The organism is Streptomyces sp. NPDC030814, assembly GCF_055572155.1.
This window is the reverse complement of record NZ_JBVIDX010000004.1, coordinates 194,116-249,793: the sequence shown is the minus strand read 5'-3', so window position 1 is coordinate 249,793 and position 55,678 is coordinate 194,116. Positions and strand designations below refer to the sequence as shown.

Sequence of the window (55,678 nt, the reverse complement as noted above, 5' to 3'; positions counted from 1 at the left end):
GAGGGCTTCCCGGTCCGCCGAGCGTTCGCCGGGATCAACTACCGCCACCTCGACCCGTTCATCATGATGGACCAGATGGGTGAGGTGGAGTATCAGCCTGGGGAGCCGAAAGGAACCCCGTGGCATCCGCACCGCGGCTTTGAGACCGTCACCTACATCATCGACGGCATCTTCGACCACCAGGACAGCCAGGGCGGCGGCGGCACCATCACCAACGGCGACACCCAGTGGATGACGGCCGGCTCCGGTCTCCTCCACATCGAGGCGCCGCCGGAACACCTGGTCATGTCCGGCGGTCTCTTCCACGGGCTCCAGCTGTGGGTGAACCTGCCGGCCAAGGACAAGATGATGCCCCCGCGCTACCAGGACATCCGCGGCGGCAACGTCCAGCTGCTGACGTCCTCCGATGGCGGCGCACTCCTGCGCGTCATCGCCGGTGAGCTGGACGGTCACCAGGGTCCCGGCATCACGCACACGCCGATCACGATGATCCACGCGACGCTGGCGCCGGGTGCGGAGATCACCCTGCCGTGGCGCGAGGACTTCAACGGCCTGGCGTACGTCCTCGCAGGCCGGGGCGCGGTCGGTGCCGAGCGCCGTCCGATCCACCTCGGCCAGACCGCGGTCTTCGGCGCCGGCGGTTCGCTGACCGTCCGCGCGGAGGACAAGCAGGACTCCCACACGCCGGACCTGGAGGTCGTCCTCCTTGGTGGGCAGCCCATCCGTGAGCCGATGGCGCACTACGGCCCGTTCGTCATGAACACCCGCGAGGAGCTGCAGCAGGCGTTCGAGGACTTCCAGAAGGGCCGGCTGGGCACGATCCCGGCGGTCCACGGGATGACCGAGGGCGGCATCTGAGCCCCGCTCCGCCCGCGATGCCGCGAGGCCCCCGCCCCGACCTTCGGTTCCAGTGGTCGGGGCGGGTTGGACGGGGGTGGGGTCGAGGGCGTCCGCCGGGACCGCCGTTGCTGCAGAGCTGGTAGTCGCCCGGAGGGCACGGGCCCTGCCCCGGGTACTTGGCGGCGGCTGAGGCCGGCGCGGACCAGCTCGGTTCGGCGAGGCAGGTCAGAACCAGCGCGCTGCCCACCGCCGCCGTGGCCAGGGTCCTCGGAGCTACGTCGGTCCGGGCTGGTCGGCGGCTTGTCCGGACGGTGCGGAAGGGGCGTCCGACATGGCCGGGACAGGCGTTGTCGGCCGTATACCCCCGGGCAGACAATGACCGCATGGCGAGCACGGGGGACCGCGGGAGCACGGGCAAGCCTGAGGACCGTGGGGAGTTGACGCCCCAAGCCGCGCGCACCTCCGCCGAGTACGTCGCTCTGCTGCGCCGGCTCAAGGAGCGCAGCGGCCTGACCTTCCGGCAGTTGGAGCAGCGGGCCGCCGAGCGGGGTGAGGTGCTGGCCCGCAGCACCCTCGCCGATGTCCTGCGGCGGGACGCGCTGCCGCGTGCCGAGGTCGTCTCCGCGCTCGTCCGGGCGTGCGGGGTTCCGGAGGCCGACGTGCCGACGTGGCTGGCCGTCAGGGCACGACTGGTCGCTATGGCGGACGCCGCGCGGGAGGCCGACCGCGAGTCGGATGGTGAGGCCGGCCGGGTGTCCGGTGAAGCGGGACACCCATCCAGTGGTGAGGCAGGCCACGAATCCGGTCGTGGATCCGGTCGTGGATCCGGTCGGGAAGCCGGTCGGGAAGCCGGTCGGGAAGCCGGGAATCGTATGCGTACGGCCTCGCTCGCCGCCGTGGCCTCGCTCGGTACCGTCGCCCTGCTCGTCGTCGGCGTGCTGGTGCTGCTGCCGCGGGACGGGACCTCGTCGAGCACCCGAGGGGACGGCGACGGCAGGCGGACGGCGCGGACCTCGGAGGCATCCGGGACCTCGGAGGCGTCGGGGGCGAGCGGGGGCGCGGACACTCCCGTGCCGCCCGGCCCCACCCCCGGACTTTCCCGGATTCGTCCCTTACGCGCTCCCGACCTGTGTCTCACCGACGGGGACGTACGGCTGGACAGCGGTGAGTCGAAGGTGGTGGCGATGCAGCGGCCGTGCGGGCAGGCCGTGCCGCCGAAGACGTATCTGGTGAGGACGGACGACGGGTACTACCGCATTCAGTGGGACCACCCGCAGCACGGCAAGGGGTGCCTCACCCTGCTGAGCGACAGCGACTTCCAGCACATGTTCGAGCCGTGGGACGACTGCAAGGTGGGCGGCGCCTCCCAGCTCTTCCGTATCGAACGGGCCGAGGGCACGGGCGAGGGCGCGAAGGGCGTATGGCGGTTGCGGCCGGGGCGGGGGGACGCGGACGTGTGCGTCGGCATGCGCGGCGGGCCCGAGGAGAAGGGGGCGGTCGCGGTGGCGCAGGGTTGCGTCGATCCGGCCGACGGTGGCGAGGCGGGCGACGCGCAGCTGTTCCTGATCGGTCGCGGCTGACCTGCCCCGTTCCTGCGGCCGGTCCTGTCACCCGGCCGGGGCGTCCGCGGCCGGGAGGGCGGGGTGCCGTAGCCGCCTGCCCAGTGCGGTGACCGGAGAGGTTCACCGGCTCACCTGTCCGGTCACCGCACTGGAACGGTCCTCGGGTGGCGCGGGGGCGCTGGCCGGCTCACCCCGCCGGTTCGCCGGGCGGGCCCGCCGGTGCGGGGGGCTCGTGGAGTTCGAACCAGATGCTCTTGCCCTCGCCGCGCGGGTCGACGCCCCAGGCGTCCGCGAGCATGTCCATGAGGACGAGACCGCGTCCCGAGGAGGCCAGCTCGCCGGGGCGGCGCTTGTGGGGGAGGTCGTCGCTGGCGTCGGTCACCTCGATCCGCATCCGGCGCTTGCCGCCGTCGCCGGTCATCTCGGCGACGAGGAGTGCGTCGGTGTCGGTGTGGACGAGGACATTGGTGAGCATCTCGGAGACGAGGAGGACCGCCGAGTCGACCTGGTCGTCGCAGGTCCAGTCGTGCAGCAGTTCGCGGACCTGCTGACGGGCGCCGGCGATGCGCTCGGGCTCGGCCTGGGCGACGGTCAGGGCGGTGCGGCGTACGGGAGGCCGTACGGCGACGGTGTCACCGCGGCCCGGTCCCTCGGCCGCACGGGACAACAGCAGCATCGCTATGTCGTCCTCGCGCCGGTCGGCGAGCGGGCCGGGGGTGTGGTGGGAGGACGGGCCGTGCACTCCCTGGACCAGCGCGTCGGCCAGCGCCTCCAGCCGCCCGGGAGCGAGCCCGTTCACCACGGGGAGCACCTCGTCCAGGGCCATGGAGGCCGAGCTCGCCCCCGCGGACGCCGCACCGTCTCCCACCGCGGACGCCCGGCCGGCCGCCACGGCCGCCGGAACAGCCTCAGCGGGCGCCGGGCCGCCCGGCAGGGACGCCCAGCTCGCCATGTCCCGTGCAACCGGGGCCAGGCCCTTGGCCGGGCTGTCACCCCCGACAGCGTTGCCATCCGGATCAGGTGGGGCCGTGTCGAAGGACTCCAGGATCGTTCTGATGCGCCGCCAGCCCGTGTCGAGGTCGTGGCCGCCCGTCTCGATGAGACCGTCGGTGCACAGGAGCATCGTCTCGCCGGGTTCGAGGACGAGCCGGGTGGTGGGGTAGTCGGCGTCGGGGTCGATGCCGAGGGGCAGACCGCCCGGGGTCGGCCGGACCAGCACAGTGCCGTCGGCCATGCGGATCGCCGGGTCGGGGTGCCCGGCGCGGGCGATGTCCAGCACTCCGGTCACCGGGTCCACCTCCACGTACAGACAGGTCGCGAAGCGCAGGTCGGTGAACTCGCCGGAGGAGTCCGCGGTGACGCCGTGAAGGAAGCGGGAGGCGCGGGAGAGCACCGCGTCCGGCGGATGCCCCTCGGAGGCGTACGCGCGCAGGGCTATGCGGAGCTGGCCCATGAGTCCGGCGGCGCGTACGTCATGTCCCTGGACGTCGCCGATGACGAGGGCGAAGCGGCCGCTGGGCAGGGCGATCATGTCGTACCAGTCGCCGCCGACCTGGAGGCCGCCGCCGGTGGGGACGTAGCGTGCGGCGACGCTCATGCCGGGTATCCCGGGGCCGAGGGTGGGGAGCATCGTGCGCTGGAGGCCGTCGGTCAGTTCGCGCTCGGTCTCGGCGGCGCCCGCGCGGGACAGCGCCTGGGCGAGCATCCGGGCGACGGTGGTCAGGACGGAGCGCTCGTCAGGGGTGAAGGTGACCGGGTAGGTGAAGCCGGCCATCCACGCTCCCATGGTGCGGCCGGCGACGATCAGCGGCAGGAAGGCCCAGGACTGGCGGTTGAACTGTTCCGCGAGCGGCCAGGCGGTGGGGTAGCGGGACTTGTAGTCCTCGGGGGAGGAGAGATAGACGGCGCGGCCGGTGCGGACGACATCGGCGGCCGGGTAGTCCGTCTCCAGCGGCATATGGGTGAACGGGCCCTCGTCGCCGTGGTTGTGCCCGTGGTGCCCGATGACGGTGAGGCGGTCGCCCTCCACCCCGAACACGGCGAGCCCGTCCGGCGAGAAGCCCGGCATGGCCAGGCCGGCCGCGACCCTCAGCACCTCCTCGGTCGACCGCGCCTCGGCCAGCGCACGCCCCGCGTCCAGCAGGAACGCCTCGCGGGAGCGCCGCCAGTCACCGGTGACGGCCGCCGGGGCGCGGGCCGCGGTCTGCGGCGTGGGCTCGGTGACCTCCTGGATGGTGCCGATCAGCTCGACCGATCTGCGCACCGGGTCGAAGGTCGGTTTGGAACGGCTGCGGACGGTGCGGATGACGCGGCCCTGCTCGTCCATGATCCGTATCCGGACCTCGGCCAGGGTGTCCTCGGCGATGGCGAGCTGGACGACGGAGACGATCTCGTTCCAGTCGACGGGGTGAAGTCTCGACCGCGCGCCGGCCTGGGTGAGGGCGGTCGGTTCCGGGGGCAGCCCCAGGAGCCGGGCTGCTTCGGCGTCGACGGTGACGGTTCCGGCAGCGCTGTCCCAGGTCCACAGTCCCGTCGCCAGGGCGGACAGGACGTCCTCCACGGTGGGCGGGGGCTCACCAGTGCGCATTGACCCACTCTAAGAACAGCCGATCGGACCGTGCCACCGAAGCTGTACCGGGCACCGAGCGGTACCCCAGGTAACCGCGATCGGCGGCGACGGAGGTGACAGCGGTTGACGTTATCGACAGAAACCGCTTGCGGTCCTGGCTATGGCTGTGACGGTGCGTGTCCGTGCGGGAAAAGGTTTCCGGGGTGAGGAGAGCGGTGTCCGAGAAGCCGTAGGACGCGGTTACCCATGCGGGCGGCGGTAAATGGTGGGGAGGCGATCTTGGGGTGCCCGGTACCCTTGGCTGTGTTTCACGTGAAACACGGACGGTGAACCGTGTGGCACGGTCCGAGATCCCCGATCAGCGAAGACTGGATGAACGACGATGCATCGGTACAGGTCCCACACCTGCGGCGAGCTCCGCGCCTCTGACGTCGGCAGCGACGTCCGGCTGAGCGGCTGGCTGCACAATCGGCGCGACCTGGGCGGCATTCTCTTCATCGATCTGCGCGACCACTACGGCATCACGCAGCTCGTCGCCCGTCCGGGCACCCCTGCGTACGAGGCCCTGGACAAGATCTCCAAGGAGTCGACCGTTCGTGTCGACGGCAAGGTCGTCTCCCGCGGCGCCGAGAACGTGAACCCCGACCTGCCCACCGGCGAGGTCGAGGTCGAGGTCGGCGAGGTCGAGCTGCTCGGCGCGGCCGCCCCGCTCCCCTTCACCATCAACGCCGAGGACGGCGTCAACGAGGAGCGGCGTCTGGAGTACCGCTTCCTCGACCTGCGCCGTGAGCGCATGCACCGCAACATCATGCTGCGTACGGCTGTGATCAGTGCCATCCGTCACAAGATGACGGCCCTCGGCTTCAACGAGATGGCCACGCCGATCCTGTCCGCCACCTCCCCCGAGGGCGCCCGCGACTTCGTCGTCCCCTCGCGTCTGAACCCGGGCAAGTTCTACGCCCTCCCCCAGGCTCCGCAGCAGTTCAAGCAGCTGCTGATGATCTCGGGCTTCGACCGGTACTTCCAGATCGCGCCCTGCTTCCGGGACGAGGACGCGCGCGCGGACCGTTCGCCGGGCGAGTTCTACCAGCTCGACGTCGAGATGAGCTTCGTGGAGCAGGAGGATGTCTTCCAGCCCATCGAGAAGCTCATGACCGAGCTGTTCGAGGAGTTCGGCAACGGCCGTCACGTCACCTCGCCGTTCCCGCGCATCCCGTTCCGCGAGGCGATGCTCAAGTACGGCTCCGACAAGCCGGACCTGCGCGCCCAGCTGGAGCTGGTCGACATCACCGACATCTTCGAGGGCTCGGAGTTCAAGGCGTTCGCCGGCAAGCACGTACGCGCGCTGCCGGTGCCGGACGTCTCCGGTCAGCCCCGGAAGTTCTTCGACCAGCTCGGCGAGTACGCGGTGGAGCAGGGCGCGAAGGGCCTGGCCTGGGTGCGCGTCGGCGAGGACGGTGCGCTGTCCGGCCCGATCGCCAAGTTCCTCACCGAGGAGAACGTCGCCGAGCTGACCAAGCGTCTGTCGCTGGCCCCGGGGCACGCGGTGTTCTTCGGTGCCGGAGAGTTCGACGAGGTCTCGAAGATCATGGGCGCCGTTCGCGTCGAGGCCGCCAAGCGCGCCGGCCACTTCGAGGAGGGCGTCTTCCGGTTCTGCTGGATCGTCGACTTCCCGATGTACGAGAAGGACGAGGACACCGGGAAGATCGACTTCTCCCACAACCCGTTCTCGATGCCGCAGGGCGGTCTGGAGGCCCTGGAGACCCAGGACCCGCTGGACATCCTCGGCTGGCAGTACGACATCGTCTGCAACGGCGTCGAACTGTCCTCCGGCGCGATCCGGAACCACGAGCCCGAGATCATGCTCAAGGCCTTCGAGATCGCGGGCTACGACCGTGACACCGTCGAGGAGCAGTTCGCGGGCATGCTGCGCGCGTTCCGCTTCGGCGCCCCGCCGCACGGCGGTATCGCCCCGGGCGTCGACCGCATCGTCATGCTCCTCGCCGACGAGCCCAACATCCGCGAGACCATCGCCTTCCCGCTCAACGGCAATGCCCAGGACCTGATGATGGGCGCGCCGACGGAGCTGGAGGAGGCGCGGCTGCGGGAGCTGCACCTCTCGGTGCGGAAGCCCCAGCCGAAGTAGGGAAGTGGGGGGTCAAGTCTCTTGGAGGCTTGACGGTGAAGGGTCCTGAGATCGTCCGTCGATTTCGGGACCCTTTTCCCGTGCGCGGTCCGGAAGCAGGGCAGTGCGCGAAGCGGAACAGGGAGAAAGCACAGCGCCTTCCCATGGTGCTGACAGCGTCCGTCCCTGAGGGGTTTCCCGTAATCCCCGGCGGGCGCACGACGCCGGCTCCGGACGCGGCGAACACGGGTACTGACGGCTGACGCCGGCCGACTGACGGACTGTCCGGCTGCTCGGCGTGAGGCCCGGGACCCATCTCTTCGGGTTCCGGGCCTTTCGGCGTGCCGTATGCCCGTGGTGGGCCGGGTGCCGGGGAAGCCATCAGGGGGCGCACAGGTTTCCCGACGGAGGGTCACAGCGGGCGCGGGTGTGATGGGACGCAGAGGGTGAGGAACCCGTAGGGGACGGAAACGCCGGAAGGTGGAGGAGGCCATGGAATTCGCCGTGTTGCTCGTACTGCTGCTGGTCCTCGGGGCGGTGGTCGCGGTCGTCGCCCAGCGGCGCCTCGGCGACCGGCGGGAACCGACGTCCGACCTGGACGCGGAGGCCGACGCCAACCGCTGGGTGGTCCGGCTCGGCGGCAGCCTGGCCGGGGTCGACGTACGGGCGCAGACCGGGACGGACGGCGACGCGGCCCGATCCCTGGCCGGGGCCGCCGAATGCCTCCGCACCGCCCGGACGCGGCTGGCCGCCGCCCGTACGCCCGATCAGTACGCGGTGGTCGTGCGCACGGCGGCCGAGGGGCTGCAGCACGTGGGGGAGGCCCGTAGGGCGCTGGGGCTCGACCCGGTCACCCAGGGAACGGACCGTACGGTGACCAGCGGCCGGGGCGGGCGGGGCGAGCGGAAGGAACTGTCATACGGCCTCGACGCGTCCTACTGATCATGACCATGTCGCCCTCCGCCGCCGTCCCGGCCCCCACGACCCTCGGGGAGGAGATCCTCCTCCTCTCCCTCGACGACTCCACGGGCGAGGCGAAACTGCCGCTGCGCACGCCGTACGCGATCGCGGCGGCGGCCCTGCTGGAACGGGCGCTCGCTGACGACCCGGAGCACGCGGAGCTCCCGGACGACGCGGAGAAGTGGATCAACGAGCACCGGACCGAGGAGTACGAGAGGGCCCTGCGGGGTGTGCTGGACAAGGGCCTGGTCCGGGAGGAGAAGCGCCGGCTGCTCCTCGTCTTCCGCACCACCGTTCATCCGGAGGCCGACGGCACGGTGGAGGCCGCGCTGCGCAGGCGTCTCGCGGCGGTCGTCCTGGAGGGAAGCGAGCCCGACCACCGCACCACCGCCCTGATCACCCTGCTCCACCACGCCGACCTGCGGGAACTGGCCTTCCCGGACCTGGGGAAGGAGCAGTCCGCGGCGGTCGAGCGGCGCATGTCCGAGATGGCCGAACGCCACTGGGCCGACCCCGCCCTCCGTCGCATGGCGGAAACCGCCGCCGCGACGATGGCCGCGCTCACCGCCGCGACGATGGCGGCGACGGTCGTGGTGATCACGGCGGTGACGTGAGCCCTGGTTCCAGTCCTCTCTCGGAAGGTGTCCGCCCCATGATCCGTCTCTCCCCCGAGTTCACCGAAGCGCTCGCCGCCGTTCTGCGGGACCTGGGCGCGCAATGTCCCGTCCGCCCCGACGTGCGAGAGGTCGAGGGCGGCCACGGTGTCGTGTTCTACGCACCCGACGGCTCGGGGCAGGGGGTGTGGGCCGAACCGGACGGGCGGCCGGGTGTGCTGCCGGCCGAGGTCGCGGACCAGGTGCAGAGCTGGGCGGTGGAGGCGCTGTGGGCGGCCGGGGAGCCCGCGGTGTGGCCGCGGTGCCCGGAGCACCCGGACGCGCATCCGCTGGAGGCGGCCGTCGAGAAGGGCACAGCCGTGTGGGTGTGCCCTCGCGGCGGTGCCGTCCCCGTTCCCGTGGGGGAGCTTCCCTCCGAGGAGTGATCAGGGAGCGCCGCCCCACGACGCCTCGGCGCTCGTGGCCGCGGCCTCCGTGCCCCCCGCGTTCGTGCTCTGGGCGTTCGTGCTCTGGGCGTTCGTGCTCCCCGCGTTCGCGCGATCGGCCTTCCCGCTCCCGGCCTCCGCGCCGTCCGCCGCAGCGCTCGCGGCCTTCGTGTGGAGCACCTCGCGAGCCTGCTCGGCGGCGCGAATCGTGCTCTCACTGACGAAGTCGAGAAAGCGGGCGACGTTCTCCAGACGGGCGGCTGCCGGGGTGCCGTTGCCGAGGACGCCGACGCCCTGCCGCGCGATCTCGATGACCTGGGTCAGGGCCCGCGCGCTGGCCAGCATCGACTGGTACCAGATGTCGTCGTCGACGACGTAGCGCTCGCGGCGGCGTTCGTCGCGCTCCCGGCGGACGAAGGCCTGGTTCTCCAGGTACGAGATGGCCTTGGAGACGGACGCCGGGCTGACCTGCAGCCGCTGGACGAGCTCGGACGCGGTGAGGCTGCCCGTGTCGGTGACCGTGAGGCACGCCATGACCCGGGCCATCATCTTGGGCATGCCCGAGGCCATCATCACGGTGGCGAACGTCTCCTCGAACTCGCGCACGGCTTCGGTGTCGCGCCCGTCGGCCTGTGGGGATGTCACCGCCCCCCGGGGCGCGGCCTGCCTGCGCCGCTGCGCGCGTCGTTCGGTGGCGCGGTGGGCCAGGTCGGCGCGGTAGGCGGTGGGGCCGCCGTTGCGCATGACCTCGCGTGTGATGGTCGAGGTGGGGCGGCCGAGGCGTCGGGCGATCTCGGCGTAGGCGAGACCGTCGGCCAGGCCCAGGGCGATCTGCTGACGTTCGGGCTGGGTGAGCCTGCCTCCCGGCATGGGGGTCTCCTTCGTGGTGCAGCGCGTGCGCCCACTATAGCGTTCACTTCCATTCATTGCAACGAACTGCAGGTGGGATCGTTGCGTTACTTTCGAAGCCGTTGCAACGATTAGTCTGCTTCTACCTGCGGTGATGGCAAAAGGTCGCAACGAAATGGTTGCTGGGATCGTGAATGCAACGTAGCTTTTCTCTCGTTGGAAACGACGACGCAGAGGAGAGAACAATGCAGAAGTTCACCACCCCGGCCCCCATCGCCGCCGTCCTCGACATCCAGGCCGGGCGGGTGCAGGTCATCGCCGCCGACCGTGCCGACACCACCGTCGAGATCCGGCCCGTGGACCCCTCCAAGGGCCGGGACGTACAGCTCGCCGAGCAGACCACCGCCGAGTACGCCGACGGCACCCTGCGGATCACCGCCACGGCGCCGGCCAGGAACCGGCTCGTGGGCCCCGCCGGCTCGGTCGAGGTGACCGTCCAGCTGCCCGCCGGCTCCCATGTCGAGGCCACATCGGCCGGCGTCGAGTTCCGGGGCGTCGGACGGCTCGGGGACGTCGCCATCGACGGCGCCCTCGGCCAGGTCAAGCTCGACGAGACCGCCCGTGCTCGCCTGGCCGTCCTGGCCGGGGACATCTCGGTCGGCCGCCTCGGCGGACCCGCGGAGATCAGCACCCAGCAGGGCGACATCCGCATCGACGAGGCCATCGGCGGCACGGTCGTGCTCCGCACCGAGTCCGGTGACATCTCGGTCGCCGCCGCCCCCGGCGTCTCGGCCGCCCTGGACGCCGGCACCTCCTACGGCCGCGTCAGCAACGCCCTCAAGAACGACGGCACCACCGCACTCGACATCCGCGCCACCACCGCCTGCGGCGACATCACCGCCCGCAGCCTCTGAACCCCGGCCTCCCGAAGGAGCACCCACCATGACCACCCCGGCCATCGCGGCGAACGGCCTGCGCAAGTCCTACGGCGACAAGGTCGTGCTCGACGGTGTCGACCTGACCGTCCCCGAGGGAACGATCTTCTCCCTGCTCGGCCCGAACGGGGCCGGCAAGACCACCGCCGTCAAGATCCTGTCCACCCTCATCACCGCCGACGGCGGCCAGATCCGGGTCGCCGGGCACGACCCGGCCGCCGACCCGCAGGCGGTCCGCGCCGCGATCGGTGTCACCGGGCAGTTCTCCGCCGTCGACGGGCTGATCACGGGCGAGGAGAACATGCTTCTCATGGCGGACCTGCACCACCTGTCCAGGAGCGAGGGACGACGGGTCGCCGCCGAACTGCTGGAACGCTTCGACCTCACCGAGGCCGCGAAGAAGCCCGCCTCCACCTACTCCGGCGGCATGAAGCGCCGCCTCGACATCGCGATGACGCTGGTCGGCGGCCCGCGCGTCATCTTCCTCGACGAGCCGACCACCGGCCTCGACCCCCGCTCCCGCCACACCATGTGGCAGATCATCCGTGAGCTGGTCACGGGCGGTGTCACCGTCTTCCTCACCACCCAGTACCTGGAGGAGGCCGACGAGCTCGCCGACCGGATCGCCGTGCTCCACGACGGCCGGATCGCCGCCGAGGGCACCGCCGAGGAGCTCAAGCGGCTTATTCCGGGCGGCCACGTCCGGCTCCGCTTCTCCGACCCGGCCGTCCACCGGGCAGCCGCTGCCGCACTCATCCAGGGCACCCTCCCCGACGCCCCTCTTCGCCCGCGCGGGGGGACCGCCGACGACGACGCCCTCACCCTGCGGATCCCCAGCGACGGCTCCCAGCGCGATCTGCGCTCCGTCCTCGACCGGCTGGACGCCGCCGGCATCGAGGCCGACGAACTGACCGTGCACACCCCCGACCTCGACGACGTGTTCTTCGCCCTCACCGGCGGTACCGACATCCCCGCCCAGGCCAAGGAGGCCCTGCGATGAGCTCTCTTTCCCTCGCCGTCCGCGACTCGACGACCATGCTGCGCCGCAACCTGCTGCACGCCAGGCGCTACCCGTCGATGACGCTGAACCTGCTGCTCACGCCGGTCATGCTGTTACTGCTCTTCGTCTACATCTTCGGCGACGCGATGAGCGCGGGCCTCGGCGGCGGCGCCGACCGCTCCGACTACATCGCCTACCTGCTGCCGGGACTGCTGCTGATGACGATCGGCTCCACCACGATCGGCACCGCGGTGTCCGTATCGAACGACATGACCGAGGGCATCATCGCCCGCTTCCGCACGATGGCGATCCACCGCGCGTCGGTGCTCATCGGGCACGTCGTCGGCAGCGTGGCGCAGTGCCTGATGAGCGTGGTCCTCGTCGGCGCCGTCGGCGTGGCCATCGGCTTCCGCTCCACCGACGCCACCGTCCTGGAGTGGCTCGCGGCCTTCGGACTGGTCACGCTGTTCGCCCTGGCGCTCACCTGGATCGCGGTCGGGATGGGCCTGGTCAGCCCGAACGCCGAGGCGGCCAGCAACAACGCGATGCCGCTGATCTTCCTCCCGCTGATCTCCAGCACCTTCGTGCCGCTGCACACCATGCCGGGCTGGTTCCAGCCGATCGCCGAGTACCAGCCGTTCACCCCCGCCATCGAGACCCTGCGCGGGCTGCTCCTCGGCACGGAGATCGGCCACAACGGATGGCTCGCCGTCGGCTGGTGCCTCGGTCTCGCGGTGCTCGGCTACTTCTGGTCCACCTCGAAGTTCAACAGCGACCCGAAGTAACCCCGCCGTGACAGCGCGGGCAGCCACCCGCACCCCGTCCCACCCGCACCCCGTCCCACCCGCATCCCGTCCCACCCGCATCCCGTCCCACCCAGGGCGGCGTACACCGACAGGGCGTCGGAGTGCGCCGCCCTGTTCGTGTGTCACCGCTCGGGCGCGGTGTGACCGTCGCCGCTGATCGCCACGCCGATGTTGCCGCCGGCGGCGATCGACCGGGTGCCCGAGGCCGTCACCGTGACGCCCCGGTTCTCCGTGGACGGCAGCAGTGCCGTCAGCTCACGCCGCAGGTCCTGGTCCTCGCGCAGTGTGCGCTTGATCTGCTGGCGCAGGGCCGCCGACGCGTCCTCGTCGTCCGGTTCCGCTGCCGCGTCCGCCACCGCCGACTCCAGTTCGGCTCGCCCCCGCTGGTCCCGGCGGTGCCAGGCCGCCGTCAGCATCCGGCGGCCGATGTCCGCCGCCGTCTCCACCGCCGCGCTCTCCGCCGGGGTCAGCGCCCCGGCGCCGTACGCGGCCACGGCCGCCGTCAGATACGGGCCCGCCCGGCCCACCAACTCGGCGATCTCCGTGCTCATCCTCAGCCCCTCCCTGCCTCGGGTACGCGTCGGCACCGGGCACTTCCCTCGGTCCCCGTAGGTCGGGAACGCCGGACGGGGGGCCCTCGGTTCCAACGGCACCCCCGCCCCGCGCGGGCTATCGCTTCAGCGCCCGGTACCGCTTGAGCAAGGCCGACAGCTTCTGCGGGTCCTTGCCCCCGTTCAGCTCCCTCAGGAGGTCGTCGGGACAGAGTTCGTACAGGTCGCCCCACCAGCCCCGGCGGCGGTGGTCATAGATGCGGTAGCCGCCCGTTACGCCTCGGGCGACGTAGCGCCGTTTGCTCACTCGGCCTCCGATGGGGGTGTCAACGCCTCCTCCTCCAGCAGGCGTTCGGCGATGTCGGCGGCCCAGGACTGGGCCCATCGGCGAAGTGACATGGTCGCCTGCTCGTCGAGGCCCTGGCGAGCGAATTCCCTGTCGTCGAGCCACTCGGTGGCCTCCAGCCGGGACTGGAGGTCGGCGAGGTCGAAGGTCGAGGCGGTGGCGGAGGTGTGGCGGCGGGCCAGTTCCTCCAGCTCGGGGATGGTCCAGTGGGCGGCGGCCGCGTGGACCGTGACGAGGTCGCGTGCGGTGTTCCGGTCGGCCAGGGCACGGACCTTCGTACCGACCACGTCCTCCAGCGAGAGGGTCGGACCCAGCGACGTCTCGACCGCCGGACGCCACAGGGACTCCTTGAGGATGTCCAGGGTGCGCTCCTCCGCCGTCGTCGGGTCGGTGACGAGGAGGCGGGCGGACAGCGGGGTGGCCTCCGCCCCCTCCACCAGCCAGCCGCGTTCCGCCAGTCCGGTGCGGACTGCGCCGGCGATCTCGTCCATCGCGGCGGGGTGTTCCGTCGCCACTTCCAGCACGCGGTGCGGCGGGCGGCTCTCCGTGAGGCCGTGGGCCCGTACCGCGTGGTCGCCGGTCACGGCCAGGGCGTAGGGGGCGCCGATGGCCAGGATGTCCGAGAGGAGACCGAGGACCGGGTCGGGGGGACCCGGGTCGGGGGGACCCGGCTCGGGAAGGTCGTTCACGCGCGGGCCTGCGCAAGGGTGGGGGGTGGGGCCATGGACATGGATTATCACGGCAGTCGGACTTTCCCCCGGTTTTCCCCCGGATTTCCCCCGCCTCACCCGGCGGACCGGGGATGTGCTCGGCCGGGCGCTCTGTGACGGGTGGGGCCAGACTGGAAGGAGTGGCGGAGCTTCCGGAAGGTCCCGCCCGAGCTCGTGGAGGTCGAGATGAGGGCAGTCACGCGGACGGACGTACCCGTGGAGATCGAGGGCGACGGCGTCGAACTGCGCATGCAGGACATCGGTGGGGACACCGAGGTCGCCTTCGTCCGGCTCCCCAAGGGAGCGGACATGGGCCCGGCCCTGAAGGACGAGCCCGACGGCCTCTGCCAGGTCCCGCACTGGGGCTACATGTTCAAGGGCCGGCTGGTGATGCACACCAAGGAGGGCGACAAGACCTACGAGGCGGGCCAGGCTTTCTACTGGGCGCCCGGCCACGCGCCGGAGGCCCTGGAGGACTGCGAGTACGTGGACTTCTCGCCCCGGAAGGAGTTCGAGGAGGTCATCGGGCACGTCAAGTCGAACCTCGGCTGACCTCCCGGTTCCCCGGCCCCCGCGTGCGTCTACCCGGCGACGAACTGCGTGAGGATCGCCTGGACCTCGTAGATGTCCACGCCCTTGGTGAACGTCTTCTCGATCGGTTCGTGGGTGCCGGACAGCCAGATCTTCAGCTCGGCGTCGAGGTCGAAGTGACCGGCCGTCTCGACCGAGAAGTGCGTGATGCTGCGGTACGGGACGGAGTGGTACTCCACCTTCTTGCCGGTGATGCCCTGTTTGTCGATCAGGATGAGACGGCGGTCGGTGAACAGGATGGTGTCGCGGATGAGCAGGAACGCGGCGTGGACCTGCTCCCCGTGGCCCAGCAGACGTGCGTAGTCCTGCTGGGCCTTGCCGGGATTGACGGTGTGCGCGTTTCCGAACAGTGCCATGCCCCGGAAGACGCCCGCCCGGGCCTCCAGGGTTGCCTCCCGACCACGCTGCGCTACTCGGCCTGACCGCCGAAGCGCTCCTTGTACGCCTCCAGGTCGTCCTCCGTCAGCTTGGCGAAGAGGACGGGGGGGACGGTGAAGGCGGTGCCGGCGGGGACGGCGGTCAGGGACCTGGCCTGCTCCGGGGTGACCCAGGTGGCGGTGTCGTCCTCCAGGGCGAAGGCGCCGCGCATGGCGGCGGAAGAGGTCGGGATGAAGGGCTCGGAGACCACCGCGTAGAGGTGGATGAGGTTCATGGCGGTGCGGAGGGTGAGGGCCGCGGCCTCCTGGTCGGTCTTGATCTCCAGCCAGGGCGCCTTCTCCTCCAGGTAGGAGTTGCCCGCCGACCACAGCGCGCGCAGCGCGGCCGCCGCCTTGCGGAACTGGAGCGCCCCCATGTGCTCCTCGTACTCCGCGAGGAGGCGGGCGATCTCCTCGCCCAGCTTCGCCTCGGCCTCGCCGGCCGCCGCGCCCGCCGGGACCTCGTCGCCGAAGCGCTTGCGGGAGAAGGACAGCACGCGGTTGACGAAGTTGCCGAGGGTGTCGGCGAGGTCCTTGTTGACCGTGGCGGTGAAGTGCTCCCAGGTGAAGGACGAGTCGTCCGACTCGGGGGCGTTGGCGATCAGGAAGTAGCGCCAGTAGTCCGCCGGGAGGATCTCCAGGGCCTGGTCGGTGAAGACGCCCCGCTTCTGCGAGGTGGAGAACTTCCCGCCGTAGTACGTGAGCCAGTTGAACGCCTTGACGACGTCGACCTTCTTCCACGGCTCCCGGACGCCCAGCTCGGTGGCCGGGAACATCACGGTGTGGAAGGGGACGTTGTCCTTCGCCATGAACTCCGTGTAGCGCACGTCGGTGTCGACGTCGAACCACCAGGACTTCCAGTCGCGGTTCTCCGGGTCCTGGTCCGACCACTCCTTCGTCGCACCGATGTACTCGATCGGCGCGTCGAACCACACGTAGAAGACCTTGCCCTCGGCCGCCAGCTCCGGCCAGGTGTCCGCGGGCACCGGGACGCCCCAGTCCAGGTCACGGGTGATCGCCCGGTCGTGCAGGCCCTCGGTCAGCCACTTGCGGGCGATGGACGACGCCAGCTGCGGCCACTGGTCCTCGTGCGCCGCGACCCACCCCTCGACCTCGTGCTGGAGCTTCGACTGCAGGAGGAAGAGGTGCTTGGTCTCGCGGACCTCCAGGTCCGTGGAGCCGGAGATGGCGGACCGCGGGTCGATCAGGTCGGTGGGGTCCAGGACACGGGTGCAGTTCTCGCACTGGTCGCCGCGGGCCTTGTCGTAGCCGCAGTGCGGACAGGTGCCCTCGACATAGCGGTCCGGGAGGAAACGGCCGTCGGTCGGCGAGTACACCTGGCGGATCGCCCGCTCCTCGATGAACCCGTTCTCCTTGAGCTTGCGGGCGAAGTGCTGCGTGATCTCGACGTTCTGCGGGGACGAGCTCCGGCCGAAGTAGTCGAACGCGAGGGCGAACCCGTCGTAGACGGCCTTCTGCGCGTCGTGCGCCTGCGCACAGAACTCGTCCACGGGGAGGCCCAGCTCCTTCGCCGCCAGCTCCGCCGGGGTGCCGTGCTCGTCCGTCGCGCAGATGTACAGGACGTCGTGGCCACGCTGGCGGAGGTACCGGGAGTACACGTCCGCCGGGAGCATGGACCCCACCATGTTGCCCAGGTGCTTGATCCCGTTGATGTACGGAAGGGCGCTGGTGATGAGGTGTCGAGCCATCGGGGGATGCTCCCAGGTCGGTCGATTTCGTGAGTCTTGAAATCCTAGCCGACATGGGTGTGCCGCCCGCCTCCCGTTTTGAGGGGTGGGAGGGGGCGGCACGGGACGTCCCTGCGAGAGGGTGCGGGTGGAGGGTTACGGGCGCCAGGCGGCCAGGATGCCCTCGTAGACCTCTTCGTCCGTCAGCTCGCGCGGGGTCTCGCCGGCCAGGAAGTGCGAGGCGTTGCCCGTCTTGAGCTTGCGGAGGTAGTCGAACGCCTTGTTCTCCGGGTCACCGAAGGCGACGAAGGCGAAGTGCACGCCGGGGTGGTTCTTCGCGGCCTCCGTGAGGGCCTGGGTCGCGGGGGTCTTCGCGTCCGGGGCGCCGTCCGTCTGGAAGACGACGAGGGCGGGGGCCGTGGGGTCCGCCGACTTCTGGTGCTGGGCGAGCACCTCCTCCACGGCCGCGTGGTAGCTGGTGCGGCCCATGCGTCCGAGGCCGTTGTGCAGCTCGTCGATCTTGTTCTCGTGCTCGGTGAGGGTGAGCTCGCCGGTGCCGTCGAGTTCGGTGGAGAAGAACACGACGGGGACGGTGGCCTCGGGGTCGAGGTGGGCCGCGAGGGCGAGGGTCTGCTCGCCGAGAGCCTGGGCGGAGCCGTCCTTGTAGTACGGGCGCATCGACGCGGAGCGGTCGAGGACGAGGTACACCTTGGCGCGGGCGCCGGTGAGGTCGTGCTTCTTCAGGACGGTGCCGGCGGTCTTGTATGCCGTGGAGAGACCGGGGGCGCTGGAGCGGACGCGGGTGGCGGGGGTGGCGGGGCGTGCGGCCTCGGCTTCGCCGGTGGCCGGCGCCGCCCCCGCCGCCCCACCTGTGCCGCTTTCGTCGTCGGCCGCGGGTGCCACCAGCGGGGCGCCCTCACCGTCGGCGACTGCCGGTTCGGGGGCGACTGCCGGTTCGGGGGCGGCCGCGGGCCCGTGGGTTTCTGCGGGTTCCGGGGCGTCTGCGGGTTCGAGGGCCTCAGCAGTCTGCGCGGCCTCGGCGGCTGCCGCCACGACCTCGAGAGCGGCCTCCGGCTCGGGTGCCTTCACCGGCTCCGGCTCGGACTCCGCCGCGGGGGCCGTCTGCGGCTCCGCCTCGGCGGCAGCCTCCGGCTCCGAGGGCTTGGCAGCCTCGGCCTCGGGCTCCGCGTCACTCTTGGCCTGCGGCTCCGGGGCGGCCTCGGCCTGCGTCTCGGCGTCGGCCGCCTTCGCGGCCGCGGGCTCCGCCTCAGCCGCGGGCTCGCCCTTTGCGACCGGCTCCGCCTCAGCCGCGGGCTCCGCCTCGGCCGCGGTGGAGGTCTCCGCCACCGTGGCCTCGGCCTCGGTTTCGCGCGCGGTCTCGGGCTCGGTCTCGACCACCGTCCCCGCCTCAGCGGCGGTTCCGGACGCAGCCTCCGGCTCAGCCTCAGCTTCCGGCTCAGCCTCAGCTTCCGGCTCAGCCTCAGCCTCAGCCTCGGCCTCTGCCTTCGGCTCGGCGGCTGCCGCGGCGGGCTCCGCCTCGACCCGCACCTCTTCCTCCACCTCGGTCCCAGCCGCCGCGGGCTGGACCTCGGCCTCGGGCTCCGTCACCGGGGTACCGGCCTCCGGCTGGGCCTCTCTCTCCGCTTCGGCCTCGCCGACCGCAGGCTGGGCCTCGGCCTTCTCCTCCACGACCGGCGCGGGCTCGACCACCGGCGCCTCGGCCGCCTCGGGCTCCGCCTCGGTCGCCGGGGTCTCGGTCTCCGCAGGCTTCGCCTCGGCTGCCTCCGGCTTCGCCGCCGCGGGCTCGGCCTCGGTCGCCGACGTCTCGGTCTTCGGCTCGGCCGCCGCGGGTTCCGACTCCTCGGCCCGCGGCTTCGGCACCGTCACGTTGTCGAAGGCCGCCGAGACCAGCTCGTCGGCGACGGACGCGGCCGGCTTGGGGTCGGCCGCCTGGGCCGGAAGCTTCGGCTCGGGCTCCCGCAGGGAACCCCGCTCGGACTCCGGCTCGGGCTCCCGCCGGGAGTCCCGGTCGGTGGCCGAATCAGCCTCCCGCAGGGAGCCCCGGTCGGACGCCGGCTCGGCCTCCCGCAGGGGGGCCGTGGAGGTCGGCTCTGTCGGGGAGACCTGCTCCGCCTCCTGCGAAGGGACCGTGTCGCGCCCCTTGCGTGAGCGGGAGAACGCGTTCCGCAGGAGAGAGAGAATGCCCATGTGCGCAACCCTTCGCGTGAGTTGTAGCCCGTCAATCCCTGGCCAGGACGGACACGTAAGGTTAGCCGTCGCGATTGGCGATCTTGGGGTGGGGCGGGAGGTTTCACTAACCCCGTGATCGGGAGCTGTCAATACCGCCTCAACTGCCGTGGGTTCACCTGCCGTTCACTCTCCGTCCCCGTTCTCGAACACACGCGCCCCTAACGTCGCGCTCACACCAAAGGCACCTAAGAGGGAGCGCAACGTGCGCAAGCTGCTGCCCATGATCGGCTCGCACCCCGGCGGCCGTTCCGCCCTGACCTGTCGGTTCCGCTGTGGTGACGCCTGCTTCCACGAGGTGCCGAACACCAGCGCCAACGAGTACGTGGGCGATGTCATCGCCTCCGCGCTCAGCCGCCGGTCCGTGATGCGCGCCGCCGCCGTCGTGACCGTGGCCACTGCGGCCGGTACCGCGACGACGCTCGGTACCGCCCCGCAGGCCGCCGCGGCCACTGTCGGGACCACCGCCACCACCAAGAGCACCCCGAAGGGCAAGGCGGCCCGTGGCCTGCGGTTCCCCGCCGTCGCGCCCAACACGGTGGACGCCGTGACCGTCCCCGAGGGCTACGAGCAGAACGTGGTGATCCGCTGGGGCGAGCCCATTCTGCGCGGTGCCCCGGCGTTCGACCCGGAGAACCAGACGGGCGCGGCCCAGGCCGGACAGTTCGGCTACAACAACGACTTCCTCGCGCTGCTGCCGCTCCCCGGCGAGCGGGGCCGGGGGCTCCTCGTGGCCAACCATGAGTACACCGACGAGGTGCTCATGTTCCGTGGCTACGACTCCGCCAACCCGACCCGCGGCCAGGTCGAGGTCGCCTGGGCGGCGCACGGTCTGTCCGCCGTCGTGGTGGAGGAGGACCGGCGGACCGGCAAGCTCACCGCCGTGCCCCGGCACCACCTCAACCGGCGTGTCACCGCCACCACCGAGTTCCGGCTGACCGGCCCGGCCGCCGGCTCCGACCTCCTGAAGACCTCCGCCGACCCGGCCGGCCGCAAGGTCCTCGGCACGCTCAACAACTGCTCCGGCGGCACCACCCCCTGGGGCACCACGCTGCACGGCGAGGAGAACTTCAACCAGTACTTCGCCAACGGCAGCCGTCCCACCGACAAGCGGTACGGCATCGGCACCGGTGCCACCGAGCGCAAGTGGGAGCGGTTCGACAAGCGGTTCGACCTGGCCCAGGAGCCGAACGAGGTGCACCGTTTCGGGTACGTCGTCGAGTTCGACCCGTACGACCCGACGTCCACGCCGCGCAAGCACACCGCCCTCGGCCGCTTCAAGCACGAGGCCGCGACCATCCGGCTCACCGCCGACGGCCGTCCCGTCGTCTACTCGGGTGACGACGAGCGCTTCGACTACTTCTACAAGTTCGTCAGCAGCAAGCGGATGAAGAAGGGGTCGGGCCGCGCGGTGCGCGAGCACAACCTCTCGCTGCTCGACGAGGGCACCCTCTATGTCGCCAAGCTCACCGGTGACTCCCCCGCCATCGAGATCGACGGCACGGGCAAGCTCCCGGCCGACGGCGAGTTCGACGGCAGCGGCGAGTGGATCCCGCTGGCCACCGCGACCGCGAAGGGCGCCGTCTCGCACGTCGAGGGCATGACGGCCGACGAGGTCTTCGTCTTCACCCGCCTCGCCGGCGACAAGGTCGGCGCCACCAAGATGGACCGCCCCGAGGACATCGAGCCCAACCCGGTCACCGGCAAGGTCTACGTCGCCCTCACCAACAACTCCAACCGCGGCAAGACCGGCTTCGCCGCCGCCGACGAGGCCAACCCCCGCAACGTCAACAAGCACGGCCAGGTCCTGGAACTCACCGAGCGCTGGAACCGGCCCGAGAGCACCAGGTTCGCCTGGCTGCTCTTCCTCGTCGCGGGCGACCCCGAGGACCCGGCGACATACTTCGCGGGCTTCCCGAAGGACGACGTCTCCCCGATCTCCTGCCCGGACAACGTCGCCTTCGACCCGTACGGCAACCTGTGGATCTCCACCGACGGCAACCAGCTCGGCTCGCACGACGGTCTCTTCGGCGTGGCGACCAGGGGCGAGCGCCGTGGTGAGCTGAAGCAGTTCCTGACCGTGCCGAGCGGCGCCGAGACCTGCGGGCCGATCATCGGTGACCGCCGTGTCCTGGTCGCGGTGCAGCACCCGGGTGAGATCGACGGCGCCTCCGTCGAGAACCCCAAGAGCACCTGGCCCGACGGGCCGGGCAAGATCGTCCGCCCGGCGGTCGTGGCGGTCTACCGCGCGGACGGCTGCGACATCGGCGTCTGAGCGAGTTCAGGGGCACCTGGGTGCACGGACCGCTGTCCGTGCACATGCGAACGCGGGCCGTCCTCCCGGTGGGGAGGACGGCCCGCGGTGCGCCGGTGGGGCTCAGGGGGCGAGGCAGCTCACGCCCGGGGCGCCGGCCGGGTCCAGCAGGCCTGCCGGGTCGAGCAGGGCGGCGGGGTCGGCGAGCTCCGTGACGCCGGTGGGGGTCTCGGTGAGGCAGGTGACCGTGGCCGTCGGGTCCGGGACCGCGTGGGCGGCCGGGGCCAGGGTGCCGGCGAGGGCGAGGGTTCCGAGCAGGACGGTGGCGGTGCGCCGCATGGCGAACATCCCCTTGTCAGACAGGAAGTGAATCATCCGGTTGGACGGTTCCGATCATTACGGCTTTCCGCCTGCGAACTCGCCTCCCGTCACCCGTGCGGGGCGGGCGTAACGATTTTCCGCTCTGCGTCGGGTTGACCGCCCCGCCCCTACCGGACGACGTCCCGGTCGGGAGGTGATGTGATCGCCCGCGCCGCCGCGACCTCCTGCCGCAGTGGCTCCAGCACGCTCCCCGGCGGCCCGCTCAGATCGGACCGGACCTCGTAGAGGACCTCCGTCCTCCGCAGTCCCTCCGCCAGTTCCCGCAGCTGGAGGGTCACCTGGCCGACCTCGGCTGCGGACGGCGGCCCGGCCCCCTGTTTCACCCGTACCCGCGCGGCGGTCGTCGCGTCGACGATCCGTTCGACCGCCACCACCAGCGGCCACCAGGCGGCGGCCCGTCGTCCCGTCGGCGGCGGTTCGGTGAGGGCCCGCTGGAACTCCGTGCGGATGGCGGACAGGTCCCGGTAGAGGCGGCGGCGCTTGCGGGCCCGCCCGGCGGGGTCCTCCGCGCCGGTCCCGAAGACGTGTTCCACGTAGGCGGCCGTGTCGGCGACGGCGTCCGCGAGGCGTGCGCCGACCCGGGCGTGCCAGCTCTCCGGCCACAGCAGATAGCCCGCGACGAGGGCGATGGCGCAGCCCGCGAGGGAGTCGACGAGGCGGGGAAGGAGCAGGCCGGTGCCCTGGTGGTTGAGGATGTCGGAGAGCAGCAGGATCACCGGGGTGATGGCGGCGGTCTGGTAGCCGTAGCCGCGGGGGGTGAAGACGGGGATGAGCGGGGCGAGGCACAGCATCACCGGGACGTCCCACCAGCCGCGCGGGACCTCCGCGAGGATCGCCGCGGCGACGACCAGGCCGACGACCGTGCCGAGGGCCCGCAGCAGGGCGCGGGAGAAGACCGAGCCGAAGTCCGGTTTCAGGACGAAGGTGATGGTCAGCGCCACCCAGTAGGAGCGCGGTACGGCGACGAGGGAGACCAGCGCCTGGGCGATGCCGATGCACAGGGCGAGGCGCAGCCCGTAGCGCCAGGACGCGGCGGACAGGGCCACGTCACGGGCGGCGCGGGCGGCGCGCACCCGCAGCGGGGCGGTCCGGCCGAGGTGGGCGTCGGCCCGGGACAGCGCGTCCGGCGATCCTTCGGTGACGACCTCGGCGGCGTGCCGCAGCGCCTGGTCGACCGCCTTGCCGATCTCGCTCCTCGGTGTGGGCAGGCGCAGGCCCAGCGGCCCCGAGTACCCGGTGTCGACGGCCTCGGCGACATGGCGTACCGCGGTGGGGATCTCGGCGGGCAGCGGGCGCCCGGAGAGGCGTACGGCGGGGGCTGCCTCCACGAGCGGGGTGATCGCGTTCAGCTGGGCGAGGAGCCGGACCAGGTCGGGACTGCGGCCGTGGTGGCGGGCGCGGCGGGCGAGGATCAGGTCGTAGGACTGGTTGAGGGACTGGGTGACGGCGTGTCGTGCGGTGTCGTACGCGTCGGTGGTGTCCGAGGTGGTGGCGGCGAGCAGGTCGGCGACCTTGCGGTAGGTGTCGGCGACGGAGGCGCGTTCCGGTACGCCGGCCCTGAGCGGCCAGGCGAGGAGGGCCTGGACGAGGACGAGGAGGCCGCCGCCGGTCATCAGGACCGGGGCCAGCCACCAGTCGCCCGGCATCGGCAGACCGGCGCCGACCACGGAGTTGAGGAGCAGCAGCAGCCCCGACACGGAGGCGACGGCGCCGATCGTCGAGATCATCCCGGAGACCAGCGCGATCGCGGTGAGCGCGGCGACGGTGACCCAGCCGTGCCCGTACACCAGTGAGCCCAGGGTGATGCCGATCGCGCTGAACACCTGCGGGACCGCGATGTGCAGCAGCCGCATGCGGTACGCGTCCGCCGTGTCGCTGATGACGCCGGACAGGGCGCCCATCGAGGCGAGGGCGCCGTACTCGGGGTGCCCGGCGGCGAGGCCGAGGGCGAGCGGCAGGGTCAGGGCGACGGCCGCGCGGGCCACGGCGGGCCGGTTGACGGGCGGTGCCTGCTGGGGTTGGAGGTTCCGGATCAGCCAGTCGGGCGGGGTGAGGCCGATGGCGAACGGGCGGGGCATGCGGCCATTATCACCGGTGGAGATCGCCCGATTATGTGACGTTCTGGAGGGGTGGGGCGACGGTGGCGTGCCGACCCCCGCGTCACTTCCGCTGGTGGAGGGTCAGATCGGCGATCACCGCCTTGTGATCGGTGCCGCCCAGCTTCAGGAAGCGGGTCTCGCGGACGGAGAAGTCCTTCGAGGAGACGAGGACGTGGTCGATCTGGGCGCCGAATCTCGGAGTGGTCCGGGAGGGCCAGGTCGGGGTCCGGTCGTGACCGCTCAGCCGGGCGGCGTCGCCGAGTCCGGCGTCGAGGATCTCGCGGAAGGCCGCGTGGTCCTGGGAGGCGTTGAAGTCACCGGCGACGATGGTCGGGATCCGGGTGTCGGCCGCCGCGTACGCGCGCAGCGCGCCGAGCTCCCGCCGCCAGGTGCCGACCTCTCCGGGCAGCGGCGGCATGGGGTGCGCCAGTTGCAGCCGCACGGGGTGGCCCTTGACGTCGGCGACGGCGCCCGGCATGCCCATGGTGGCGCGGATCGGGTCGGTGCCCTTCAGGGGGTAGCGGCTGAGGATGACGGACCCGTCGGAGCCGTAGCCCTCGACGGCCCGGCGGTAGGGGTAGACCGGCTTCTCGCCGCTCAGGTCGCCGAGGGTGTCGCGGAGGGTGGCCGAGCAGGTGGCCTGGCACTCCTCGACGAACACGACGTCCGGGCGGTCGCGTTCGACGGCCCGGACGAGGGCGGCGGTTCCGTCGCCGAAGTGCACGTTGGACGTCATGACCCGGATCTCGGCGAGGACCGGCCCGTTCGGCGCGGTCGTCTTCCCGTACGGCTCGATGTACCAGGCCAGCGCGCCGAGCAGCACCACTCCCCAGGCCAGGCCGGTCCAGGAGCGGGCCAGGGCGAAGAGGAGCAAGGCGAGGCCGGTGGGCGCGAGCAGCCAGGGCAGGAACGCGAGGAGCTGGGGGACCGGGGTGAAGGCGTCGACGTCGATGATCCGGGAGGCGACGACCAGGGTCACACCGAGCAGCAGCAGGAAGGCGCACCCCTTCTTGCCGCCGTGCGTGGCCCGGCGGGGGGTGACCGGTTCCGGCCCTTCGATGGTCGTGCTCTCCAAGGCCGGCCTTCCGTTCGCGCGGTGGTTCTGTGCTCCTCATTCAAGGACGGGGCAGGTGGGCCGAAGGTTGCGCGCGGAACCGGGCCCCGGGCACCCGGTCGCCGGGTGGTGGGGGTTGGATGGCGCGTCAGGGGGCCGGGGCTGTCGCGCGGGCCCCCCGCCCCTTCGGGGTGGGTCTCCGGTGTCGGGTGGGGAGGATGCGTGGGCTGGAGTCCGATGGTCCTCAGGTTCGTCGACGGTGGGGAGACGCCCGTGGCGCTGGACCTGGCCGTCGTACGGGAGGTGCTGGAACCGCATGACGTCGACGGGCCGGGGTGCACGGAGGGCGAGGACGGCGGCCTCGGCTTCCGGGTACGGGCGTGCGACGGCAGCGAGACGGAGATCCTCGCCGACGCGTCCGGTCTCACTCTCACTGTGCACCGCCCGCATGCCGGGGGCGTGTGGGACATCGTCGCCGAGCTGGTCTGCCGGCTCGGCGCGGTCGTCCTCGATCCGAGCGGTGCCGGGGTGGTGTGCCGGGTCCAGGAACAGGGGCACCTTCCGGCGCGGTGGCGGGACGACGCCGTGGTGATCGGGATGACCGGGGAGGCGCTGGAGACCGCGCTCACGGGACCGCGCCCGAGCTGACCGGCTCGGTGCGCGGCGTGGGCGCGGTCGTCCGGATGCCTCTGCGGCGTGGGCGCGGTCGTCCGGGGCCGGGTCAGGCGCTGATCTCCCGGTCGGGGGCGGTAGCCAGGGACCACATCACGAAGACCGAGGTGGCGATGACGATGACGGCCCAGACGGGGGCGTACGGCAGGAACATGAAGTACGCGATGGCGTAGAGGGACGCCAGGGCGATGCCCATGCCCCGGGCCCAGTCCCGGCCCTGGAGGATGCCCCAGCCGGTGAAGGCGACGACGGCTCCGAGGACGAGGTGGATCCAGCCCCAGGTGGTGAGGCTGAACTCGAACGTGTAGTCGCCTATGTTCCTGTAGACGTCGTCCGTGGCGATCGCCGCTATGCCGTTGAGGATGCCCAGCACCCCGCCGACCATCATGAGGACACCGGCGAAGACCGTGCCGCCGATCGCCCAGGAGGAACCTGAGTGCCTTCCCTGCGGGGGCGTCGGCGTCGAGATGGTCTGGTGGCTGTGGGCGTTCGAACGCGGCTCGGCGCTGTGCTGGGCCATGGGAGGGCCTCCTCAGAAGGGGCGGACAGCTCATCCGCATGCTCACGCGGCGGGAGGGGCGCCGCATGTGGTGTAGGCCGAACGGGTGAGGGGCCCGGCTCAGTCCAGCCGGGTCAGGAAGTCCTCCACCGCCCTGTTGAACGCGTCCGGGCGTTCCAGGTTCGGCAGGTGGGCCGCGCCGTCGATCACCCGGAGCACGGAGTCGGGGAGCGCGGCGTGCATGGCCTCGGCGTCGGCGACCGGCGTGTACTCGTCCTCGGCGCCGACGACGACCAGCGCGGGCACGGCGACGCGGGTCAGCAGATCGTTGTAGTCGGGGCGCTCGGCGCGTCCGCGCAGGGCGGCCGCCGCCCCCTCGGGGTCGGTCGCCGTCATCATGCGGTGCACATGGGCCGCGACCCCGGCGTCCGCGGACGGCGCGACCATCTTGTACAGCACCTCGTCGGCGTACCCGCCCATTCCCTCCCGCAGCAGCCGGTCGGCCATGGCGTTCCGGGCGCTCCTGCCCTCCTCGGTCTCGGCGGTCGGGAAGGTGTCGGCGAGGACGAGACCGCGGACGCGGTGCGGGAAGAGCCGGTAGCACTCCATGGCGATCTGACCGCCCATGGACAGGCCCGCGAGGACGAAGTCGGGGACGCCCAGGTCGTCGAGGAGCGCCGCGATGTCCTCGGCGAAGACGGAGAGCGGGGTGACGCCCGGGACGACCGGGGAGGCGCCGTAACCCCGCAGATCGGGAGCGACGACCCGGCGGGACGCGGCGAAGGCGGTGATCTGGGGCCACCACATCGAGCGGTCGAAGGGGTGGCCGTGGACGAGGACGAGGGGGAGCGTCGACGGGCTCGCTTCCCCTTTGTCCTCGTATGCGAGGAAGGGTGCCATGCGTTCGACCCTAGGTCGCCCCAACTCCTCGGTGCAATAAGATCTTTGCTCTCGGTGCAATGTGGGCGGGGCGCCGGGGGAAGGCGGGGCTGGGCGTGGTGAGCGACTACCGGCGGATCGCCGACCGGATCGCGGAGGAGATCGCCTCCGGGCGGCTGAAGCCGGGGGACCGGCTGCCGCCGCAGCGGGTGTTCGCCCGGCGGCGCGGGATCGCCGGGTCCACCGCCGGACGCGTGTACGGGGAACTCGTGCGGCGCGGGCTGGTGGTGGGTGAGGTCGGGCGCGGAACCTTCGTCCGGGCGGCGCCGACGGGGGCGGGGGCCGGGCGGGCGCTGGCGGAGCCGGTGTCCTCGGCGCCGGTGAACATGGAGCTCAACTACCCTTCGGTGCCCGGTCAGGCGGAGCTGCTGGCGGCCGGGCTCGCACCGCTGCTGCGGACGGACGTGCTCGGGGACGCGCTCGGCCTGGTTCCGGCGAACGGTACGGAGGCGGCGCGTGCGGCGGCGGCCGACGTGCTCGCGGTGCCCGGCTGGCGTCCGGAACCGGAGCGGTTCCTCTTCACCGGGAACGCCCGCCAGGCCATCGCCGCCGGCCTCGCGCATCTCGTCCGGCCCGGGGGCCGGATCGGGGTCGAGTCCCTGACGTATCCGCTGGTCAAGGAGATCGCCGGGCGGCTGGGAGTGACGCTCGTACCGCTCGCGACGGACGGGGACGGACTTCGGCCCGACGCGGTGGCCGCGGCGCACCGGGCGGCGCCCCTGTCGGCGGTGTACGTGCAGCCGACGCTGCACAACCCCACCTCCGTGACGATGCCCCACGAACGCCGGGCCGAACTGGCGGCGGTGGTACGGGAGTCGGACCTGCCGGTGGTGGAGGACCGGATCTGGGCGTTCCTGGCGGGTGCGGGTGCGGGTGCGGGTGCGGGTGCGGGTGCGGGTGCGGGTGCGGGTGCGGGCCCGGCCACGGAGGGGACGGCGGGGTGCGCGGGTGGTGCGTTGCCGTTGGCGGCGTACGCGCCGGAGCGGGTGTATGTCGTGGACGGGCTGTCCAAGCGGGTGGCGCCGGGGCTGACCGTCGGGTTCCTCGTGGTGCCCGAGGGGCGGGTCGGGGAGGCGGGGGACGCGGTCCGGTCCGGGGGGTGGGCCGCGGGGAGGTTCGCCCTGGAGGCGGCGGTGCGGTGGATCTCGGACGGTACGGTCGCGCGGCTGGTCGCGGCGAAGCGCGAGGACGCGGCGGCCCGGCAGCGGCTCGTGCGTGAGCGTCTCGACGGGCTCGCCGTACGGGGCGACGCGCGCGCCTACTACGCGTGGTGGGAGCTGCCGGAGCCCTGGCGGGCCGACACGTTCCGCGCGGCGGCGGCGGAACGCGGGGTGGCGGTGACACCGGGGCCGGCGTTCAGCGTCCCCGCGGTGGTCTCGGCGGCGCCGGAAGCGTCGGGGCGGGTGCCGCGGCCGACGCGGGTCAGTGCCTTCACCTGTGTCCGGCTGGGACTTGCGTCGGTGGGTCCGCGGGAGCTGGCGGAGGCGTTGGCGGTGTTGGGCGACGTCGCCCGGGGAGGCCGGTGAGCCAGGCCGCCGCGGCGACGGTGGCCCCGAGCGCGAGGAGGCCCCAGGTGACGGTGCGCAGCGTGGTGGTGAGGGCGTCGTAGACGGCGCCGGCGGCTGCCGGGGAGACGCCCGGGGGCAGGTCGGCGAGGGTGAGATGGCGGCCGAGGGCGACGGCGAGACCCAGCAGGGCCCCGCCCAGCGCCGTGCCGAGCCCCGTCGCGCACACCGCCCGCCGGCGCCGGGTGGCGACCAGGATTCCCGCCGTGGCCAGCACGAGCGCACCGACCGGCAGCCAGAACGCGGCGACTTCGAGCATGCGATACCCCTTCCGCAGCTGGACCAGTTCCTCCGCCGACAGCACCGTGATCTCGGTGTGCGCGACCGGGATGCGTTGCGCGAACGGCACGTGGTCCCGGACGAGTTGGCGCTTGACGCGCTCCCCGACCGGCGCCAGGTCGACCGTCACCGGTTCCGCCCCGTGCCCGGCGCCGCCCGGGCTCTCCTCCCGTACCGCCCGCAGCACCGCGTCATGGGCCGCCCGGTTGGCCGTGTGCCAGCCCGCACGGAACGCCTCGGTCCGGGTGAAGGACCGGGCCGCGTCGTGCGTGAACTCCCGCAACGGCTCCCGCAGCGGCGGCCGTACCCGTACCTCGCGCAGGATCCCGGTGGCGACCGCCTCCGCGAGGGCCTCCCGTACGTCCGGGTCGGCGGCGAGCGGTGCGGTGACGGCCTCGTAGCGGGCCCGGTCCCCCATCTCGTACGTCGCCCACGCGGCCAGCGCGCCCACCGGCGAGAGCAGGCAGGCGAGCAGGATCAGCGCGGCCGACACAGGGGCGCGGGCACGAGGAAGCACCTCTTCAGGCAAGTCCCCCGGCCGCCCCCGCGCGAGCGCTCACGCCGCACCTGACTGCGAATGGCCCCCCAGGACAAGCCGAACGGCTGCCACCGCCCCACCGGGAGACACCGGCCGGGGCTCCCCGCCCCTCCGGTGGAGCACTCGACCGAACGGGTGTTTCCTGGACGGGGGGAGCAAGGAGGCCGATCATGCGGATCCCACTGGCTCCACGGGCCCTCGCAGCGACCGCTCTGGCCGGCGGTGTCGTCACCGTCGGGGCCCTCGGGACGACGGCCCAGGCGGCCGCCGCGGCGCACGACGACCCTTCCGGCGGGCTCGTCCGGGGCACGGTCGTCGCCCGCGGCGACCTCAACCTCCGGGAACAGCCGACCACCCGCTCGCATGTCGTCGGCTTCGTGGAACCCGGCGCGCACGTCCGGATCCAGTGCGCCGTACAGGGGCAGAGCGTGTTCGGCGACCGCCACTGGTACTGGCTCCCCGAGGAGCGCGGCTGGGCCAGCGCGGTGTTCGTGGACACGGGCCACCGCTCCGTGCCGAACTGCACCGACCCCTGCCCGCGCTGGAAGGACTGCGATCCCTGCCGGAGCGGGCACGGCCACGGGCACGACAACGGTGCCGGGTCGGGCTCCGGGTCCGTGACGTTCACCTGGACCTTCACCGCCTCCGGGACCTGGGAGTGGGAGGACTGATCCTCCGACCGGTCACCCCCACCGGCTCACCCCCACCGGCTCACCCCACGCGATGGCCCTCGGCGTCCTCGTGCGTGTAGTAGCGGTAGAACGTCGTCACGAACACGGCCGCGGCGATGATGAGGGAGAGCACCGTGGACTTCAGGACGCTGTCTCCCGCCTGGCTGTAGAGGAAGCCGAAGGCGCAGCCCGCGAAGCCCGCCCACAGCGCGGCGTGCGGTTCCCGGCGCAGCCGGGGCGCGACGGCCTGCACGGCGAGGTAGAGCACCGCGAACACGATCGCGGTCACGAAGCCGAACAGCACGTTCCAGCCGGTGATCGGGCCGGCGTCGCGGTTGATGGCCGCGGCCCAGTAGCCGTAGACGAGACCGAGTACCACGGGCAGGGTCAGGCGTGCGATGCGGTGGGTGCGCGCGTCGAAGACATCGGGTGTGGCCGGGGTCGTCCGCGTCCCCGGAACTCCCTGCAGCGATGTGCCCGGCCTGGGTGCCGTGTGAGCCATGGGAGCACTCCTTCCTTCCCTCCCCCGCGACTGCCCGCCCCGCTTACCAGGTCACACCTGGGGCGCCCCGTCGGCAAGTCGGAGTACCGGAAAAAGCACGCACGGCGCCGGTGGCCGGGATGCGCGCGGCGTGGGGGCGTGTTTCGCTGTGGGGCATGCGGATGCCGATGCCGCGTGCGCGCCGGGTGCCGGACCCCGTGGAGCGGCAGCAGCCGCTGCGGGTGCGCGGCCGCAGCGTCGCCTGGCTTCCGCCGCTGGCCGTGCTGTGCGCCGTCCCGGTGCTCGACTGGCTGACCAGCGGTGACTTCCGGGTCATCTCGTGGCTGGTGCTCGTTCCCGGGATTGCCGCCGCGGTCTGCCGGGTGTGGACGACGGCGCTGTTCGCGGTGCTGGCGATGCTCGTGTACTTCGCGGGTGACAACTCCTGGCCGCACCAGTACCGCTCCGGTCTGCCCGACTTCATCCTCCTCGCCCTCGGCGGTGTCATGTCCGTGCTGGCCTGCGCGGTACGGCTGCGCGCGCAGGAGCGCATGCTGCACATGCGGGCCGTCGTCGACACCACCCGCAACATCCTGCTGCGCCAGTTGCCGCCGCATGTCGGCGGCCTCGACCATGCCGAGGTGTACCTCGCCGCGGACAGCGAGGCCCGCGTCGGCGGCGACTTCTACGACATCCAGCCGAGTCCGCACGGCACCCGCGTCCTCGTCGGCGACGTGCAGGGCAAGGGTCTCGCGGCGGTGGAGGCGGCGTCCGTGCTGCTCGGCACGTTCCGTGAGGCCGCGTTCTACGAGGCGGGACCCGCCACCGTGGCCGAGCGGCTGGAGACCCGGATGATCCGTCACCTCCGCTACTGCGCCCACGTCGGCCGTGACGACGCCGAGCGCTTCGCGACCGCCGTCCTCCTCGACTTCCCCGAGCTGCGCAGCGAACGCACCGACCGGGGCCCCGACACCACCGGCCTCGGCACGCTCACCGTCGACCTCATCAATTTCGGCCACGAGCCTCCGCTGCTGGTCTCCCCCGGGGGCGTACGCGTCCTCACCCTGGGGGGCGGACTGCCGCTGGGGCTCAGCGATTTGGAGCCCGAGGAGCCGAAGAAACCGCAGAAGCCGGAGGGGTGCGAGGGGCCGGAGGGTCCGGAGGCCTCGTCGGACGGGTCGGGCGCGTGGGGCACGGCCACCACCGTGCGGCTCGCGCCCGACGAGTCGCTGCTGCTGGTCACGGACGGGGTGACGGAGGCGCGGGACGGGGACGGGGTGTTCTTCCCGCTGCACGCCTATCTGCGCCAGGCGCTCGCCGCCGACCCGCGCGCGGCCACCGACCCCGACGCCCTCGTGCGCCTCGTCCACGACGGCGTCCTCGGCCACACCGGGGGGCATCTCGACGACGACACGACGATCTTCGCGGTGCGCCGCGGCACCGGTACCGGACGTGCCACCGGCACCGACGCGGTCCCCTGACCGGAACCGCCCTGAACGGGGCGTTCCCACCCGGTACTTTCCCCTGTTTGCACGCGCAGCGGTTACGGTGCTGGCTGGCGTACGTGATCGATGGGGAGGGAACCGATGCCCGGAACCGTGCTGCTGCTCGCGGCCTCGCCCGTGGGCAAGGGGTGTCTGGTGGACGCGGCCTCCGTGCTTCCCGTACTGGCGGCCGTCTCGCCCGAGGTGCTGTCCGGCACGGGGACGGCCAACGTTGTCGAACTGGCCGATCCACTGGAGCCGCAGGCCGTGCTCACGCGGTTGCGGGCGGCGGCCACCGCGCCCGGCCCGCTCACGGTGTACCTCACCGGCCAACTGCAACTCGACCGCAAGCAGCGGCTCGTGCATCTCGCGCTGGCGCGGACGACCTCGGCGACCGTGCGGTACACCGCCTTCCCCTGGCACTGGATGGCCGAGGAACTCCGGCTGCGCGCGCCCGGCTCCACGACTCTCTTCCTCGACCTGCACGCCGACGCGGAGGTGTGGCGGCAGCTGGCGGGGCGACCGCTCCGGGTGGGGGCGGGGGTGAACGTGTACGGGCGGATCGCGCCGCCGCCCACCCGGCGAGGGGTGGCCGTGCCGCAGTACATGAAGGCGCTCGCGACGATACTGCGCAGCGGACAGCGCCCGGCCCCCGAGGTCCTGCACGAGCAGGTGCTGCTGCGCACCGCGGAGTACGGGGACATCCTCCTGGCCCAGGACGCGACGGTCACGGGTGTAGGCCTCCCGCCGGGAGACCCCGCCGTCGTCCTGCCGCGGCCCACCAGGTCGTCGCCGCGGCCCGGCGTACGGTCGGCGGCCACCGGTGCGCCGTCGGCGTCGGCCCGTGCGGCGACCGGAGGATCCGGGGGTGCCGAGGCCGACGATCCCCATCTCGCCATCACGGCCGCGGTGCAGGACGGGCGGCATGCCGAGGCCGATGCTCTCGCCGCCCGGTGGGAGGAGGCCGCTCGGCGGGAGTTCGGCGCGGGGGCGGCTGAAGTGCTGCACTGGCGGGAGGTACGGGCCGACCTGGCGATGTTCGCCGGGGACGCGGCACGGAGCTGCGAGATCTGGATGGGCGTGGCCGAGGCGCGGCTGGCCGCGGGGCAGGACGTGACGGATCCGGTGGTCGAGACTGCTGTCGACCGGGCCCATCACCAGTGGGGGCAGATCGGCGACCCGAAGCGGGCCGGTGAACTGGGTCTGCTGCTGGCCGAGTTGCGGGGGCGTGTGCCGGGGCGACGGGCCGGGGCGCTGCGGCATGTGCAGCAGCATCTCGCCGAGTTGAGGTCGGCCCACCACGTACCCGGTTAGCCGAGCCGGGCCGATGAGCCGTCGTTCCGTTCGTCGTAGATCGATGAGCCGTCGATCAGAGTGCGCGCCGGGCCGACCTCGGAGGGGGAGTTGTGCCAGGTCACATCGTTGATGCGCCCCCGCACGTCGATCACTTAAGCGGGCCTGGATCCGGATCGGATCGGAGTCTGCTCAGAGTGTGATCCGAAAGTCCTCAAGCCTGGGTAAAAAGCACCCCCTCTCGCCAACTGTTCACACCGCCTCCGCATCAGAGCGGTGCCGGGAGCCGCACCCTGAACCACGCGCCGTCGCGGGAGGGTTCGAGGAGGACCGTGCCCCCGTGGGCCGTCGCGATCGCGGCGACGATGCTGAGGCCGAGTCCGCTGCCCGGCGCCTCGGTCGTCTCGCCGCGGACGAAGGGGTCGAAGAGGCGCGCGCGGAGTTCGCGTGGGATGCCGGGGCCGTCGTCCTTGACCTCGATGACGCGGTAGCCGTCCTCCGTGCCGAGGCCCAGCGTGGTGGTGGTGCCGGGCGGGGTGTGGACGCGGGCGTTGTTCAGCAGGTTGGCGACCAGCTGGTGGAGACGGAGCGGGTCGCCCGTGACGGTGTGGTCGCCCGGGGCGAGGAGCAGCCGTACGGGGTGGCCGGGGTGGCAGTCCCGGGCGGCGGAGGCGGCGTCGCGGCAGAGCTGGGCCAGGTCCACGCAGGTCAGTTGGAGGGGCTGGCCCAGGTCGAGCCGGGTGAGCAGGACGAGTTCGTCGATCAGGGTGCTCATCCGGCCGACCTCGGTGGCGATCCGGCCGAGCGCCTCCTGCCGCATGGGTTCGAAGGCGGGGTCGCCGACGCGGGCGAGTTCGGCGTAGCCGGAGATCGTGGTCAGCGGGTTGCGCAGTTCATGGCCGGCGGCGGCCATGAACTCCCGCAGTCTGCCTTCCGCCTCCTGCCGTTCCCTCATCTGGCGGCGGCCGAGGCGGCCGGCGCCGAACAGGACGGTGGCGAGCAGGGGGAGGGCGGCGGTGGTCTCCATCTGGAGGAGGTGTTCGACGGCGCGGCGGTCCTCGACGGTCGAGCGGGCGGTGACCACGTAACTGCCTTCGTGGGCGAGGCCGGCCAAGGGGACTCGGAGCACCTGGGCACGGTACGTGTCGCCGAACGCGGAGGGGCCGGTCCGCGCCGCGTACACCTTGAGCCGGGCGGGGGTCAGGTCGGGGAAGGCGGGCAGTCCCGCCGATCCGGGGTAGCGCTCCACGACCCGGCCGTGCGCGTCGAGGACGAGGACGAGGGTGTTCCGGTCGAGGAGGGGCGGGGTGAGGGAGGCGGAGGACCGCTCGGACACCGGGCGTGCGGCAGGGCCGGGGGCGGCCGCGTCCGACCGGGAGGTGTTTTCCTGTTCCGGCCCGGCCCCTGGGGACGTCCGTGCCCGGGACGGGTCCGTCGCCGAGGGTGAGGGAGCGGACGCGGACACCGACCTGGCCGCGGACGCCGGGGCGGATTCCGGTGTCACCGCCGGTACCGATGCCGCCGTGGACCTGGGCGTCGAGCCCGCCGTCGACTGTCTGGGCGATCCCGACGGCGGGAAGACGAGGCGGCTGAAGCGCGCTATCTCGCGGTCGGTGCGACTGGTCAGGTGGTGGGCGAGGGTGTGGGCGGAGAGGGCGGCGAGGGTGCCGAGGGTGGCCAGGGTGGCGATCAGCCAGAAGGCGACGGTGCGCCCGCCCGCGCGGGTCGGGCGGAGCGGGGGGTCCGGCGCGGCGGGGCCCGCGTGCGGAGGGGGCGGGTCGCCCGGGGTGGTCGTCGCGAGCAGCCCGGCGGCCCTGATGGTCTCGCCCAGTCCGCTGAACCCGCTCATCGGGCCGCTCCTCGCCAGGGGCCGTGCGCCCTGCTCCCGGCAGCTCCGCCGGCCCCGCTGCGGCCGGCGGCGTTCCGGCGTTCGGTCAGTTGGTGCACAGCTGGTAGCCCACCCCCCGGACCGTGCGTATCAGTGACTGGCCGGGTTCGCCCAGTTTGCGGCGCAGATAGTAGATGTAGGTGTCGACGACACCGGAGCCCTCGTCGCGGTGGTTCCAGACGCGTTCCTGGATCTGCCCGCGGGACAGGACACGTCCGGGGTTCTCCATGAGGTAGCGGAGCAGGGCGAACTCGGTGGTGGTGAGGTCGACGGGGCGGCCCGCTGCCCACACCTGGTGGGCGTCCGCGTCGAGTTGCACCTCCCCGGCGCGCAGCCGGTTGCGGTCGGCGGCGGGCGGGGCGCCGCCCGCCCGGCGGAGCAGCGCCCGTACCCGTGCCGCGACCTCCTTGAGCTCGAAGGGTTTCGTGACGAAGTCGTCGCCGCCCATGTCGAGGCCCCGCACCCGGTCGTCGATGCCGCCGAGACCGGTCAGGAAGAGCACCGGTACCGCGTTGCCGCGCTCGCGCAGCGTCCGGCAGACCTCGAAGCCGCCCAGGTCGGGCAGATTGACGTCGAGGAGGATCAGATCGGGGTCGTGGCGGGTGACGGCCTGGAGCGCCTGGCGCCCAGTGGCCGCGGGGATCACCCGGTAGCCGAGGAACTCCAGGGCCATGGTGAGCATGGAGCGGATCCCCTCCTCGTCGTCCACGACGAGGAGGCGGCCCGAATCCGAGGAGACAACAGAGGGCACAGGGGCGGTCATGTCCTGTTCCTTTGCACCGTGACCTCAAATTGAGATCTCAAGTTTTCGGCAGGGTTTGCGTATCCTCACACGTACCGGCAGGTAAGGGAGGGCGGTTTCGAAATCATTCGGAATGACTCGTTCCTCACAGCCGAAACGGGAACCCGGCAGCCGCCGAATCGTTCCGCCTTTTCGGCCCGCCGGACCCGACCGTCCCTCGCTCTCTCCCCAACGCACGTGAGCGCGCCCGGAGTTGGACCGGGCGCGCTCGACGTGGTGCGCTGTGAACCGACGGGATGTCAGCTCGTGAATATGAAGTACTTCCAGCTGCCGTGAGTCGTCGTGTTGACGTTGTCGCCGGAAGTGGTGTCGACGTACGAGGACCGGATCCGGAAACGGACGCCCGTGCTCGGGGTGCCGGTCAGCTCGACCGCGCCCACGCCGCCGGACTCCAGAGCGAAGTACTGCTGGCCCGTGGTGTGCCAGGCGCCGTCGTAGTACGCCTGGACCTGCACCCGGTACTTGCGGCCCGGGTAGTAGGTCATCCGCGTCGTGAACAGCGGGTCCACGGACTGGCGGAAGTAGTAGTAGGTGTGGTTCCAGGCGTAGTTCGTCTTGTAGTGGCGGCTCGGGGTCGTCGACACGCTGACCTTGGTGTAGACGCGGCTCGTCGCCGTCACCGGCTTGTAACGCGCGTCGCCCGCGAACTTCGCCGTGAGCTTGGTGTCACGGGTCAGGTCGAGGGTGACCGACAGGTTGCCCGAGGAGTTCACCGTCCCCGACTTGACCAGCGTGTTCGGCTTGTCGGAGCCGTAGGGGTCGGCCCAGATCTCGACCTTGCGGTTCGTGTACGTGGTACCGAGGTGCGCGGTGAACGTGACGTCCGCGCCGTACGCGTAGACGTTGCCGTTCTTGTCGAGCGTCAGCGACGGCGTGGCGCGGGAGACCTCGACGGTGTCGGAGGCGCTCGCGGCGGCATGCTTGGTGTCCCCCGCGTAGGAGACGGTGTACGTCACCGAGCCACCGGCGGGCGGGGTGTCCTTGAAGGAGTACGTGCCGTCCGCGGCGACCGTGACCGGGGCGAGCGCCTTGCCCGCCGGGGACTCCAGGTCGGTGCGGGTGACGGAGAGCGTCGTCCCGGGGGCGAAGGCCGTGTCCGAGGTCAGCTTGCCGGTGACCGTCAGTTCCTGGGCGCGGGTCGCCGTCGCGGGCGCGACGACCGAGAGGGTCGTGGGCGCCGGGGCGGTGTCGTCGAGGTCGCGCAGCGCGTAGCCGCCGGTGCTCGTGGCGACCACCGCGAACAGGTGCGACTCGTCGGGCGCGAAGGCGAGGCCGCCGGGCACCAGGGTGCCCGCGCCGGTGCCGTCGGCCGTGTTCGTGAAGTCGTAGACGTGCTCGGTGGTGGTGGCGCCCGGCTCGTAGACCCAGACGTCCGGCTCGTACATGCCGTCGATGCCCGCGGCGACCGTGCCGTCGGGGGCGATGTCGACGGCGTTCGGGTACGCGTCAGTGGGGTACTTGCCGTCCGGCGTCAGGTCGGAGGTCTTGTACACCTGGTGGAAGTACGGGGCGCCGCTGGCCACCACGAGGTGGGAGCCGTCGGGGGTGAGGGCGAGGTCGCGCAGGTTGCTCGCCACGTAGTCGCCGGTGTTCGGGCCGGTCGCCTTCTTCGTCGCGGTCCCGGACGACACGTCGTAGACGGCCACGGTGATCGGGCTCATGCCCTCGATGCCGGCCGCCAGGGTGTTCGGGGCGCCAGGGGTGGAGGTCAGGGTCGGGGCCGCGTACCAGCCGCCGTCCTGCTTGAGGGTGACCACCGGGTCCGGGCCGGACACGTCGAGCGAGCCGATGTTGCCCTGGGCGGCGGCGCCGTAGCCGAACCACAGCTTGCCACCGGCCCACGCCGGGTACTGCGGGTCGGTGCCCTCACCCGTCGGGTACCGCTTGGCCTCGGTGACCGTCGCGGTGTCGATGGCCACGATGGAGTCGTCGCCCGGCACCGCCGCGTACAGCGTGCCGGAGTCGGGGGACAGCTCCAGGCCCTTGGCCCCGGGCAGCGAGACCACGCTGCCGACGACCTGGCCCGCGTAGTCGGTGGCGACGATCTTGCCGCCGGTCGGGTCGGAGACGAAGACCCGCTGGTGGGCCCCGTCGACGACGATGTCACCCGCCGACTGCACCGGCAGCGGGGTGCTGGTGTCGGCGACGGCCGGTGTGGCCCCGGTGACCGCGAGCGCGGCCGAACTGAAGAGGACGGCCAGAGCGGTGGCCGTCGGAAGGGTGCGCTTACGCACGTGTTCGAACCCCCCGGAACGAAGAACGAGAGAGCGTCGCGAGTGCCTGGGCGGCACACGGGCGCATGGAGCGAAGACTAGATCAAGCCACTCGCGGGGGCTGCGGAGGGGGCCTGCTGAGATGCCGGCGGTGTCCACCGCCACTCTCGAATCCGTGATGAACTGCGACTTTTCGCTCTGGTGGTCAGTTCATGCCGTACTTTCACGGCTGTCCCCTGGGCGCATTTCGAGACACCACTTCGTGGTGCTCGGAGCGAACACCTCCCGGGTTCCGGTCGCGCCGGCCCGACGCGTCGGCGTGAGCCGTCGGTGATTCAAGTCCCTTTGTTCGCAAGCCGGTTCGGTCGCACAGGCAACCTACAGGTTCCGTTTCGCCTCCTTCGGGGCGTGAGGCGCTTCCGTTACGGGCGGGGCGCCCGCGCTCGAAGCGTGGGGAGGGACCCTTGAACCAGGCCCGGCGAACAGGTGTCGCCGCCGTGGTCGTGCTCGCGGCACTGGCGGGAACACCCGGGGCGGCACAGGCCCAACCGCCGTCAGGAACCGTGACGACGGTGACGGCATCGGACAGCGGGCTGCCGCCGGGATGGCGCGTCACCGGCGAAGGGGCGCAACGGGAACTGGTCTGGCGGTCCAAGCGGACCGTGCCCATGGGCGACGCCCGGGTCGAGTTCCACGCCGGCGACCAGCTGCTCGGTGTACCGGAGGCGGCCAAGGACGGCCGTACGTTCCGGCTCGCGCTCGACCAGGACACCCCGCTCGAGGACCTGCGGGTCATGGCGGCCGGACGCCGACTGGACGCTGCGGCCGACGGCTCCGGTGGCCCCGGTGGCCCCGGCGGCAGCGGGAGCGACGCGCCGGACGCGGGGCGACCCCCGGCCCAGCCCCCGGCGAACCCCGTCGACCCAGGCAAGCCGGGCCCCTACCGCACCGTCTCCGGCGAGTACGACCTCCCCCCGGTGAAACTGCCCGGCTTCGCCGAGCCGGTCGAGATGCAGGCCGTCGTCGTCGCGCCGAAGGACGCCACCGGCAAACGGCCGCTCGCGCTGTTCCTGCACGGCCGGCACGGCACCTGTTACAAGCCGGGCGGCGACGACGTGACCGGCGACTGGCCCTGCCCGGCCGGCCAGAAGGCGATCCCGAGCTACAAGGGCTATCTCCGGGACCAGAAACTGCTCGCCTCCCAGGGCTATATGACGGTGTCGATCTCGGCGAACGGCATCAACGGCCAGGACGGCGAGATCGCGGACGGCGGCGCGCAGGCCCGTTCCTCGCTGGTGCGCCGGCACCTCGCCCAATGGGCCGACTGGACCGCTCACCGGGGCGACGCCCCGGCCGTGGTGCGCGACGCGCCCGAGGCCGACCTCTCCCGGGTCCTGCTCGTCGGCCACTCGCGCGGCGGCGAGGGCGTCAACCGGGCGGCGATGGACAGCCTCTACCCGGCGCCCGCCGCACAGGACGGCTATCGCGGCCCGGTCCGCTGGAAGATCCGCGGCACCGTGCTCATCGGACCCACGATCTTCGGCCACAACCCCGTCGCCGACGTCCCGTCCGTGACCATCCTGCCCGGCTGCGACGGCGACGTCGCCGACCTCCAGGGCGAGGTGTACGTGGACGGCACGCGCGGCGTCAGCAAGGGCAGCGCCCTGCACAGCGCCGTGTACGTCGTGGGCGCCAACCACAACTTCTTCAACAGCGAGTGGACGCCCGGCCAGGCCGAGGCGCCCGCCGAGGACGACTTCTGGGAGGACCCGGACAGCCACGACCGGGACAGGGTGTGCTCCGCGCGCAGCCGTACCCGGCTCACCGCCGGCCAGCAGCAGAAGGCCGGCGCCACCTACACGGCCGCCGCGGCCCGGCTGTTCGTGGCGGGCGACGACCGGGTACGCCCGCTGCTCGACGGCTCGGACCGGCGCGCCCCGTCGGCCGACCCGGCCAGGGTGCTGACCCACGCCGTCGGCGCGCGCCGCACCGGCGGACTCCTGCCCGACGACGGGGTGAGGGTGACCGGCGGCCGACTGTGCGCCGCGGTCGACCCCGCCCCGGCCAAGGCCTGCCTGAGCAGGAAGGTCAAGGGGGCGTCCCCGCACTTCGCCTGGTGGCAGTCGCAGAAGGAGGCCGGCCGTAGCGCCGTCGCACTGAAGTGGTCCGCGGCGGGCCGGGCGACGAAGGTCACCGCGGCCAAGCCGCTCTCCCTGTCCGGTGCCAAGCACCTGGCGCTGCGGGTGATCGTGCCGCCGAACACCTCCGGCACCAAGCTGGACGTGTCCCTGACCGACTCCGCCGGACGTCGGGCGAAGCTCGGCCGCGTGAAGGTCGACGGGCTGCCCGGCACCGAGCGCACCGCTTCCTACTGGGCGCGCGAGGTGAGGGTCCCGCTGACCGCGGCCGGCCGCGGTGGATTCGACCTCAAGCACGTCAAGAGCCTCACGCTGACCCCGCGTTCGAAGTCCGGGCAGGCCTGGATGATGGATGCCTGGGGCTGGGCCCCGGGCACTGGGGCGGTCACCGCCGCCGCCCTTCCGCGCGTCGACATCGGCCGCCTCAGGGTCAAGGAGGGCGACTCCGGCACCCGCACCTACCACGTCCCGGTCCAGGTCTCCGGGCACGGCAGCGGCAAGGTCCGCTTCTCGGTCCTGGACCCGGACACCGGCCGCACCGTGGACAAGCTGGTGACGGTACGGCCCGGGGCGAGCCCCATCGATGTGCCGGTCGTGGTGAAGGGCGACACCCGCTTCGGTTACGAGCAGAGGCAGGACCTCCTCGCCAAGGCGGTGCGCGGCGCGGTCGTCGGCTCGTACGAGGGCGGTGTCACCGTGGACAACGACGACCCGGCGCCCGAGCTGAGGCTGAAGCCGGTCGTCGACCGGGTGACCGAGGGCGGGAAGCTGACCTGGCGGGTCACGCTCTCCACGCCGGCCGAGGTGGACATCCGGCAGGAGGTCCGGGCGCTGCCCGTCACCGAGGGCGTCGAGCTGTCCACCAAGGACGTGGACCCGCGCTGGCTGGAGAACGTCGGTGAGCGGCCCGATCCGGAGCGCCCGCTGTCCCAGGCGGGCCTGTGGATCTCGTTCGACATCAGGGCCGGGCGCACTACCGCCGACATCACCGTACCGACGGTGAAGGACCGGGTGACCGAGCCGGCCGAGTCGCTGCGCCTGGCACTGACCGGCGCGGACGGCGAGCCGCTTCCCGGCCCCGGGGCGACGGGGACGGTCGTGGACGCCTCGTAGGACCGGCGCCCGGAACGCGGCGGGGGCCTGGACCGTGTGACGGTCCAGGCCCCCTTGCCGTGCCCGGCCTGCGGACGAGAGCCCTCAGCTGGTGAAGATGAAGTACTTCCAGGCGCCGTACGTCGTGGTGTTGACGTTGTCGCCGGACGTCGTGTCGTGGTACTCGGAGCGGAAGCGGAAGCGGATGTTCGTGGTCGGGGTGCCCGTCAGGGTGACCTCGGAGACGCCGGACGTGCCGAGGGCGAAGTACTGCGAGCCCGCGTCCCGCCACGCGCCCTCGTAGTAGGCCTGGAGCTGGAGGCGCTGCATGCGGCCCGGGTAGTACGTCATCGTCGTCTTCAGGACGGGGTCCTTGGACTGGTGGATGTAGTGGTAGGTGTGGTTCCACGCCCACTGGGTCTTGTAGTACCCGCTGATCGAGGACGCGATCCGGACCTTGGTGTAGACGGTGTTGGTGACGGTCCTCGGCTTGTAGCGCGCGTCGCCCGCGAACTTCACCGACACCTTGGTGTCCCGCTTCAGGTCGAGGGTGACCGACAGGTTGCCCGAGGAGTTCACCGTCCCCGACTTGACCAGCGTGTTCGGCTTGTCGGAGCCGTAGGGGTCGGCCCAGATCTCCAGCTTGCGGTTCGTGTACGTCGTACCGAGGTGCGCGGTGAACGTGACGTCCGCGCCGTACGCGTAGGTGTTGCGGTTCTTGTCGAGCGTCAGCGTGGGCGTGGCGCGGGAGACCTCGACGGTGTCGGAGGCGGAGCCCGGCGCGTGGTCGGCGTCGCCCGCGTAGCGCACCGTGTACTTCACCTTGCCGCCGACGGTCGGGGTGTCGGTGAAGGAGTACGTGCCGTCGGCCGCGACCGTCACGTCCGCGAGGGCCTTGCCCGCCGTGGACTCCAGGTCGGTGCGGGTCACCGTCAGCTTCACCCCGGCCGGGAGGGCCACCTTCGAGGTGACCTTGCCCGTGACGGTGAGCTGCTTGGCGCGGGTGGCCGTCGCCGGGGCGTTGACGCTGATCGTGGTGGTGGCCTTGGTGGGGGCCTCCAGCACGCGCAGCGAGTACACGCCCTCGTCGTTGTACGTCACCGCGAACAGGCGGGACGCGTCCGGCGCCCACGCCAGGCCCGAGTCGGGCAGTTCGTCGCCGCCGCTGCTGCCGCCGGTGTTCGGGAAGTCGTACTCCCGGACCGAGGTGGTGGAGCCCGGCTTGTAGATGTAGACGTCCGGCTCGTAGATGCCGTCGATACCCGCCGCGACCGTGCCGTCGGGCGCCACGGCGACCGAGTTCGGGTAGCTGTCGCTGGCGTAGGTGCCGTCCGCCGTCAGGTCGGAGGTCTTGAACACCTGGTGGTGGTACGGGGCGCCGCTGGCCACGATGACGCGCTGCCCGTCCGGGGTGACCGCGAGATCGCCCATGTTGGAGCCGCCGGTGTCCACGGCCGCCGTGCGGCTCGCGGTGCCCGAGGAGACGTCGTACACGGCGAGCTTGCTGCCGCCGGGTTCGCCCGCGGCCAGGGCGGTGGCGCCGGGGGCCGCGTCCAGGATCGGCGCGTAGTACCACAGGTGGGTGGTGTCCTGGTCGAGGGCGACCGCGGGCTCCTCGCCGGAGAGGTCCAGCGATCCGAGGTCGCCGCTGCCGGCCGCGCCGTAGCCGAACCAGACCTTGCCACCGGCCAGGGCGAGGCTCACCGGGGCGTCGCCCACGGTGTAGCGGGCGGACTCGGTGTACGTCGCCGTGTCGACGGCCACGACGGCGTCCGCGTCCCGCACCGCCGCGTACAGCGTGCCGGAGTCCGCGGACAGCTCCAGGCCCTGGACGCCGGGCAGGTTCGTCAGCTGCTTGACGACGATGCCGTGGTAGTCGGTGACGACGATCTTGCCGCCCTGCGGGTCGCTGATGAAGACGCGCTGATGGACGCCGTCCACCGCGATGTCCGCGCTCGTCGCGACCGGAAGGACCATGGTGCTGTCGGCCACCGCCGGGGCGGCCGTACCGACCGCGAGCGCGGCCGAGCTGAAGAGGACTGCCAGCGCGGTGGCAGCCGGAAGAGTGCGGATAGGCACGTTTTCGAACCCCCCGGAACGAAATGCAAGGGAGCGCCGCGAATGCCTTTTCGGCTCGCGGGCGAGTGAGCGAAGACTAGGTCACGCCTCTGACAGAAGCGGCACGGGGGTCCTTCCCGTTTCGACCACGCTCCCGTGCTCGCGTGGTTACGCTCGGTGCATGTCGAACGTACGCCGACTCGACCCCAGTGCCTCGCCGTTGGACTACTTCGGCTCGGAGCTGCGCCGCCGCAGAGAGGAGGCGGGCCTGACGCAGGGGGATCTGGGCTCAGCGATCTTCTGCACGGGTTCGTTGGTGGGGCAGATCGAGACAGGCAACAAGGTCCCGACGAGGGAGTTCGCGGAGCGCCTGGACGCGGCGCTGATGACGCACGGCCTGTTCTCACGGCTGGTAGGGCTGGTCCTGCGGAGCCAACTGCCCCCGTGGTTCCAGCCGTTCGCGGAGATGGAGGCGAAAGCGACGTACGTCTCCACGTACCAGTGTCAGCTGGTGGACGGGCTCTTCCAGACCGAGGCGTACGCACGCGCGGTGCTGGGTGTGGAACAGCGGGACAAGCTCGACGAGATGCTCGCGGCGCGGATGGAGCGCCAGCGCATTCTGCGGCGGGAGCAACCGCCGATCTTGTGGACCGTGCTGGACGAGGCCGTCCTGTACCGGGAGATCGGCGGCCGAGCGGTCATGCGGGAACAGCTGGCCCACCTGCTCGGCTTCTTCGGGCGTCCTTGGACGGAGTTGCAGGTGCTTCCGTTCTCGGTCGGCCAGCACGCCGGCATGATGGGGTCCTTCACTCTTCTGCGGTTCGACGACGACCCTGACCTCCACTACAGCGAGAGCTACGACCAGGGCCATATGACGGCCAATCCGCAAGTAATCAGGGAGCGTTCGGTCGGATACGCTCGCTTGCAGGCCGAAGCACTGTCCCCCAGGGAGTCGGCGGCGTTGATCGCCCGCGTGATGGAGGAACGCTATGAGGAGCAGCCTGGAACTGACGCGCGCTCAGTGGCGTAAGTCGTCGTACAGCGGGAGCAGCGGCGGCCAGTGCGTCGAATGCGCCCCCCTCGGCACCGCCCAGTGGATCAAGTCCTCTCACAGCGGCGACACCGGCGGCCAGTGCGTCGAAGTAGCCCCCCTGACCCCCCACATAGCCATCCGCGACTCCAAGAACCCCGACGGCGGCATCCTCAGCCTCTCGGCCGCGGCCTTCTCCGCCTTCCTGGGCCACGTGTCGGGCGACCGATAGCCGAGGTCGAACGGGGAGCGGGCCGCCCGCGTCGTGGCGGGCGGCCCGCTGCTCGTCAGCTCTCCTCGCCCGCGCGGCGCCGACGCGCGAAGTAGACCCCGGCCGCACCGATCGCCACGACCGTCGCGCCCGCACCCGCGATCAGCGGCGTGCTGCTGGAACCGCCGGTCTCGGCCAGCCCTCCGTTCGTCTTCGGGTCGTTCGCCCCCTTGCCCTTGTCCGAGTCCCCGTCCGTGCCGGTCTCGGGCGTGGCCGGCTCGCTCGGGGTCGGGGACGCGCCGGGACGGGGCGCGTCGCTCTTGGCGAGTACCGCCGCAAACGCTCCCGCGATCACCTTGTGGCCCTCGGGGTTGGGGTGCGGGTCCTTCATCTTGCACGCCCAGGTCAGCGTGCAGATCTTGGCCACGTTCGCCGGGACCTCGCCCACGCCGGGAACGTTCACCTGGGTGGTGAAGTCGTCCGAGGAGAAGGCCGCGGCCACGTCCGCCACCTTGAAGCCGGTGGACTTGTACACCTGGGTGATCCCCGTGTTGGCGGCCTCGATCAGGGGCGCCGACTCCTTGGCGGCCTGCTGCCCGGCCGCGCCCTGCAGCCAGGCCGCCAGGAACGGGTTGTGGTAAGTCGAGCCCACGAACTGGGTCTTCTTCCCGCCCGCCTGGCGGAGCGCGCCCGTGACCTGGGCGAGGTTCTTCGCCATGCTCTGGCTGCGGTTGTTCAGGCACGCGCCGTCGAGGGCGCCGACCGGGCTGACGCAGTTGAGGAGGATGTCGTTGGCGCCGACGCTGAGGGTCACATAGGCGACCTTGCCGCGGTGCTGGGCCATGGCCTTCAGCGCGGCGTCCAGCTGGGACTTGGCGTTCGGGTAGTCGCACTTCCCGCCGCTGATCAGGGACTCGGTGGTCTCAGCGGTGCAGCCGAGGCGTATGTGCTTCAGCCCGGGAGTGCGCTGCTTGAGCTGCGCGTACAGCTGGTCGGTGTAGGCGGAGTCGGTGTCCTTGTCCACGTCCGGCTGGTACCCCGAGGCCAGGGAGTCGCCGAGCGAGATGTAGTACGTGGCGGCCTGGCTGTCGCTCGCCTCGTCGGCGGCGGCCGGCCCGGGCGTGCCCAGCGCGATCGTCAGGGCGGCGACGGCCAGAGGGGGGCCGAAACGCTGAAGGGAACTCTTCACTTGCGTGCGCTTTCTAGTGATGGGGGGTGAATACCCGAGGAGCGGAGTGAAGCTCGCCTGAAAGCAGCGAAACTCAGCCGCTACGGTTTTCGGGCACCCAGATGTGACCTTCTTGTGAAGGTGCTGGGGGCTGTCTCCATGGGCTGCATGCCTGTTTGGCTCACCTCGGAGACGCGGCGTCAATCTAGCAGCGGTGATACCGAATTCGGTACGGGGGTACGAGAAAGCGATGGTAGCTACGCACGTGTAACCAATCAGAAAGGCTCGGCTGTACGGGAATTGGTGACCGGACCCGTTGGTAGCAATTCTCTGAGTGATCAACTGGGCAGACCTCGCGATCAGACCGCCACCTGCACAGGAGCTGAACTGGGCCGGGATGGGTGGAGGTTTACGGGTCGGTCCGGCTACCGGTCGGGGATGTTCACGCGCAGTGCTTTGCCTCTTGTTCGATAGGTCGACTAACGCCGAGTCCTCATGTTCGGCCGGTCGAATGAAGTCGACCGCGGAATACGATCGTTGAAGTCAATCCGGTTCACTCATTCCGCGGAGTTGGCCAACGCGCGGTGGATCGGCTCGACACCGAGCGCCGTGTTGAACTCGTCGATGAACCATGAGCGCCGCTTTCGCCCCGCCGACCGCCGCCCTCGCCTCAACGCCCCGGCCGGCACTGTATGCCACTGGCCTTCAACTGACCCCAGACAAAGGCGAATTCGCACACCCAACAGAAAACCGGTCCTCGGTTGCGCTCGCCTCAGGTGACAGCCCCACCGCCGAGGACTCGGCGGCGGCCTTCTCCGCACTCCTGGACCAGGTCCGGGCCGGCTTGGCGCCCCGCCGGCGGCGATCGACCGTGAACCGCGCGCCGGTCGTAGAGCGGCCCCGGAGAAACGGAGGGTGCTCACCGGGCGTTCTGGATCGAATGGGCGGGTGTGAGCGCGCGGCCGGTCTCGGCCGGCCAAGGGCTGTCCCGTGACGTTCGCCTCGTCCGCGAAGTCCTCGGCGGCGGTGAGACGGGCGAGCAGAGAGGGGAAGTCCGGGGCGAGGGGCAGCTTAGAGTTGTCGTCCGCGTCGAACCAGGTCACGGACGGTTCCCCTGGCCGGCCACAGGCCCGATGGTCGAGCCCGATCCAGTAGTGCCCGTCACCCGAGACCAGTTACCACGTCCGTCGGCAGTCCCCTCTCTTCGACTCTCTTCGACGAGGTGCGGGCTGTCGAGCATGGACGGCGTTCGGGCGCGGCGGCCGATGCCCAGCACACTGTCGAACGGGACGTGGTCGGCACTCCATGAGGTCGGCCGGTGTGTGGGGAAGGCGTCGTGGGTGTCGCCGACCTGGCCGCCGTTCCGGGCGCGGAGCAGTCGCAGCAGCGAGCCGGGGATTGTGACGCCCAGCAGCTCCTCGGCCTCCTGGACCGCTCGGTCGGTCAGAGGTGGCTGCACCCCGTGGGCGCCGTCGGTGCCCCGGAGGCGGGGCCGGAGATCGTCGACGCCTGTCATGACCCGCATCGTGGGCGGACGGTAGGTTCTGCCTGACCGGATGAAGGGGGAAAGCGTGCGTGGCGCCGTGGTGACGGAGGCCGGGGACCGGATCCGGTGGGTCGAGTGGGCGGGGGAGGAACCCGGCCGTGTGTATGTGCACGGGCTGGGGGCCGCTTCGGGGCCGTACTTCACGGCCGTGGCCACGCATCCGGCGCTCGCCGGGCGGCGGTCGCTGCTCGTCGACCTGCTGGGGCACGGGATCAGCGACCGGCCGACGGACTTCGACTACTCCCTGGAGGCGCACGCCGACGCGCTCGCCCGAGCGCTGAGGGTGGCGGGTGTCGGCGGCGCCGAGCTGGTCGCGCACAGCATGGGCGGGTCCGTGGGGATCGTGCTGGCCTCCCGGCACCCGGAGCTGGTGTCGAAGCTGGTGATGATCGACTCCAATCTCGATCCGCTCACGCCCGCCCACGGCGTCGCCGGGAGCAACGGCATCGCGGCCTACTCCGAGGAGGAGTTCCTGGCCGGCGGCTGGGCGCAGTTCGCCGGGCTGGCCGGTGCCGAGTGGTGGGCGACGATGCGGCTGGCCGGGCGGGAGGCGCTGTACCGCAGTGCCGTCCGGCTCGCCCACGGCACCCGCCCCACCATGCGTGAGCTGCTCCTCGACCTGAAGATCCCCCGTACGTATCTCCACCCCGAGGCGGACGGCCCCCTCCCCGGCGCCGACGCCCTCATCGCGTCCGGCGTGAGCGTCGTCCCCGTACCGGACTGCGGCCACAACGTCATGCTCGACAACCCGGAGGCGTTCGTACGGGCGACCGCGGCGGCGCTGGCCGACTGACCGGCCCGCTGCCGGTCAGGCCGTGGACTTCGGCCGTGACGCGCCGCCGCCCTGCGCGCGCAGCTCCTCGTTGATGCGCTGGGCCTCTTCCAGCTGGTCCTCGAGGATGACGATGCGGCAGGCGGCCTCGATGGGGGTGCCCTGGTCGACGAGCTCACGGGCCCGGGCGGCGATGCGCAGCTGGTAGCGCGAGTAGCGGCGGTGACCGCCTTCGGAGCGCAACGGGGTGATCAGGCGGTGCTCGCCGAGGGCGCGGAGGAAGGCGGGTGTGGTGCCGAGCATCTCGGCGGCCCGGCCCATGGTGTACGCGGGGTAGTCGTCGTCGTCGAGATTGTCGGTGAGACGGGAACTGGTAGGCGGCATAAACCTCTTCTTCCGGGGACACGTCGGGGGGCTCGGGCGCCATACGGCACCCGAGCCCCGAGCTTCTAACACCATCTACCGGCGTACTGCGCCGGTCTTCTGTATCCGCAGGGTCCGCCCGGGAGGGCGGGGCTGCGGGGATCGCGGATGCGTGACCGGGGACCACCTTCCAATCCGGGGCCTGCGGTGACCCGGGCGGACTTCTCACTCGCCCGGGCGATCCTGATGGCGTCTGCTCCTTACCTTCGGTTGTGCGGTCGTCCTACTGGATGACGCTGTACTGCTTGTCCTGCTTGCACGGCAGTTCATGTCTGCCGCGCCCTCTTCGACTCAAGGGGTACAGAAAAACGGTAGCTCGCCGACCGGGCAATGTCTACTGCGGCGGCTATAGATTTCCTGCCGGAGATCAGGTGAGCCTTTCTGTCGCCCATCTGTTCGAAGGTGGGTGCCGGGTGCGGAACCGTAACGGCACACTCGATCGAGTGAATGGCCCCGGACTCCTCCTACGGCCTTCCGGTCCACGCTGAGACCGTCGCGCTGAGCGAGGGAGGTCTGTCATGGCGACGGCGCAGCCGATCATCATGCCGGAGTACCAGGGCGAGGCCATCCACGGTCCGTACGACGACCCTGACGGAGACAGCGACGCGGACAGCGGTGTGCCCGACCGTACGGGCGCGAGCGTCGAGCAGGTCTTCGAGCTCTTCAGTGCGACGGCTCCCAGGGGCTGGCGCGTGGAGCTGATCGAAGGAGAGATCTGCGTGACGCCTCCGGCGAACGGGGGCGCACGAGGAAATCGTGTCCGAGCCGGCCGACCAGGTCACCGAGCGGCGGACCGACCGGTCCCTGCGTAACTACACCGGAATCGGCCTCAACGTCCCCGGCGCTTCCGCGACCGGCCACGTCGTCCCCGATCTGGTCCTCGCCCCCAAGGGCACCTTCGGTGATGCGGAGGAGCGGCACGACACCTCCGCCGTGCTCCTCGTCGCCGAGGTCACCTCCGTAAGCACCGCCGAGCGCGACCGCGAGAAGAAGATCCACGGCTACGCCCGCGCCGGCATCCCTCTCTACCTGCTGATCGACAGGGAGCGGGGCGAAGTGGTCGTCCACTCCGAGCCCTCGGGGGACGACTACGCCAAGGGCTCCACGTACAAGCTCGGGCTCGCCGTGTCCCTGCCCGAGCCGCTCGGGTTCGAGCTGGACACGGCCGAGTTCTGAGGAGTCGACGGACGTCGTCAGCGGGGGACCGCGTTGGCCAGGGTCATCAGGGTCGCCACCGCCAGCGACGCTGCGGCCAGGGCTCGGGTGTGGCGGGTCAGGAGTTCTCGGAGCATGGCGACCTCGCAGCGGCTGCGGCGGCAGCGGAGGCGACTGCCGACAGTGGGCTGAGTGGCGGAAGAGCGGAGCGGCTGAGCGGCAGGGCGGGCGGTGGCCAGGGGCCGGGTGGGTCACCGAGCATGCTCGGTGCGTCGCTCAACGTAAGGCTTTGGTCTACCAACGGCAAGAGGGCCCACGGGAGTTGGGGTAAACCGGCTGGCATAAGCGGGCTTACTGGCATGCTTACGTCATGGTAGGTATGGCCGAGCGTGACGACCCCGAGGTCATAGGGCGCAGAGTCCAGCAACTGCGGACCGAACGTGGCCTCACACAAAGGCAGTTGGCGGAGCCCGCGTACACCCCCGCGTACATCTCCACCCTGGAGTCCGGACGCGTCCGCGCCTCGGAACCCGCCCTGCGGCATATCGCCGAGCGGCTCGGCATCGGATACGAGGAGCTGGCCACCGGACGGCCCCCCGGCCTCGCCACCGAGCTGCGGCTGCGGCTCACCGGCGCGCAGCGCACCCTCGCCACCGGCGCCACGGAGGCCGCCACCGAGGGCTTCGCGTCCGTGCTCGCCGAGGCCGAGGAACACGGTCTGCTCGCGGAACAGGCCGACTCCCTGCTGGGCCTCGGCGAGTGCGCGCTGGAGACCGGCGACCTGGAGACCGCCCGGATCCGCTTCGAACAGGCCGAGCAGCGACTCGGCGACGCACCGCTCCCCGCCCGTGTCCCCGCCCTGCGCGGCCGGGCCGTCGCCCACTACCTGGCCGGCGAACTCCGCTACTCCTGCTACCTCTTCGAGTCCACCCTCGACGAGCTGAACCGCACCGGCCTGCACGACCCCGACGCCCTGCTCCTCCTCTACACCGGCGTCATCGGGCCGTACATGGACATGGGCGCCCACGCCCGCGCCGCCCAGGCCGCCGAGCTGGCCCTCGCCCTCGCCCCGCAGTCCGGCGATCCGGCCCTCGTCGCCCGGATGCACCGGTCCGTCGCCCGCACGATGATCGCCGAGGGGCGTATCGCCGATGCCGACGCGTCCCTCGCCAAGGCGTCCGAGCTGTACCGGCAGCTCCAGATCCGCACCGAGCTGGCCAACTGCCACTGGATGCGCGGCTACCTCCACGCCCAGAACGGCGACTACGAACGCGCCGAGGCCGAGCTGCGCGAAGCCCGCCGCATGCTCTCCGCCAAGCGTGCCGCCCTCTACACCAGCCAGGTCGCCGTCGAACTCGCCGACGTCCTGCACCGCCGCGGCAAGTCCGAGGAGGCCGCCGAAATCCTCCATGAGGTCCTCGCCGACCTCACCTCCGAACGCGGCGCCCTGCACTCCGCCGCCGCCCACCGTCTCCTCGGCATCATCGCCGAGGACACCCGCGACACCGAGGCCGCCGAGGAGCACTACGTCCGCGCGCTGAGCCTGCTGGAGCGGGCGGGAGCGGCGGGCGACCTCGCCGACCTGTGCCGTCTGCTGGGCGACCTCTTCCGTCGTACGGGCCGGGCCGAGGCCGCCCTCGACGCCTACCGCACCGGCCTCGGGCACCGTACGGCCCCGGGCACCACCACCCTCGGCCCCGCCCCCGCACAGCCCCCTCTGTGACGGGTCCGGGGTGCCCGAACCGGCCCGCTCAGCTGCTGAAATCCATCTCCGCGAGCACCTTGTCGTCGCCGTCGTAGACGGTGACCTTGTGCACCGGGTCCTCGAAGTCCAGTGAGCGGGCGGTCTCCTCCGGGACCTTCACCCGGCCGTACCAGACGCCCCAGCTGGTGTTGCCCCGCAGCCGCAGGACCGTGCCGTTGATCGCGGTGCCGTCGTAGGCCCTGATCTCGACGCGGGCGGCGGCGGTGCGCACGCCGTAGAAGAGGCCGGAGACGAGATAGCCGCCGGTGGCCGTGCCGGAACCCTGGAGGGAGATGCCGGGCTCGGCGGTGTCGAGGTTGCCGTCGACGACGCTGCGGAACTCCTCCATCGGCGTCACGCCCGGCTCGGGTTCCGGGGAGATCCAGTGCTTGCCCTCCGCCGTGAGCCAGAACTCCGAGCCGTCCTCGGCGGTCACCCGCTCGCCCGGCGCGAGGACCCGTACCTTCCCGGCGGGAGGCTCGGACGGAGCCGGTGAGGACCGGGTGGCGGCGGGGGCCGACGCCGGCGGTGCCATCGGCTCGACGGACTCCGCGGGGCCGCCGGGGCGGAAGGCGAGCACCAGGAGCGGGAGCAGCAGCAGGCCGCAGCCGGTGCTCAGCGCAGCGGCCCGGCGGCGCAGCCGTCGCCGGCGGCCGTCGCGGCGGATGGCCTCCAGCGGCACGGGCGGCGGGGCGATGTCGTACGCGGCCTCGGCGAACACCTCGCGCAGCCGCCGCCCGGTCTGCGTGGCGGCGTCCTCGCCGTCGGCTCCGGCACCGGTGCCGGTCGGGTCGTCGGTCCCGGCGGTCGGGTGGTTCATGGGCGGGCTCCGGGGACGGGCGAGCGGGGCGACGGGGGGAAGGGGGCGGTGGCGGACCGGCCGCCCGGGGCGGTGCCGGTGGTGGTCCGGCCGTCCTCGACGGACGCGGCGGCGAACACGGGGTGGGCGCGCAGGGCGGTCAGCCCGCGCCGGACATGGGTCTTGACCGTGCCGAGGGAGCACCCGAGCAACTGGGCGATCTCGGTCTCGCTGAGGTCCTCCCAGAACCGCAGCACCAGCACGGACCGCTGCCGTGCCGACAGCGCCGCCAACGCCTCGTCGAGCGCGGCCCGTTGGGCGACCGACTCGGCGTGCCCGGCCTGCCGCTCGTGCACCCGCTCGGGCAGGAACGGGGTCAGCAGATGAGCCACGCGTCTCTTGCGTACGCGGCTGATGTTGTTGTTGACCAGCGAGCGCCGGACGTAGAAGTCGATGTCGTCGTGGGGTATGCGCCGCCAGCGGGCGTACACCTTCGCCAGCGTGGTCTGCACGAGATCCTCGGCCTCGTGGAAGTCGCCGGTCAGCATGTGCGCGGTGCGCACCAGACGCGGCCAGGCGGCGGTGGCGTACGCGGCGAAGTCGCCGTCCTCGGGCGATCCGGGATTCTCGTGCGGCACGGACGACGGTCCTCGGGGTCGGGAACGTGGGAGAGCGTGCCGTGCGGGCGGGGCGTGGTCAGGTCCCGCGCCCGCACGGTCACTTCGGTGTCGGTGGCACCGGTCGGGCGCCGGGTCAGACCCCCGGGATACGGAGCTGGGAGTAGACCCGGCCCTTGGTGTCGTAGACGGTGACGCCGCGCAGGAAGTCCTCGCCGCTGTCGTCGTCGGGCAGCGGGGTGGTGGCGTACCAGACGCCCCAGCCCGGCTTCCCGGCCAGCTCGATCAGCTTGCCGTGGACCGTGCCCTCGCTCGTTTTCACCTGGACGCGCGAGGCGGTGCCCTTGCCGCCGTAGTAGAGCCCGGAGAGGTGGTAGACGCCCTCGTGGCCGCCCGCCTGGAGCGAGACGCCGGGCCGGCTCAGGTCGATGTTGCCGTCGACGACACTGCGGAACTGCGGGAAGTCGGGCAGGTCCGGCTCGACCCAGTGCTTGCCCTCGGCGGTGAGCCACAGCTCGAAGCCGGGCGCGGCGACGACATGCTCACCCGGCTTGACGATCTTCGGCGTCGGCGCCTTCCTTGCGGCGGCCACCTCGGCCGCGACCGCTGTTCCGTGCGCCGTCTCCCCCCGCGAGACGGCGTACGACAGCGTCGGTGCCCCCGCCAGCAGCGTGGTCAGCGCTGCGACGGCGACGTACTTGTGCATCCGTGCCATGGACATGAACGGACAACCCCCATAGACGTGCCATGTGGCTCTGTTGTTCTGACACCCCGTAAACCCCCGTGCCGTGTGGGTCGGATGACACGCGGGACGGAAAACTTTCCGAACGGGTTCCGGGCGGTGCTCAGTGGTGCACCGCGACGCGCAGGGCCGCGGGCAGCCGGCTCGGCCCCTCGTCCCGCACCCCCTCCCCGCTGTTCGAACAGCCCGCGAGTAACGACGCGCCCAACGCGCAGGCGACGAGCGAACGGGCGAGACATCGGCGGATCCGTGACGCTCCCGAGGTCATTGGCCCCCCTGTGATGAGTCCTGGGTGTGTTTCGATGTCGGGCGTACGTGGCGTACGTCCGGGACCTGTACGCACGACGGGGGCGACCGGGTTGCACAGCGGCCCGACAGACTTTTCGATGACGGCGGGGACATGACCGAGGAAGAGTTCGACGCGTTCTACGCCGCCGCGTTCCCCCGGCTGACCGGCCAGCTCTTCGCCTTCACCGGGGATCACGGCGAGGCGCAGGACGTCGTGCAGGAGGCGTTCGTCCGGGCCTGGGACCGGCGGCGGGATTTCCTCGCGGACGGGGCGCCCGAGGCATGGATACGGACGGTGGCGATGCGGCTCGCGGTGAGCCGTTGGCGGCGGGCGCGCCGCTGGCTGGAACTGATGCGCCGTAACCCGCCCCCGGAGCACGCGCCCGGTCCGGAACCGGAGCGGGCGGTGCTGGTCGACGCGTTGCGGAGACTGCCGGAGGCCCAGCGCATGGCGGTCGTCCTGCACCATCTGTGCGATTTGAGTGTCGAGCAGGTAGCCTCCGAGACCGGTGCGCCCGTGGGTACCGTCAAGGCCAGGCTGTCCCGTGGCCGGGCGGCACTGGCACGCGAACTGGCCCCCGGCGAGGGCGCGAAGGAGCACGGCCGTGTCCGATGAACTCACCCGCCGCCTGCGGGAGTTGGCGGAATCCGCCGAGACGGGGCCGCGTCTGCCCGGCGCCGGGATCCGCGCTGTCGCCGGACGCCGCCGGCACCGCCGCCGGACGACCGCGTTCCTCGCCGGGGGCTGCGCGGCCGCGACCCTGGCCGCCGTCCTCACGGTGCACGTCACCGGCGAGGGCACCGGCCACGGTGCCGAACAGCGCTCCTCACCGCAGGCGAGTCCCAGCCACGGCCCGACCCCGGGCCAGGACATCCCCTACGTCACGGTCGACCTGGCCCGCCGGGTCCTCACCACCGAGGGACGTGAACTGCCCGTCTCCGCCGGCACCCCCAAGGCACCGACACCGACGGGTCTGATGACCGTCACCGGGAAGGCCACCGCCAAGCCGGTCACCGGCGAGACGGCGGGCCGCGACGACTCCTACGAGGCACGCCTGCTGTGGGTCCTCGAACTGGCCCCTCTGGACAGGACGGGCACCGCCCCCGGCGAGAAGCCCGGCCCTCGTACCTACATCGCCGCCACCCCCACCGACGAGAAGGCCCCCGGCGCCTACGACACCACCACCGGCTGGATCGCCCTCCGCCGCTCGGACGCGGCCTGGCTCTACGAACAGCTGCCGAAGGGCGCGGTGATCGAGATCATCCCCTCCACCGCGGTCGCGACGGCGACCCCGACCATCGCACCGTGACCGGGCACCTCCTCCGACCAGGGGCCGGCGGCAGAGGGCGCGGGGAACGGCGCGACCGGCCCCGACGCACCCGTACCCGCCGACCCGCCGGCACTGCGCATCCCCCTCGGGCCGAGCGACAAAGGGGGTGTGGGGGGGGGGGGGGGGGGGGGGGGGGAGGCGAGGGGGGGGGGGGGGGGGAGCGCGAGGAAGGGAAAGTGGGGTGGGCCCTGGGGAGGGGGGGGGGACCACAAATGGCG

Annotated in this window: 49 protein-coding genes and 1 pseudogene (1 of these 50 cut by a window edge); 24 read left to right on the top strand and 26 right to left on the bottom strand. The window is 71.8% G+C overall.

Translation table 11 applies throughout. The features are described 5' to 3' along the window. Together ACZ43N_RS11355 and ACZ43N_RS11350 are read left to right on the top strand one after the other, a co-directional pair. Positions 1-858: the 3' portion of a pirin family protein gene (locus tag ACZ43N_RS11355; protein WP_468096775.1), read on the top strand. 114 nt of this gene lie to the left of the window's left edge; only the last 858 of its 972 coding nucleotides appear in the window; its start codon lies beyond the left edge, outside the window; it ends in the stop codon at positions 856-858. A 365-nt stretch (positions 859-1,223) separates the two neighbouring features. After that, complete coding sequence (locus ACZ43N_RS11350) at positions 1,224-2,420, top strand: helix-turn-helix domain-containing protein (RefSeq protein ID WP_468096773.1); 1,197 nt, start codon at positions 1,224-1,226, stop codon at positions 2,418-2,420. A gap of 169 nt (positions 2,421-2,589) precedes the next feature. Here the strand turns inward: ACZ43N_RS11350 and ACZ43N_RS11345 are convergent, their stop codons facing one another. Continuing rightward, entirely contained in the window at positions 2,590-4,989 is a 2,400-nt protein-coding gene (locus tag ACZ43N_RS11345; protein WP_468096772.1) for a SpoIIE family protein phosphatase, read from the bottom strand. Between the two features lie 364 nt (positions 4,990-5,353). On the opposite strand from ACZ43N_RS11345, the gene aspS reads away from it, so the two are divergent. The 4 genes from aspS (at position 5,354) to ACZ43N_RS11325 (ending at position 9,095) form a co-directional block, all read left to right on the top strand. Further along, positions 5,354-7,117: an aspartate--tRNA ligase gene (gene aspS / locus ACZ43N_RS11340; protein ID WP_468096771.1), complete on the top strand. Its 1,764-nt coding sequence runs from the start codon at positions 5,354-5,356 to the stop codon at positions 7,115-7,117. 471 nt (positions 7,118-7,588) lie between these two features. Continuing rightward, complete coding sequence (locus tag ACZ43N_RS11335) at positions 7,589-8,038, top strand: hypothetical protein (protein ID WP_468096769.1); 450 nt, start codon at positions 7,589-7,591, stop codon at positions 8,036-8,038. A 2-nt stretch (positions 8,039-8,040) separates the two neighbouring features. Further along, positions 8,041-8,670, top strand: coding sequence for a GOLPH3/VPS74 family protein (locus ACZ43N_RS11330; RefSeq protein ID WP_468096768.1), 630 nt, complete (start codon positions 8,041-8,043; stop codon positions 8,668-8,670). Between the two features lie 38 nt (positions 8,671-8,708). Continuing rightward, entirely contained in the window at positions 8,709-9,095 is a 387-nt protein-coding gene (locus tag ACZ43N_RS11325; protein WP_468096767.1) for a hypothetical protein, read from the top strand. On the opposite strand, the gene ACZ43N_RS11320 is transcribed toward ACZ43N_RS11325, so the two are convergent. Then, positions 9,096-9,965, bottom strand: coding sequence for a GbsR/MarR family transcriptional regulator (locus ACZ43N_RS11320; RefSeq protein WP_468096765.1), 870 nt, complete (start codon positions 9,963-9,965; stop codon positions 9,096-9,098). A gap of 224 nt (positions 9,966-10,189) precedes the next feature. Between ACZ43N_RS11320 and ACZ43N_RS11315 the strand changes: the two genes are divergently transcribed. Genes ACZ43N_RS11315 through ACZ43N_RS11305 form a run of 3 tightly spaced genes read left to right on the top strand, consistent with a single transcriptional unit; the run spans position 10,190 to position 12,664 of the window. Beyond that, positions 10,190-10,858, top strand: coding sequence for a DUF4097 family beta strand repeat-containing protein (locus ACZ43N_RS11315; RefSeq protein ID WP_468096763.1), 669 nt, complete (start codon positions 10,190-10,192; stop codon positions 10,856-10,858). Positions 10,859-10,886: 28 nt separating this feature from the next. Beyond that, entirely contained in the window at positions 10,887-11,879 is a 993-nt protein-coding gene (locus ACZ43N_RS11310) for an ATP-binding cassette domain-containing protein (RefSeq protein WP_468096761.1), read from the top strand. Continuing rightward, positions 11,876-12,664: an ABC transporter permease gene (locus ACZ43N_RS11305; protein WP_468096760.1), complete on the top strand. Its 789-nt coding sequence runs from the start codon at positions 11,876-11,878 to the stop codon at positions 12,662-12,664. Before ACZ43N_RS11310 ends, ACZ43N_RS11305 begins: the two co-directional genes overlap by 4 nt. Before the next feature lie 143 nt (positions 12,665-12,807). Here ACZ43N_RS11305 and ACZ43N_RS11300 read toward each other — a convergent pair whose 3' ends face one another. The 3 genes from ACZ43N_RS11300 to ACZ43N_RS11290 all read right to left on the bottom strand — a co-directional run bounded on the left by ACZ43N_RS11300 (position 12,808) and on the right by ACZ43N_RS11290 (position 14,199). Beyond that, positions 12,808-13,236, bottom strand: a complete 429-nt coding sequence (locus ACZ43N_RS11300; protein ID WP_468096758.1) for a hypothetical protein — start codon at positions 13,234-13,236, stop codon at positions 12,808-12,810. Between the two features lie 118 nt (positions 13,237-13,354). Beyond that, entirely contained in the window at positions 13,355-13,543 is a 189-nt protein-coding gene (locus ACZ43N_RS11295) for a hypothetical protein (protein ID WP_468096757.1), read from the bottom strand. After that, positions 13,540-14,199 carry a nucleotidyl transferase AbiEii/AbiGii toxin family protein gene (locus ACZ43N_RS11290; RefSeq protein WP_468097072.1) on the bottom strand — a complete coding sequence of 220 codons (660 nt, stop codon included), beginning with the start codon at positions 14,197-14,199 and terminating at the stop codon, positions 13,540-13,542. The genes ACZ43N_RS11295 and ACZ43N_RS11290 overlap by 4 nt, the downstream gene beginning before the upstream one ends. A 279-nt stretch (positions 14,200-14,478) precedes the next feature. Here ACZ43N_RS11290 and ACZ43N_RS11285 point away from each other — a divergent pair, with 279 nt between their 5' ends. Further along, positions 14,479-14,844: a cupin domain-containing protein gene (locus ACZ43N_RS11285; protein ID WP_468096755.1), complete on the top strand. Its 366-nt coding sequence runs from the start codon at positions 14,479-14,481 to the stop codon at positions 14,842-14,844. Between the two features lie 29 nt (positions 14,845-14,873). Here ACZ43N_RS11285 and ACZ43N_RS11280 read toward each other — a convergent pair whose 3' ends face one another. The 3 genes from ACZ43N_RS11280 to ACZ43N_RS11270 all read right to left on the bottom strand — a co-directional run bounded on the left by ACZ43N_RS11280 (position 14,874) and on the right by ACZ43N_RS11270 (position 19,195). Continuing rightward, complete coding sequence (locus ACZ43N_RS11280; RefSeq protein ID WP_055524073.1) at positions 14,874-15,239, bottom strand: PH domain-containing protein; 366 nt, start codon at positions 15,237-15,239, stop codon at positions 14,874-14,876. A gap of 53 nt (positions 15,240-15,292) precedes the next feature. Further along, positions 15,293-17,008 carry a methionine--tRNA ligase gene (gene metG / locus ACZ43N_RS11275; RefSeq protein WP_468096754.1) on the bottom strand — a complete coding sequence of 572 codons (1,716 nt, stop codon included), beginning with the start codon at positions 17,006-17,008 and terminating at the stop codon, positions 15,293-15,295. Positions 17,009-17,143: 135 nt separating this feature from the next. After that, positions 17,144-19,195 carry a VWA domain-containing protein gene (locus ACZ43N_RS11270; protein WP_468096753.1) on the bottom strand — a complete coding sequence of 684 codons (2,052 nt, stop codon included), beginning with the start codon at positions 19,193-19,195 and terminating at the stop codon, positions 17,144-17,146. 244 nt (positions 19,196-19,439) lie between these two features. On the opposite strand from ACZ43N_RS11270, the gene ACZ43N_RS11265 reads away from it, so the two are divergent. Further along, on the top strand, positions 19,440-21,509 hold the full coding sequence (locus ACZ43N_RS11265) for a PhoX family protein (RefSeq protein ID WP_468096751.1): 2,070 nt from the start codon (positions 19,440-19,442) through the stop codon (positions 21,507-21,509). Between the two features lie 102 nt (positions 21,510-21,611). Here ACZ43N_RS11265 and ACZ43N_RS11260 read toward each other — a convergent pair whose 3' ends face one another. From ACZ43N_RS11260 to ACZ43N_RS11250, 3 genes are all read right to left on the bottom strand, one after another. Next, complete coding sequence (locus ACZ43N_RS11260; protein ID WP_468096750.1) at positions 21,612-21,827, bottom strand: hypothetical protein; 216 nt, start codon at positions 21,825-21,827, stop codon at positions 21,612-21,614. A 149-nt stretch (positions 21,828-21,976) separates the two neighbouring features. Then, the gene (locus tag ACZ43N_RS11255) at positions 21,977-23,947 is read right to left on the bottom strand and encodes an FUSC family protein (protein ID WP_468096749.1); all 1,971 of its coding nucleotides are present in this window, start codon (positions 23,945-23,947) and stop codon (positions 21,977-21,979) included. A gap of 82 nt (positions 23,948-24,029) precedes the next feature. After that, positions 24,030-25,043: an endonuclease/exonuclease/phosphatase family protein gene (locus ACZ43N_RS11250; RefSeq protein WP_468096748.1), complete on the bottom strand. Its 1,014-nt coding sequence runs from the start codon at positions 25,041-25,043 to the stop codon at positions 24,030-24,032. Between the two features lie 201 nt (positions 25,044-25,244). On the opposite strand from ACZ43N_RS11250, the gene ACZ43N_RS11245 reads away from it, so the two are divergent. Next, positions 25,245-25,670, top strand: coding sequence for a hypothetical protein (locus ACZ43N_RS11245; RefSeq protein ID WP_468096747.1), 426 nt, complete (start codon positions 25,245-25,247; stop codon positions 25,668-25,670). A 73-nt stretch (positions 25,671-25,743) separates the two neighbouring features. Here the strand turns inward: ACZ43N_RS11245 and ACZ43N_RS11240 are convergent, their stop codons facing one another. Continuing rightward, positions 25,744-26,214 carry a DUF7144 family membrane protein gene (locus ACZ43N_RS11240; protein ID WP_468096746.1) on the bottom strand — a complete coding sequence of 157 codons (471 nt, stop codon included), beginning with the start codon at positions 26,212-26,214 and terminating at the stop codon, positions 25,744-25,746. 99 nt (positions 26,215-26,313) lie between these two features. After that, the gene (locus tag ACZ43N_RS11235; protein ID WP_468096744.1) at positions 26,314-27,093 is read right to left on the bottom strand and encodes an alpha/beta fold hydrolase; all 780 of its coding nucleotides are present in this window, start codon (positions 27,091-27,093) and stop codon (positions 26,314-26,316) included. Between the two features lie 98 nt (positions 27,094-27,191). Between ACZ43N_RS11235 and ACZ43N_RS11230 the strand changes: the two genes are divergently transcribed. Beyond that, positions 27,192-28,658, top strand: a complete 1,467-nt coding sequence (locus ACZ43N_RS11230) for an aminotransferase-like domain-containing protein (protein ID WP_468097071.1) — start codon at positions 27,192-27,194, stop codon at positions 28,656-28,658. Here ACZ43N_RS11230 and ACZ43N_RS11225 read toward each other — a convergent pair. Next, the gene (locus tag ACZ43N_RS11225) at positions 28,564-29,493 is read right to left on the bottom strand and encodes a hypothetical protein (RefSeq protein ID WP_468096743.1); all 930 of its coding nucleotides are present in this window, start codon (positions 29,491-29,493) and stop codon (positions 28,564-28,566) included. The two genes, ACZ43N_RS11230 and ACZ43N_RS11225, sit on opposite strands and share 95 nt — an antisense overlap. Before the next feature lie 191 nt (positions 29,494-29,684). On the opposite strand from ACZ43N_RS11225, the gene ACZ43N_RS11220 reads away from it, so the two are divergent. Continuing rightward, positions 29,685-30,185: an SH3 domain-containing protein gene (locus ACZ43N_RS11220; protein WP_468096742.1), complete on the top strand. Its 501-nt coding sequence runs from the start codon at positions 29,685-29,687 to the stop codon at positions 30,183-30,185. Between the two features lie 40 nt (positions 30,186-30,225). Here the strand turns inward: ACZ43N_RS11220 and ACZ43N_RS11215 are convergent, their stop codons facing one another. Beyond that, positions 30,226-30,687 (bottom strand): hypothetical protein, encoded by a 462-nt coding sequence (locus ACZ43N_RS11215; protein WP_468096741.1) that lies wholly within the window; start codon positions 30,685-30,687, stop codon positions 30,226-30,228. Positions 30,688-30,842: 155 nt separating this feature from the next. Here ACZ43N_RS11215 and ACZ43N_RS11210 point away from each other — a divergent pair, with 155 nt between their 5' ends. Both ACZ43N_RS11210 and ACZ43N_RS11205 read left to right on the top strand, forming a co-directional pair. After that, positions 30,843-32,147 carry a PP2C family protein-serine/threonine phosphatase gene (locus tag ACZ43N_RS11210; RefSeq protein ID WP_468096739.1) on the top strand — a complete coding sequence of 435 codons (1,305 nt, stop codon included), beginning with the start codon at positions 30,843-30,845 and terminating at the stop codon, positions 32,145-32,147. A 105-nt stretch (positions 32,148-32,252) separates the two neighbouring features. Next, a complete protein-coding gene (locus ACZ43N_RS11205) occupies positions 32,253-33,464 on the top strand; it encodes a hypothetical protein (RefSeq protein ID WP_468096738.1) in 1,212 nt (403 codons plus the stop codon). On the opposite strand, the gene ACZ43N_RS11200 is transcribed toward ACZ43N_RS11205, so the two are convergent. From ACZ43N_RS11200 to ACZ43N_RS11185, 4 genes are all read right to left on the bottom strand, one after another. Beyond that, positions 33,461-33,598 carry a hypothetical protein gene (locus tag ACZ43N_RS11200; protein ID WP_468096737.1) on the bottom strand — a complete coding sequence of 46 codons (138 nt, stop codon included), beginning with the start codon at positions 33,596-33,598 and terminating at the stop codon, positions 33,461-33,463. The genes ACZ43N_RS11205 and ACZ43N_RS11200 overlap by 4 nt on opposite strands. Before the next feature lie 113 nt (positions 33,599-33,711). Continuing rightward, positions 33,712-35,292, bottom strand: coding sequence for a sensor histidine kinase (locus ACZ43N_RS11195; RefSeq protein ID WP_468096735.1), 1,581 nt, complete (start codon positions 35,290-35,292; stop codon positions 33,712-33,714). Positions 35,293-35,377: 85 nt separating this feature from the next. Beyond that, positions 35,378-36,094 (bottom strand): response regulator transcription factor, encoded by a 717-nt coding sequence (locus tag ACZ43N_RS11190; protein ID WP_468096734.1) that lies wholly within the window; start codon positions 36,092-36,094, stop codon positions 35,378-35,380. 278 nt (positions 36,095-36,372) lie between these two features. Next, on the bottom strand, positions 36,373-38,367 hold the full coding sequence (locus tag ACZ43N_RS11185; RefSeq protein WP_468096732.1) for an Ig-like domain repeat protein: 1,995 nt from the start codon (positions 38,365-38,367) through the stop codon (positions 36,373-36,375). A 443-nt stretch (positions 38,368-38,810) separates the two neighbouring features. Between ACZ43N_RS11185 and ACZ43N_RS11180 the strand changes: the two genes are divergently transcribed. After that, entirely contained in the window at positions 38,811-41,597 is a 2,787-nt protein-coding gene (locus ACZ43N_RS11180) for an alpha/beta hydrolase family protein (RefSeq protein WP_468096731.1), read from the top strand. 84 nt (positions 41,598-41,681) lie between these two features. Here ACZ43N_RS11180 and ACZ43N_RS11175 read toward each other — a convergent pair whose 3' ends face one another. Then, a complete protein-coding gene (locus ACZ43N_RS11175; RefSeq protein WP_468097070.1) occupies positions 41,682-43,649 on the bottom strand; it encodes an Ig-like domain repeat protein in 1,968 nt (655 codons plus the stop codon). 166 nt (positions 43,650-43,815) lie between these two features. On the opposite strand from ACZ43N_RS11175, the gene ACZ43N_RS11170 reads away from it, so the two are divergent. Both ACZ43N_RS11170 and ACZ43N_RS11165 read left to right on the top strand, forming a co-directional pair. After that, complete coding sequence (locus tag ACZ43N_RS11170; RefSeq protein WP_468096730.1) at positions 43,816-44,664, top strand: helix-turn-helix domain-containing protein; 849 nt, start codon at positions 43,816-43,818, stop codon at positions 44,662-44,664. Then, complete coding sequence (locus ACZ43N_RS11165; RefSeq protein WP_468096728.1) at positions 44,624-44,896, top strand: DUF397 domain-containing protein; 273 nt, start codon at positions 44,624-44,626, stop codon at positions 44,894-44,896. The genes ACZ43N_RS11170 and ACZ43N_RS11165 overlap by 41 nt, the downstream gene beginning before the upstream one ends. Before the next feature lie 55 nt (positions 44,897-44,951). Here ACZ43N_RS11165 and ACZ43N_RS11160 read toward each other — a convergent pair whose 3' ends face one another. Both ACZ43N_RS11160 and ACZ43N_RS11155 read right to left on the bottom strand, forming a co-directional pair. Further along, positions 44,952-46,016 carry an SGNH/GDSL hydrolase family protein gene (locus tag ACZ43N_RS11160; RefSeq protein WP_468097069.1) on the bottom strand — a complete coding sequence of 355 codons (1,065 nt, stop codon included), beginning with the start codon at positions 46,014-46,016 and terminating at the stop codon, positions 44,952-44,954. Between the two features lie 1,126 nt (positions 46,017-47,142). Then, entirely contained in the window at positions 47,143-47,559 is a 417-nt protein-coding gene (locus tag ACZ43N_RS11155; RefSeq protein WP_468096726.1) for an SMI1/KNR4 family protein, read from the bottom strand. A gap of 55 nt (positions 47,560-47,614) precedes the next feature. Between ACZ43N_RS11155 and ACZ43N_RS11150 the strand changes: the two genes are divergently transcribed. Beyond that, positions 47,615-48,382: an alpha/beta fold hydrolase gene (locus tag ACZ43N_RS11150; protein WP_468096724.1), complete on the top strand. Its 768-nt coding sequence runs from the start codon at positions 47,615-47,617 to the stop codon at positions 48,380-48,382. Between the two features lie 15 nt (positions 48,383-48,397). Here the strand turns inward: ACZ43N_RS11150 and ACZ43N_RS11145 are convergent, their stop codons facing one another. After that, positions 48,398-48,745, bottom strand: coding sequence for a MerR family transcriptional regulator (locus ACZ43N_RS11145; protein WP_468096723.1), 348 nt, complete (start codon positions 48,743-48,745; stop codon positions 48,398-48,400). Between the two features lie 557 nt (positions 48,746-49,302). Between ACZ43N_RS11145 and ACZ43N_RS11140 the strand changes: the two are divergent. Beyond that, positions 49,303-49,960: pseudogene (locus ACZ43N_RS11140) on the top strand (Uma2 family endonuclease). A gap of 358 nt (positions 49,961-50,318) precedes the next feature. Next, a complete protein-coding gene (locus ACZ43N_RS11135; protein WP_468096722.1) occupies positions 50,319-51,662 on the top strand; it encodes a helix-turn-helix domain-containing protein in 1,344 nt (447 codons plus the stop codon). A gap of 28 nt (positions 51,663-51,690) precedes the next feature. On the opposite strand, the gene ACZ43N_RS11130 is transcribed toward ACZ43N_RS11135, so the two are convergent. The 3 genes from ACZ43N_RS11130 to ACZ43N_RS11120 form a co-directional block, all read right to left on the bottom strand. Next, positions 51,691-52,503 (bottom strand): hypothetical protein, encoded by an 813-nt coding sequence (locus ACZ43N_RS11130; protein WP_468096720.1) that lies wholly within the window; start codon positions 52,501-52,503, stop codon positions 51,691-51,693. Next, on the bottom strand, positions 52,500-53,120 hold the full coding sequence (locus ACZ43N_RS11125) for a SigE family RNA polymerase sigma factor (protein WP_468096718.1): 621 nt from the start codon (positions 53,118-53,120) through the stop codon (positions 52,500-52,502). Before ACZ43N_RS11125 ends, ACZ43N_RS11130 begins: the two co-directional genes overlap by 4 nt. A gap of 115 nt (positions 53,121-53,235) precedes the next feature. Continuing rightward, positions 53,236-53,814 (bottom strand): hypothetical protein, encoded by a 579-nt coding sequence (locus tag ACZ43N_RS11120; protein WP_468096717.1) that lies wholly within the window; start codon positions 53,812-53,814, stop codon positions 53,236-53,238. 427 nt (positions 53,815-54,241) lie between these two features. Between ACZ43N_RS11120 and ACZ43N_RS11115 the strand changes: the two genes are divergently transcribed. Continuing rightward, a complete protein-coding gene (locus ACZ43N_RS11115) occupies positions 54,242-54,745 on the top strand; it encodes a SigE family RNA polymerase sigma factor (protein ID WP_468096715.1) in 504 nt (167 codons plus the stop codon). Continuing rightward, the gene (locus ACZ43N_RS11110) at positions 54,735-55,439 is read left to right on the top strand and encodes a L,D-transpeptidase (RefSeq protein ID WP_468096713.1); all 705 of its coding nucleotides are present in this window, start codon (positions 54,735-54,737) and stop codon (positions 55,437-55,439) included. Before ACZ43N_RS11115 ends, ACZ43N_RS11110 begins: the two co-directional genes overlap by 11 nt. The last annotated feature ends 239 nt before the right edge of the window (positions 55,440-55,678 follow it).

Bases quoted from the DNA above. Each gene is read 5' to 3' on its own strand.
- ACZ43N_RS11325 (WP_468096767.1), top strand. From the start codon at position 8,709: ATGATCCGTCTCTCCCCCGAGTTCACCGAAGCGCTCGCCGCCGTTCTG.
- ACZ43N_RS11190 (WP_468096734.1), bottom strand. From the start codon at position 36,094: ATGACCGCCCCTGTGCCCTCTGTTGTCTCCTCGGATTCGGGCCGCCTC.
- ACZ43N_RS11165 (WP_468096728.1), top strand. From the start codon at position 44,624: ATGAGGAGCAGCCTGGAACTGACGCGCGCTCAGTGGCGTAAGTCGTCG.
- ACZ43N_RS11240 (WP_468096746.1), bottom strand. From the start codon at position 26,214: ATGGCCCAGCACAGCGCCGAGCCGCGTTCGAACGCCCACAGCCACCAG.
- ACZ43N_RS11120 (WP_468096717.1), bottom strand. From the start codon at position 53,814: ATGGCACGGATGCACAAGTACGTCGCCGTCGCAGCGCTGACCACGCTG.
- ACZ43N_RS11220 (WP_468096742.1), top strand. From the start codon at position 29,685: ATGCGGATCCCACTGGCTCCACGGGCCCTCGCAGCGACCGCTCTGGCC.
- ACZ43N_RS11270 (WP_468096753.1), bottom strand. From the start codon at position 19,195: ATGGGCATTCTCTCTCTCCTGCGGAACGCGTTCTCCCGCTCACGCAAG.
- ACZ43N_RS11155 (WP_468096726.1), bottom strand. From the start codon at position 47,559: ATGACAGGCGTCGACGATCTCCGGCCCCGCCTCCGGGGCACCGACGGC.
- ACZ43N_RS11145 (WP_468096723.1), bottom strand. From the start codon at position 48,745: ATGCCGCCTACCAGTTCCCGTCTCACCGACAATCTCGACGACGACGAC.
- ACZ43N_RS11285 (WP_468096755.1), top strand. From the start codon at position 14,479: ATGAGGGCAGTCACGCGGACGGACGTACCCGTGGAGATCGAGGGCGAC.
- ACZ43N_RS11195 (WP_468096735.1), bottom strand. From the start codon at position 35,292: ATGAGCGGGTTCAGCGGACTGGGCGAGACCATCAGGGCCGCCGGGCTG.
- ACZ43N_RS11300 (WP_468096758.1), bottom strand. From the start codon at position 13,236: ATGAGCACGGAGATCGCCGAGTTGGTGGGCCGGGCGGGCCCGTATCTG.
- ACZ43N_RS11255 (WP_468096749.1), bottom strand. From the start codon at position 23,947: ATGCCCCGCCCGTTCGCCATCGGCCTCACCCCGCCCGACTGGCTGATC.
- ACZ43N_RS11335 (WP_468096769.1), top strand. From the start codon at position 7,589: ATGGAATTCGCCGTGTTGCTCGTACTGCTGCTGGTCCTCGGGGCGGTG.
- ACZ43N_RS11350 (WP_468096773.1), top strand. From the start codon at position 1,224: ATGGCGAGCACGGGGGACCGCGGGAGCACGGGCAAGCCTGAGGACCGT.
- metG (WP_468096754.1), bottom strand. From the start codon at position 17,008: ATGGCTCGACACCTCATCACCAGCGCCCTTCCGTACATCAACGGGATC.
- ACZ43N_RS11330 (WP_468096768.1), top strand. From the start codon at position 8,041: ATGACCATGTCGCCCTCCGCCGCCGTCCCGGCCCCCACGACCCTCGGG.
- ACZ43N_RS11170 (WP_468096730.1), top strand. From the start codon at position 43,816: ATGTCGAACGTACGCCGACTCGACCCCAGTGCCTCGCCGTTGGACTAC.
- ACZ43N_RS11315 (WP_468096763.1), top strand. From the start codon at position 10,190: ATGCAGAAGTTCACCACCCCGGCCCCCATCGCCGCCGTCCTCGACATC.
- ACZ43N_RS11130 (WP_468096720.1), bottom strand. From the start codon at position 52,503: ATGAACCACCCGACCGCCGGGACCGACGACCCGACCGGCACCGGTGCC.
- ACZ43N_RS11215 (WP_468096741.1), bottom strand. From the start codon at position 30,687: ATGGCTCACACGGCACCCAGGCCGGGCACATCGCTGCAGGGAGTTCCG.
- ACZ43N_RS11345 (WP_468096772.1), bottom strand. From the start codon at position 4,989: ATGCGCACTGGTGAGCCCCCGCCCACCGTGGAGGACGTCCTGTCCGCC.
- ACZ43N_RS11305 (WP_468096760.1), top strand. From the start codon at position 11,876: ATGAGCTCTCTTTCCCTCGCCGTCCGCGACTCGACGACCATGCTGCGC.
- ACZ43N_RS11235 (WP_468096744.1), bottom strand. From the start codon at position 27,093: ATGGCACCCTTCCTCGCATACGAGGACAAAGGGGAAGCGAGCCCGTCG.
- ACZ43N_RS11205 (WP_468096738.1), top strand. From the start codon at position 32,253: ATGCCCGGAACCGTGCTGCTGCTCGCGGCCTCGCCCGTGGGCAAGGGG.
- ACZ43N_RS11210 (WP_468096739.1), top strand. From the start codon at position 30,843: ATGCGGATGCCGATGCCGCGTGCGCGCCGGGTGCCGGACCCCGTGGAG.
- aspS (WP_468096771.1), top strand. From the start codon at position 5,354: ATGCATCGGTACAGGTCCCACACCTGCGGCGAGCTCCGCGCCTCTGAC.
- ACZ43N_RS11320 (WP_468096765.1), bottom strand. From the start codon at position 9,965: ATGCCGGGAGGCAGGCTCACCCAGCCCGAACGTCAGCAGATCGCCCTG.
- ACZ43N_RS11310 (WP_468096761.1), top strand. From the start codon at position 10,887: ATGACCACCCCGGCCATCGCGGCGAACGGCCTGCGCAAGTCCTACGGC.
- ACZ43N_RS11115 (WP_468096715.1), top strand. From the start codon at position 54,242: ATGACCGAGGAAGAGTTCGACGCGTTCTACGCCGCCGCGTTCCCCCGG.
- ACZ43N_RS11260 (WP_468096750.1), bottom strand. From the start codon at position 21,827: ATGCGGCGCACCGCCACCGTCCTGCTCGGAACCCTCGCCCTCGCCGGC.
- ACZ43N_RS11135 (WP_468096722.1), top strand. From the start codon at position 50,319: ATGGCCGAGCGTGACGACCCCGAGGTCATAGGGCGCAGAGTCCAGCAA.
- ACZ43N_RS11280 (WP_055524073.1), bottom strand. From the start codon at position 15,239: ATGGCACTGTTCGGAAACGCGCACACCGTCAATCCCGGCAAGGCCCAG.